This window comes from Clostridium sp. AUH-JLR23 (genome assembly GCF_964238065.1).
Lineage (GTDB): Bacteria > Bacillota_I > Bacilli_A > Erysipelotrichales > Coprobacillaceae > Allocoprobacillus > Allocoprobacillus merdigallinarum.
Genome location: NZ_CAXSKY010000015.1, coordinates 1 through 57671 on the forward strand (window position 1 = coordinate 1; position 57671 = coordinate 57671).

Sequence of the window (57671 nt, forward strand, 5' to 3'; positions counted from 1 at the left end):
TCTTTGGCTAGTGGTTGGTAGTACGAAACCTCCACAGTGGACTTTCACCACCAAGTTTTATGCCATGCGTGGCACACACAAAAAAAGCATGTCAGTCATAACTGATATGCTTTATTTTTTCTTTTGAAAGATAAAACTTACACCAACATCATGATTCTTTGCAGTCACAGAATACTGGAACATAGAAGCAATCTTACTAACAATAGAAAGTCCTAAACCGAATTGTCCTTTCACTCCTTTAACATATGGATCGAACAAATATGGTAAAGTGGCTTCATCAATATTTTCACCATCATTATATATTTCCAGATAATCTTCCTTAAGCGTAATTTTAATAACAGATTTTGCATAGCGTGAAGCATTTTCAATAATATTTTCTATAGCCACTCGCCAATGTTCCTCATCACCATCAAATTGAACATCTTCTAATTCTGTTTCTAAATGTAAATCTGGCTTCATGAAATCCATCTGCAAAACAATTTTTTCAATTAAATCTTGAATAGCAAAAGATCCTATTTCATTATCTTCACCCTGCAAATAATCCAAACGATTTAAATATAAAAATGATTTGACTTTATGTTCTAAACGATCAGCATTTTCCAAAATAATATCAATAGAACTATCTTTATCTCCATAAGGATAGACATCATCTTTAATACTTTGTGCATAAGTTTGAATAAGAGCGATAGGTGTTTTTAAATCATGAGAAATATTGTGTATCATTTCTTCTTTAATACTTTCCTGTTTATCTAGATCTTCTTTCATTTCGACCAAAGCCTTAGAAACAATTCCAATCTCATCTTCACGATTCATAATCAAATCACTATCTTTTCTATCTTTAATATTATCAATATAATTTTTTATCTTTTTCAAAGGATTGATTAATGTTAAAACCCATAGAATCATCACTAATGCAAAAATAATAAAGAAACCATATTGTATATAAATAATCTGATTACGTAATGAAGTAATCAAGGAAACAGAGTATTCACTATCCACAAGTGAAATCAAATATTTTGAAGTATTATTGATTTTCGTAATCATATAATAGTATGTTCTTTCATCATACTCCCCTTTATTCTTTAAAACTTCCTGATCTGTATTGACAATTTTAGCTAAATCATCTTTAAAGAGATAAGAGTATAAATCATAAACAGCCTGAACACTCCCTATATTAGATTGAACAAAAGAATTATTGGACGTATCATAAATAATATGATAGACCTCTTTTTCCTGTTTATAGGGCATAATATTATTATATATGATAGAATACTGAGAAATTGTTAAACGTTCATACATCTGCTTATCAACAATTGAAGTTACATTATAATCAACAATAGGCATTAATACAGCAACCAATAATAATCCCACAAAACATAATACAACAATCAACTGTTGAACCAACGATAATTTTTTAAAAAAAGATAATTTTGATTTTATTTTTTCCATATTAATCTAATCTATATCCAAATCCATAAATCGTCTTAATATTTAAATCAGGCATCTTTTTTCTTAAACGACGCAATGTATCATCTACAACTCGGTCACTACCAAAATAGTTTTCATCCCAAACTTTAGATAAAACCTGATCACGTGAAATAGCCAATCCTTTATTTTTAATAAAATAAAGTAATAACTCATATTCTTTTGTCGTTAATTCAATTTCAGTATTTTGAAATAAAACCTTTCTTTTTTCTTCATCAATGGCATATCCATCAATATTAATCAAGGCTGGATCATCCTTATAAACACGTTTTAAGACATTATGTATTCTTAAAATCAATTCTTTAATATTAAAAGGCTTGGTAATATATTCATCGCAGCCTTTTTCCAATCCAATAATACGATCAAATTCCTGATCTCTGGCACTCATAAAAACAATAGGCATATCAGGCTTACAAGCTTTGATTTCATTCAGTAAATCAAAACCACTATTTTTATCTAACATAATATCTACAATCCATAAATGGACATCATCATCTTTATGCAAAAAAGCTTCTTCATATGTATAAAAAGAATAAACAATATATCCTTCTTTTTCTAAATAAGTTCTGACAAGATCATTTAAATTTTTTTCATCATCTATGATATTAATACGGTATTTCACATTCCTCACCTCTTTCATTCATTATATACAAAATATTGCCATATAAAATGGCAATATTTTGTGATAATATGTGAAATTATATTATTTTTCTACAGCATACCCTTTTGCTTTGATTGTATTAACAACTTTCAAGACATATTCATGACAGATTTCATCACTTTGTGCTTCGACCATGACTCTTACAACTGGCTCAGTTCCACTTTCACGTACTAAAATTCTTCCTTCATCACCTAATGCTTCTTCAACTTCTTTGACTGCTTTTTGAACATCAGGATCATTTTGAGCTAAAGCCTTATCACTCACTCTTACATTAATTAATAATTGAGGATAAATTTCAACCTGTTCAGTTAGTTGAGCTAATGTTTTCTTATTTTCAACCATTGTTTCCATGATTTTCAATGATGTTAAAATACCATCACCTGTTGTTGCATGTTTAGAGAAAATAATATGACCAGACTGTTCTCCACCAATACAATGTCCATTTTTCATCATATTTTCATAAACATATTTATCACCCACAGCTGTTTTTTCATATTGAATACCAGCCTTATCCAATGATTTATATAATCCAAAATTACTCATCACTGTTGTAACAATGGTGTTATTTAAAAGTTCACCTTTTTGTTTCATTTCTAAACCACAAACATATAATATCAAATCACCATTGACTACACGTCCAAATTCATCTACTGCAATACAGCGATCCGCATCACCATCATAGGCAAAACCAACATCCAAACCATTTTCAACCACATATTTCTGCAAAACTTCAATATGTGTAGAACCACAATTTGTATTGATATTCAACCCATCAGGCTGATTATTAATCACATGTGTTTGAGCACCTAAAGCATCAAAAACACTTTTTGCTATGGCACTTGATGAACCATTGGCACAATCAAGACCAACTTTGATATCTTTAAAAGCACGTGTTGGAATACTCATTAAATATCCAATGTAACGATTTCTTCCCATTGAATAATCAATTGTACGTCCAATCTTATCTTTTGTAGCAAATGGAATAGGATCTGCTAAACCATCAATATATTGCTCGATGAGGTTTTCTATTGTTGCTTCTAATTTATGTCCTTTTCCATTGATAATTTTAATACCATTATCATAATAAGGATTGTGTGAAGCAGAAATCATGATTCCACAATCAAACTCTTCGCTTCTTACTACATAAGAAACAGAAGGTGTTGTTGTCACATGTAATAAATATACATCAGCTCCACTTGCAGTTAATCCAGCTACAAGAGCATATTCAAACATATAAGAACTTCTTCTTGTATCCTTTCCAATCACAATTCTTGCTCGATGAGAACGTGAAAAATACCATCCTAAATATCTTCCTACCTGATAGGCATGTTCTACTGTCAAATCTATATTTGCTTCTCCTCTAAATCCATCTGTTCCAAAATACTTTCCCATTTTTCTAATTCCTTTCTATATTAATTGTAACTTTAGATGATGATAATAATTTCATTGTTAATGTTTCATCATCACCAGCTATTTTAACATTCACCTGATGTGTTCCAACATCCAAACCATCAATATCAATTGTTGCTTGAATATTATCAACTTTTAAAGTATTGATTTTATCCTCGGTTCCCGTTACTGATACTGAAGCATTCTGTCCTTGGCCAGCAAACGAAACCTTATAATCACGCGAATTATTCAACACCTTAATAGGAATGTTATCGAATTTTTTTGTAATGACTTTTTCAATTTCCACACTGACATCAATTGCATCCTGCGAAAATTTATTAATACCTGCTATCTTTTTCAATGCAAGATTCGTCATTGTTGTACTTGATTTTAAATCTGTGATATCAACATCTACTTCAACTTGTTGAATTTCATTTAATTGTTCTTCTAATCCAAAAATTGTAACTTCACTTTGTGACAGTGTATACTGAGATACCTGATATCCCGTTGGCAGGTTCCCTACAAGATTAACATGAATAGGAACTGTCTTACTATAAGATGATACCTGACATGTGACATGGACAGACTCAGGACTCATTTCTACATTTAATTCTTCACCATTACTGTCATAAGCTCTAATTCTTGCATTTTGTTCAAAATCTTCAGTCTTATCAGATACATCAATGCAAGCCTCAACCGTTTCGACTCTAGATAAAGTTTCTTCACTTGCTCGTAACTCTACAGTATCCAAATCCATTTGATTCACACTGACCGAATATTTACTATCCAGTTGATCTTCATTAATAAAACGATATCCTAAATCAAATGTACGCGTTACTTTTTTAGCAAGCGTTACCTTAATTGAACTAGGAATGGATACAACCTGTAACGATTCAGGGAAATTACGTGTTCTTAGATTCAAAACATAATCTCCTTCATCTAAATCCTGCAAATCTAGATAAACCTGATAATCTCTAGAAAAATTCGTTTTATATATATCTAGCGATGGTCCAACCAAAACAACTGATACACTTTCAGGTATGCCTGATGCTTCCAAAGAATCATCAAGATTTTCTACATAAACAGGAACATTTTCTAATGTTGCTCCTGAAGTTGGACTTGTAAGAATATCTTTTCCTGATACACTATAAAATAAAACTGCAGCCATAACAAAAGATAAAATTGTAATTGAGACCTTACTTGATAATATTTTATCTAAAAGCTGATTCATATAGTTATAAAAGCGTGCCCCCGTATCAATAGCTTTCACTTTTTTTTCATTGACACTTTCTTTACTAGATGTATCTTTACTTGTCTGGTCTTTTTCTTTTTCAATAATTTTCAAGAAAAAGTCAGTTGTTGTATCTTTTAAAGGTCTGTTATTTTTTTGATTTCTAGGACTCATGAGCTTGACCTCCTTCATCACTAGATTTAAACCATTGCAATTCATTCACTAATGATGCCCTTAATTCCTTAATAGGAATCTTTCTTAATTCACCATTCGTTGCAAAAGAAATGGTTCCTGTTTCTTCACTGACAACAACAGTTAATGAATCTGTAATTTCACTAATTCCAATCGCTGCCCTATGACGTGCTCCATATTTAGGACTGAGTTCCTTATTTGTTGGTGGATAAAATGCTGCCGCACAGGCTACACGATCCCCCTGAATAATTGTTGCCCCATCATGAAGCGGTGTCCCTTCCCAGAAAATAGTCAAAAAAAGCTCACTACGTATATCGGCATTGATCTTTGTTCCTGTATTGATATAATCAATCATGGATTGACCTCTTTCAAAAGTAATTAATGCTCCTGTCTGCTCTTTTGCAAGAGTCGAAATCGCATCTACCAATTCATCCATCAGTCTTTCCTTTTCATCATTACTTATTTCTTTTTTAACTTCTAATTTGGTTTGTCCCATCTTTTCCAGCAGAGTTCTAATTTCTGGCTGAAAAATAATAATAATGGCTAATACACCCCAATTAATAATACTATCAACAAGATAATTAAGTGTCGTTAATCCAAGCAAACTTGTTAATACTTTGACAATCAAAATAAAAAGAACACCTTTAAATAATTGCATGGTTTTCATATTTGTCTTAAACATTGAAATTAAGTAATATAAAATAAACCATACTGCAATCAAATCTATCGCTGATCTTATAAAATTTATCACAACACTAAGATTCAATCTTTATCACCTACATTTCTTTTTTATTATATCAGTTTTCCATCAAAAGTAAAACGTTACCTTTTTCATTTCCTGAAAATCTATATCTTCATTTTGTGAACTTCATATTTTTTATCAAAAAGAAACAAATTCCTTTGCAAACACACAAAAAAGTTGTAAGATAAGTATGTTATAGGAGGATATTTTATGGGAAAAACAATTTTAGTCGAAACTTCTGCTAGACATGTACATTTATCACAAGCAGATTTAGAAACTTTATTTGGTAAAGGATATGTTTTAACAAACAAAAAAGATTTATCACAACCTGGACAATTTGCCTGTCAGGAAAAAGTCACTGTTATTGGTCCAAAAGGCGAAACAAAAATGTCTATTTTAGGACCTACACGTGCTCAAACTCAAGTTGAAGTCTCTTTAACAGATGCTAGATCATTAGGAATCAAAGCATTAATTAGAGAATCTGGAGATATCGAAGGAACTGCTGGATGCAAATTGGTTGGTCCTGCTGGTGAAGTTGAAATTTCTTGTGGTGTTATTGCTGCAAAACGTCACATTCATATGACAACTGCTGATGCCCAAGAATTTGGAGTACAAGATAAAGATGTTGTCAGTGTTGAAGTGAAATCAGCTGACCGTTCACTTGTTTTTGGTGATGTTGTCTGCCGTGTCAGCGATAGCTATGCTTTAGCAATGCATATCGATACTGATGAATCAAATGCTGCTGGTGCACCTTGCGAAGGAATCATTATAAAATAAAATAATACCTATAAAGATTAATCAAATCTTTATAGGTTTTTTATTATTATGTTGAATCATTTCTTAAAATAAAAAAAGCTGTCATCACAGCTTTTTTATCTCATTATTTACCATTAACAACATTCTTTAAAGCTGAACTTGCTTTAAATGCAGGAACTTTACTAGCAGCGATTTCCATTGTTTCACCAGTTCTTGGGTTACGTCCCATTCTAGCTTCTCTTGTACGAACTTCAAAAGTTCCAAAACCTTTTAAAGAAATCTTATCTCCTGCTTTTAATACATCAGTTAAAGTTTCTAAAAAAGCATTAATTGCAGCTTCAGATTCTTTTTTTGTTAAACCTGATGCTAAAGAAACTTTTTCTAATAATTCATTTTTATTCATACTATAATCTCCATTTCTATGTATATTAGGGTATTCCCTAGAGCTTATTATAATACAAGTCTCATGTCTTGTACAGTGCAATCGTCTATCTTCCATTAAAGATTTTCAATAAGCGAAACAAACGATAATACAGCTTCTTGAGAAGTTGCCCATGAAGTGACAATACGTACGCGCTCACCACCAGGAATAGCTCCCATATGCGTCACCATAAACTCTTTTTCAATAGCCTCTAAAGCATTTTGTGGTAAATCCACAAAAATCTGATTAGTGGCAGAAGGCTCATAAAGTGGAATTCCTTTTTTAATCAATGCCTGACGTATCATATCAGCCATTCGATTTTCATGAAGACCAATATCTTCATATAAATGATCTTTAAACAATTCATAAAATTGAATGCCCAACAATCGTCCTTTTGCTAACATAGCCCCTTTATTTTTCATATGATAACGAAATTGAGGTTTTAAATCATCATGAATAATAACGAGAGCTTCCCCAAACAAAGCACCCATTTTTGTTCCACCGATATAAAAGGCATCAACATATTGTGCAATTTCTTCAAGTGTTGGAGCATCTTGTAAAACCAGAGCACTTCCAAGTCTTGCTCCATCTAAGAATAGATATAAATCATATTTTCTCGTGACTTCATAAAGTGCTTTTAATTCATCACGCGTATAATAAGTTCCTAATTCTGTTGTTTGAGAAATATAAACCATACGAGGTTGAACCATATGTTCGTCTGTATGTTGCTGACAAATGTCTTCAATCATTTGACATGTCACTTTACCATGGACATGTGGACGTGTTAAAATCTTATGTCCTGCTCCTTCAACAGCACCCGTTTCATGAACCTGAATATGTCCTTCATCACAGGCAATAACAGCCTGATAATGTTTCAAAGCATATGAAATCATTAACATATTTGTTTGTGTTCCACCAACAAGAAAATGAACATCAGCCTGTTCATTATGAATACGTTCTTTAATGACTTTTTGAGCCAGATGACAGTATTCATCTTTACCATAACCAACAGTCTGAATCAGATTTGTCTGATTTAATGCTTCTAAAATCTGAGGATGTGCTCCTTCACTATAATCATTTAAAAAACTATACATACTTTCTCCTATTCTCGATATAACAATCCATATCGAACATATATTAAATTCAGTAAACTTAAAAAATTCATTGTTCCCTGTAATGAAGATTCACTGTATTGACTTTCAGTACCATCAATACGATAAATCCAATCTATATCATCATTTTGATATGTCTGATTCATTGTTAATAATAAAATCTTTGGATGATGTTCCTTAATTTTATCTATTAATGCTTTCATCAGCTGTTCTCTGGCACGAACAGTAATAATAATAACCAGACTATCTTTATCTATAATATCCAATCTTTGAATTTCATCACCACGTTCAACAAACGCATAAACAAATTTACGATGTTTTAGCATCTTCATTTGAAAATCATTAGATATAATCTTGTTAAACTGATAACCCAACATATGTACTTTTTTAGCCTGGTATATCATTTCACAAATACGATCAATATCTTTCATATCAATAGATTTTTCAACAAGTGCCAAAGACTCCATTGCTTCATGATACATTTTCTTTTTTAAATAATCAGGATCTTCCGAAACTTTTTGAGCATCCTGAGTTGATAAATGAATTTCATTGCGTGCAATTTCTAAAGCGATAGCAATTTCGTTTTTAAAATTCACAAAGCTTTTACAATTCATATCTTTACAAAAACGTGAGATCGTTGCTGGAGAGGTATAACAAAGGTCTGCCAAATCATTAATACTGATACTTGGAATCTGATCTATATGAGTTAAAATGGTATGAGCAATCGCATAATACATGTCTTGAGGTGAAGAAACATTCACATAAGACATCAGAGTATATAAAATATCAACTTCATTATAATCATGAATTGTCATGGTTATGCTCCTTTAAATACTGACTTCTACCCATTTCATATAAATCATGTCCATAGCAGTCAATCACAACTGTTAAAGGTAAATCTTTAACTACTAAACGACGAATAGCTTCAGGCCCTAAATCCTCAAAAGCAATGACTTCACAAGATTGAATACATTGTCCAATATAAGCGCCTGCTCCTCCAATTGCTCCAAAATAAATACTCTGATAGTCCATTATAGCTTGTTTGACATGATCTTGACGGTAACCTTTACCAATCATTCCACGCAAACCTAGCTGCATAAGTGCTTTCGCATAAGCATCCATGCGTCCAGATGTTGTCGGTCCCCCACTGCCAAAAACATGTCCTGGTTTTGCTGGAGTAGGTCCAACATAATATATAATTTGATCTTTAACATCAAAGGGTAATTCCTCTCCCTTTTCTATTAAAGCCACCAAACGTTTATGTGCCGCATCTCTGGCAGTATAAATAACACCTGATAATAAAACCTGATCGCCAGCTTGCAAGGCAAGAGCCTGTGATTGCGTCAAAGGTGTTGTCATATGTTTGATCATAAAATAACCTCCTTATGTCTGGCAACATGACAGCAGATAGAAACAGCAACTGGCATTCCTGCAATATGCGTTGGATATGTCTCAATATTCAATGACAAAGCTGTTGTTTTCCCTCCATAGCCAGCTGGTCCAATACCTAACTGATTAATTTTTTCTAATAATTCTTCTTCTAATTGTTGATATCGTAAATCACTATGATGTGTTCCTATATCTCTGAGCATCGCTTTTTTCGCAAGATATGTGACATAATCAAAAGAACCTCCAATACCAACTCCAATCACCATAGGAGGACAAGCATTAGGTCCTGCTTCTTCAACAACTTTTAAAACAAAATCTTTAATTCCTTCTACCCCATCACTTGGTTTGAGCATTTTGACCTGACTCATATTTTCACTACCAAAACCTTTTGGAGCAACAATAATTTTCAATTTGTCACCTTCCACAATTTCATAGTGAATCAAGGCAGGTGTGTTATCTTTTGTATTGATTCGATCAAAAACAGGATCATCAACAACACTTTTTCTTAAATATCCTTCCTGATATCCCTGTCGAACACCTTCCTGTAAAGCATCCTGTAAAGATCCCTGCACATGAACATCTTGTCCTATTTCAACAAATAAACAAGCCATCCCTGTATCCTGACAGATAGGAACTGACAATGATTGAGCCATTTTTGCATTTTCTTTTAAAATAGATAATGTCTGTTTAGCCAATTGACCATCTTCTATTTGACTTGCCTGATCAATCGCATTTCGAACATCTTGAGGCAATTGATAATTAGCCTCTATGCATAATGTTTTGACTGTCTGTATAATATCTTCCTGTTTTATTTCCCTCATGTTTTCACCTTCTTTTATTATGTTTATTATATATAATTTTCTATCCTACCACAAGAAAAAAAGAATTAAAGAAGATGCCCCTTTAATTCTTGAAGTGAAGGATAATATAAACAATAATATCTCAGTGACATAAGTTCTACTGCAGTTAACAAACTATGTTTACCTGTTTTTCTGTTTTTAGATTGACCTAATACTAACTTATGATGAACTGGTATTTTTAAATCCAACTGTGGATGACAAGTCATCAAAACAACCTGACATCCTGATTTTTTTATATACTGTAAAATCTTTGCATTACTGTTTGCGAAATATCCATTAACAGTCATAATAATTGCTACACTGTTTTGATTTAATTGTTTTGCACATTCTAGCTGTCGTGAAGAATCCATATATGCCATTGTAAACTTTTCTAACATCAGTAAATCTGTTTGTAAGTGTAAAGCTGCACTTTGTGAAAATTGTGTACCAAAAAAAGCAACTGATTCACTATCATGAATTAATTTTAAGATTGCATCAACTTCATTCCAATCTAAAAACTTTGGTAAGTCAGAAATGTATTGAATAACTTGTTGGATATATTGTTGCGTTGCCTGTAAAGGAGAATCCTTCATTGTTTCAAGTGAAATATTAATAAGATTATTGAATTTTTTATCATGTGAATGGAATGTATAACATTCCTGTTTAAGATGCGCAAAATTTTCATAGCCTAAAGCACGACAAAAACGTGAAATCGTTGCTGGTGAAACAAAACATTCTGCGGCCAACTCACTAATACGCATATTCGCAATACGATAAAAATTATTAGCCATGAACCAGGCAATATTATAATTGGTATCATTTTCTTGAGCTGTATCTAAAAAGATAATCAGTCTATAAAACAAATTCTTCACGATAAATCCTCCTGTAATACATAATGTCCAGACAAATCAGCACTCAAATAATTTTCTTCATCAGTTGTTTTCACAATAACATAATCCTTGCCAAAAGTAAATGTCAATTGGCAGTCTTTTTGATGAGATAGTATACATGTTGCCTGTTGATGAGAATCATCCTGATAAGTAGCAAAATCCCCGATTCCAGATTGATTGAGTTCAAATTCAAAAGTAAAACCCTTTTGCTTTTCATCGTTTTCATAAATATATAAAAGATAATCATGATATTGATAAATTTTTCTATCAAGTGGTTTTTCATGAGATTGAGATGATAGAGGTTGTGAGGAATGAACTTGACAACCTACCAACAAAAACACACATATCAAAAACATTACACACTTTTTCATAAAGAGCTAACCTCCATATTTCGACTTTATATGATTATATCACAAAATGATTTATGAAATATAGTCCCATTTATGTAACATCAAAAACAATCACATATTTTTTGACAATTGCATGAAATTTTATACAAAATAATGTGTTAGATTATATGTGTAGTCAAAAATAATTTGTTTTCCCTTCAAATTTGACTACTTCATGATATCCTTTCCCAAACTGATATCAAAAAAGCAGATGAGGACTCCCACCTATCTGCTTTTTTATTTACTGAAGAATATCTTGATAAACTCTCAAAACATTTTTAAAGAATATTTTTTCAATCTCCAACGATGATAATCCTGCTTCTTTTAATGCCTGTTCTAACTTTGGAAGATAAGAGGCATCTTTTAATTCTAAATATGGTGGAATACCATCAAAATCACTTCCTAAACCAATACAGTCAATACCAGCTAAATTTTTAATATATAAAATGTGTTTGACAATATCATCTATTTTTGATAAACACTTTTCTTCATCATTTTCTGTTAAAAAGTCAGCAGCATAATTCATCCCCATGACTCCACCACGACTTGCGAGTTTTAAAATCATCTCATCAGTTAAATTACGCGCATGTGGACAAACACTTCTCGCATTGGAATGTGAAGCGACAAACGGTTTAGTAGTCAAACGATAAACATCTTCAAATCCAGCGTCTGAAAGATGTGAAACATCAATAATGATTCCTAAACGTTCACATTCTTGAACATATGCCTTGCCAAATTCAGTTAAACCATTTTTTGTATCACAGGCATGATAGCCATGATTGTCATCATCTCTTGAAAAATTAGGATAACCTATACCATTAGAAAAATTCCATGTGAGCGTAATCATGCGCACACCTAAATCATAATAATGTTGTAAATAGTGAAGATCATTTTGTACAACAGCACCCTCTTCAAGCGTTAACATAGCACTCATACGATGCTGATTCATATTATTGATAATATCCTGATAATTTTTAATGACGCCTATCATATCTGAATACTGATTCATTTCATGATAAAAAGTGTCTATCAGATCATGCGCATATTGAAAAGGATTATCAGTTTTATGCAAAGGTGTAAACATGGCAAAGTTTTGTAAAAGGTAATCACCTTGTTGCATTTTTTCTAAACTTATATTCAGGTTATTCTGTTTTAATGATATATCTTGATTTGATTGTCTTTGTAAATATATCTCAGAAATTGTATCACAATGCATATCAACAACTTTCATTTCCAATCCCTCCTATGAAAAATAAATTTCTGTTGTCTGATATAATTTTGTGAGTGATTGTGTTTCTTTAAGCCAGTCTATTGCTTCATTTATTTCTTCTGGCGTTAATTCTACAATTCCATAAGTCGCCAGCTGACAAATATCATAGAGACTTTGCCATAAATCATCAAAATCATGTGTTTGTTCATCAGCCTGCTCACTTTCTAAATATGCGCTCATTTGATGCGCTTTTTTTGTTGCTTCTTCTTTTGTCATTATAACTCTCCTTCTTGAATCAATCCCAGTTGAAGACATGCATAATATATACCATCTTCATCAATAGATTTTGTAATAAAAGTAGCGGTAGATTTTAATTTTTCATTTCCTTGCCCCATTGCTACACTTTGAGAGGCATGTTTAAACATATCGACATCGTTTAAAGAATCTCCAAAAGCAATATATTCCTGAAGTCCTAATAAATGCATCAGTTTTTGAATTCCTGTTGCTTTTGATAATCCAGCAATTGTAATATCAGCATATGTAGATTCTCCAGGCAAAACATGAACTCCAGATACTTTTTGAAAAGGTGCATAATCATAGCCAAGTGGTCCATATACAATCATCGCATCGACTTCTTGACCACAATATGTTCCTACTGGAGGAATCTGATTTTGAAAATATCTTTGTGTCTGCAAAACATATTCATCAGGTTCCTTAGAAATAATACGTTGCTTAGATTTTAATGTCACAGCATAATTATATTGTTTCGCTATAGATAAAACTTCCTGTACGGCCTGAGGATCCATGGATGCGTGAAAAATTTCTTTTTTATAGGCATCTAAAACAACCTGACCATTATTACAAACAAATCCATCCCATTCAAACATATCCATAAGTCCTGTTCGTGTTAATGAATCAATTCCTCGCCCTGAGGAAATAATCATATGATATCCATTTTTCTTTAATAGACGTAACGCCTTTTGTGTTGATAACGACACTTGATGATGAACATTATCTCTTAATGTACCATCAACATCAAAACATAATAATGGCTTCATACTTGTCCTCCTTGTCTTTTTTATTATACAGTAAAATAACTTTTATAAAAAGAAGAGAATTTATTCAATCAATAAATTCTCCATATTCACTCACCTTTTGTTCATAAACACGTCCTTGTTGGAGGCTTTTATGAATGTCTATGATTCTTTGATTAGATGAACCTTTATAAATCAATTCTAAACTACGTAGTGATAATACAAAACGTCCATCTACCAATGTATCGCATAATGATAATAAATCAATGGCATCCTGTCCAAGTTTAAGAATGTCTTCATAGACATATCCACTATAAATCATAATATGTAAAGAAGTTTGAGCTTTGATTTGAGAAACCAATATTTTCAAAGGATTCACTTGTAAAAATGGTTCACCTCCAGAAAGGGTTATACCATCTAAAAGTGGATTACTTAAAATATCAGCAACAATTGTTTCAATATCTTCTTCATATCCACCATTTATATCCCAGCTTTGAGGATTATGACAGCCAGGACAATGATGTAAGCACCCTTGTGTAAATAGAGTATAACGTAAACCAGGCCCATCTACAATTGAATCATGAACAACACCATATAGTCTAATCTTTGTTGATTCCATGTTTAACACGATCTTTTTCTTCTGCTCTTTTGGCATCATTGAAACGATCAAGCGTTCCTACAAGATAACCTGTGATACGTCTAATTCTTTCAAATTCTTCATGAGGTGCTTCTTTACGACCACATTGAGGACAAACATCATTAATAATGCCATTATATCCACAAACAGGATCACGATCAACAGGATGATTAATAGCCCCATATCCCATATTGGCATCATGCATAGCTCTTACAATTTTTTCAAAAGCTGGTAAATTCTTTGTTGGATCACCATCCATTTCAATATAACTAATATGTCCTCCATTTGTGAGTTCATGATAAGGTCCTTCAATTCTTATTTTATCAAAAGCACTGATTGGATAATAAACAGGAACATGAAAACTATTCGTATAGTATTCTCGATCTGTGACTCCTTCAATCTTTCCATATAATTGTCTATCTAGTTTTACAAAACGTCCTGATAATCCTTCTGCAGGTGTGGCAATTAAAGAAAAGTTTAAATGATATTTCTGACAGGCTTCATCAACACGACGACGCATATGCGCTACAATTTGTAATCCCAAAATTTGTGCCTTTTCACTTTCACCATGATGATAACCAATCAAAGATTTTAATGTTTCGGCTAAACCAATAAATCCAATCGTTAAAGTCCCATGTTTTAATACTTCTCTGACTTCATCTGTTGATTTTAATTTTTCTGAATCAAGCCAAACACCCTGTCCCATTAAAAATGGATAATTCATCACACGTCTTTTACACTGAATTTCAAATCTTTCTAATAATTGATCTATACATAAATCTATTAATTGATCCAGCTTAATAAAGAATTCATCAATATCACCTTTTGATTTAATCGCTAAACGAGGTAAATTAATAGAAGTAAAACTTAAATTCCCACGTCTTGGAGAAATCTCACGAGTTGGATCATAAATATTACCCATAACTCTAGTACGACATCCCATATATGCAATTTCTGTTTCTGGTGTTCCTTTATAATATTGTTTATTAAACGTTGCATCAACAAACGAAAAATTAGGAAATAAACGCTTTGCTGAAACACGACATGCTAATTGGAATAAATCATAGTTAGGTTCACCTTTTTGATAATTAATGCCTTCCTTAACTCTAAATATCTGAATTGGAAAAATAGGTGTTTCTCCACCACCCAAGCCTGCCTCCGTTGCAAGAAGGACATTACGAATAGCCATTCTTCCTTCAACTGATGTGTCCATGCCATAATTCAATGAACTAAATGGTACTTGTGCTCCTGCACGAGAATTCATCGTATTTAAATTATGAATTAATGCTTCCATAGCCTGATATGTTTCTTTATCAGTATCCTGATATGCTCTTTCACTTGCAAATTTTTGAATACGCTCAATAATTTGTGGAGATATATGATTATGCATCAATACATCTTTTTCTTCTATAGCATAATTTTGACAACTTAAAGAAGGCTGATGATTTAATGATTTCAACTGTGCCATAACATCTGCAACATTGACATCAGTTAATAATGTTAATGCTTCTTCAATAGCTTTCAAATACCACTTACGATATGATTTTTTAATTCCTTCAGCCATTCCGTAATCAAAATTCACAATAGCCTGTCCACCATGCTGATCATTTTGATTAGATTGAATCGCAATGCAAGTTAAAGCAGAATATGTCGTAATACTATTAGGTTCACGCAAAACTCCATGACCAGTTGAAAAACCACCTTTAAACAAATCAATAATATCTATTTGGGTACAGGTTGTTGTCAATGTCAAAAAATCCATATCATGAATATGTATATCGCCAGAACGATGTGCTGCACTATGTAAAGGATTTAAAACAAACATCTCATTAAACTGTTTGGCTGCTTCAGCCCCATATTTTAACATTGTTCCCATTGGTGCATCAGCATTCACATTCGCATTTTCTCGTTTTAAATCACTATCCTTAGCATCCTGAAAAGTAATTTCTTCCAATGTTTTCATTAAACGTGATTTTCGATCTCTAGAGCGTGTACGTTCAGCACGATACAAAATATAAGCTTTTGCAATACGTACATACCCTTTTTCTATTAATGTTTCCTCTACAGTATCCTGTACCAGCTCTACTGTTGGCAATTCTGTATGACGATCCTCTAATTTCTGCTCTACAATATGTGCCAAATGAATAGCTGCATCTAGACCATATTTCGCTTCTGTTGCCTGAAACGCCTTATAAATAGCTCCTGCAATTTTATTGACATCAAAGACATCCATACGTCCATCTCTTTTTCTAATGTATTGAATCATGAATCAAACCCCCTTTTGTTTAGTATCTCACATCTATTCGTTTTTCTCAAATCTTTTGAATGATTCCCCTTACAAAAAAGGTATTCATCACTGAATACCCTATATAACTATTCAATTGTTGAAATTCCTAATTCATTAATTTTATCTTTAATTATTTCAATTGCTTTTTTTTCATCTTCACCGTCAGTAACAATTTCAACTTGTGCTTTCGTTGGAATTCCTAAAGATAAAACTCCCATCATACTTTTTAAATTGACACTTTTATTACCATAATTTAATGTTACATGGCAATAAAACTGTTTCACAGTATTAACCAATTCAGTTGTAGGTGTTGCATATAAACCAACTGGATCTGTAACAGTAAATTTTAAATTTTGAGCCATATCAAATTCCTCCTTTACTCATACTATTATTATAACATAAAGATATTGGAGATTCGAAAAAATATGACTCTTCAATTAAAAATTATTTTCCATTTTTTTAATCATCTGTAAATCATATTGCTGTTCAAAATCTTCTAAAAATCGTTCTATATATTCACGTCGTGGTGTAATCACATTCATATCTATATGAGGATGATTTTGAACATACATTTCTAATCTTTTTTGTAAATTATCTTTGGATATCAAATAATCCTCAACAATACTTTCATGATCCATTCCAAAATAAAGCATTAAAATAGCTGACACAATTCCTGTGCGATCCTTACCGGCATTACAAAAATAAAGGACATGTGTAGAAGCATGAAGCATCATGTATATGATTTTCCACATGTTTTCATCTACCATATGAATATATGATAAACTGACTTCTTCAGGAGTACGTGGAATATGATTGCCACCCGTCACTGGTGTATGATGATAAATAAAACGTGTATCGTTTTCAAATAAACTTGGTTGCTTGAAACGTTCATTTTCACTGCGTAAATCAAAGATAGTACGTACATTATGATGAATGAGCCATTGTATTTCATCTTCAGTTAACTTTATAGGTACATCACTTCTTATAAAACGTGTATCATTTTTAAATAACAACCTTGTATTACACGTATTTTCAAATAGCGAACTCATCTATACACCTCCTTTCATGTATATAACTTTTCAATGATAAAATTTATAAACATCTTTTCTTATTTTATCTAAAACTAATCAATCCCTATCACTATATATCTTTTATAACTTTTTCTTGATAGGATGTCTAATCACTGTTTTTAATTTTTCAACCTTTGCTTTTCTAGGATCACTTAAATAAATTTCATGATGAAATCTATGATCATGAATATCCAGCTCATAACCCATACTTTCCATATATTCATGCATCAGTGATACAGTTTGAGGTTCATTATCATAGCTGCCAATATGCATACACTGCACACACAACCCTTCATCATAGGTTAAAAATTCCACCCTTGAAAAATCTTGTTTCTTTTTTTGCGTTGCTGTATGGATGGCCCAATCAAAATCTTCCTTTTTGACAAAATCTGGTAATCGAATCAAAGAAATAAATTGCAGATCATCTTTTCTTTGATAATCCATTCCTTTGACTCCTTCCTGCCACCAGAAACCTTCCAATGGTGGAACAACATATTGAAAAAAGCCATCTATCTGATACGAACTTTTATAACTCATTTTAATTGTATAAGCTATATTATATAAAAGACTAATGGTTTGTTGATAATCTCCATTTTTATCATTAGGATTTCCCTTCCCTTTGACTGCCAGATAATTCATTGGAGGTATTGTTATAATATTGGGTTTCTTTTTAGGCATATAGAATTCCTTATATTCTTTTTTATAATCAAAAGTCATCATTTCACTTCCTTTACTTACAAATCCTATTTTACCATGAATATTTTTTATAGAAAATAACATAAATATTTCTTCATTCTTACATCTTTTATAAGTCTATATCAAATAAGCTCAATTGAACATTTTTCGTTTTATCTTCAAATTTCTTTAAATACTCAAATATCTGTTTATTATCATGTATAATGCCATGTTCCTCACACATCTGATGAAAAATCTCCATTAACTGATGATTCTTTAAACTATAAAGTTGATATTGATTTCCATAAGTTCGTATATATTTTTCTTTCATATGAGGAAACAAATGATCTAACTGATTGTAAAAATATTCTCTATTATCTTCACGAAGTGTTAACCACATCCCAAAGCAGATAACACCATAAACCTTGGCTTCAATACAATCATTTAAAATACTTATAATATTTTCTTTCGTATCATTAATAAATGGAAGAATTGGGCAAAGCCAGACAACTGTTGGAATACCAGCATCACGAAGTTGCTTTAAGACTTCCACTCTTTCACGAGTTGTACTGACGTTTGGTTCAATCATTTGACATAAATCTTCATCATAAGTTGTTAATGTCATTTGTACAACACATTTTGTTTTATTATTAATCGCTTTTAATAAATCTAAATCTCTTAATACACGATTAGATTTTGTGATGAAAGTAAAACCAAAACCATACTTATACGCTAATGATAATGCCTTTCGCATATGACCTATTTCATTTTCAAGAGGAATATAGGGATCTGTCATAGAACCTGTACTCAACATACACTTTGATCGTTTTCTTTTTAGAGTCTGTTCCAGCAATTCAATAGCATTTTCTTTAATTTCAATATCCTCAAAATCATGTTCCATACGATAACAATGACTTCTTGAGTCACAATATATACAGCCATGAGTACATCCTCGATATAAGTTCATTCCATTTGACGAAGATAAAATCCCTTTTACTTTTTTATAATGCATAAATATTTTCCTTTCATATATTGTTTTTGAAAATTCATCACATTTTTTAACATTATCCTTGATGTCAAATATTTATCTAAAAAATATAGTTTTTTCATAATGAATCTATTGAAATTATATCAAATAACCAGTCATAACGTATATTTATATTTTGACATTTATGAAATCTTAGTTTTTTAAAGAATAATAATCAATGATTCAATCATCTGTAGAAACATTTGTATAATAATAATAAACATCTAAAACTTAGATATATTTATTTTTTCATTAACTATCGCACTAAACCGAGAGAATTAAGCTGATTATTTCACTCATAAGAACTTAAATTCCACTCATTCTACTTTCCGTTTCTATACTTACACTTTGAAATGTTTTATAATTCAGTTAGGAGGAGGTTTTAGATATGGATATAAAAAAAGTAGAAAAATTTATTGCATCTTGTAGAAAAGAAAAAACATGACTCAAAAAGAATTGGCTGAATTAATTGGTGTTACAGATAAATCAATATCCAAATGGGAAAGAGCATCAATTTACCAGATAGCTCATTGATTATTCCTTTATGCCAATGCTTAGATATAGAAATACAAGAATTATTGTTGGGAGAATATTGTGAGAAAAAAGATTTATTGAATGAATCTAATGAATTAATTATTGATTTAATGAAAGATAAAATCACTGATCAGGAAGCTTTTATGACATATAAATTTATTCTCTTTTTTATCGTGATTCTACCATTGTTCTTCATTGTTATAGTTAGTCTATTCCCATATTTAGAAGGATTTATATCTTTTGGTGTTATTTGGGCACCATTTACTCTTATCTTTGGTTTGATTAAAATGATTGAAGGAATTATAAAACATAAAAGTTATTTTGGATACTTTGTTATAACATCAATGAGTTTATTTACAATTATCATCTACTTCCAAACACTTGCACTGCTTTAAAAATTCTATTTCATGAAAATATAGATAATAATAAACCCATATATATCCAATAACTAAAAAATCAAATGAATGAACCCAAAAATATTTGGCATATGATTTTATACAAATATTCAAGAAATTAAATCTCAATGACAGCATAAAATAATTCTTATGGATTACTGAATTTCAATACAGACCATAAAAGTAATAGTCATTTTCAAATGATAACCACGTTTAAAAGTATGGAAGCTCTCTTATTGTTATACTATTTTTAAGGTTCCATTTTATGAATACGTGGTTTTTATATACCCATTTTTTTATTATGTTAGCTATTTTCTACCATTTTTTATAAATTCTATTATTTCATTTTCTGTGTCAAATTGATCATAATCTCCTATATGCTTATTTTGATAATGATATACAATTCCCTTTTTACAATTTTCTTCCAAATGCTTTTTTAAATCTTCTTCTCCATATCTTTGAATATATTGACAAAATGTTCTTATCCTTAGTTTATGTAAAATACTATCTTCACACGGAAAATCTGGACATTCAAAACAATACTTATAATTTTTAGATGTACAGCATTGATAGTTTTTACAAGCTTCCTTTTCAGGACAGCCTCCCTTTTTGCAGCCAACACAATTTGGATTATCCTGACAATAATCACAAGCTAATCCACAATAGCCAAATCCTTTAGAACTCATAAGAATCACTTCCATTTCATTTATAAAAATATCATAACACATTTTTAAATATCTTGTTCATTGTCACACAAATGAAAAGAGTATTAATTTTTATAGAAAAAAATCTTGACAGTATTGCTAGCATATAGTGTAAAGTAAAATTGGAAAGGAAGAAAAAAACTATGACAACACATGAAGTCGAAGAAATGTTAGGTATCACAAAACAATCATTAATCTATTATGAAAAAGAAGGTCTTATTCATCCAAAAAGAAATGAAAATAATTATAGAAATTACATGCAAAAAGATATTAATATTTTAAAAACAATTTTATTATTACGTTCTATGGAAGTATCCATAGATGATATTAAACTTATTTTCAACAACAAACTCTCTATAAGAGAAGCACTAGAATCAAAAAAAGAATTTATTTCTAACTCTAAAAAGAAGTTAGAAGACATAGACAAAAAAATAAATGATTATATTAAAAGAAGAAGAGTGAAAGTGTCATTTGATAATCAAACTCTTGATCAATGGAAAGGTTATGATACTCTCTATCTTAATGATGATCATATAAAATATAATGAAGTGATTGTCCCTTTATCTCAAATACAACAAATAAACATTTCCATGTATAGTTCTATGTCAGTAGGTCATGCAGGTGTTGGCGCATATGGAATAGGCGGAGTTTTCTTTCAGTATTTTATTGATTTAGATATTGTGACATTAAATGATACATATTCATATTCTATTTTAAATAATAAACTTGTCGTTGATATGTTTGATTATATTCTAAAAAATAACATTACAGTCTATGATCCACTTCACCTTATTGAACTTTATCATGAAAAACATGATCCTGTTGCTTTAAATAATTATATTAATAATCATTTTAAAGATTGGGCAAAAAAATATCATTTAGATAATCCTAGAGATAACTTTGCATATTACAGTGAAGTCTATCAAAATAAAGAAAAAAATGAGAAAAAAGATATCTTTGGTTTAAAGATATTAAAAAAGGCATTAAAAAAGAAATACTAAATAGAAAACAATCACCTTTATATGAGTGATTGTTTTTTTATCAAAGTCATTTTATTTATAAATAATGATTTACAACTTTGTTAAGAGACCCAAAAAATATGAGGATGTTTTTATTTTTGATTTCATATATCAAGACTTTTATTCTAACGAGATATGTCTTTTTGTCTTTTCTTCAGGATGAATATTATTTCTTCTTTTTCCTACCATATCCAAAACTTTTAATCTAAAGACTGTTGTCGCCTTCATAAGATTTGTATTAAATTGAAATTCTTCATTATGATAATGTTTCATTAATATTTTTAATGCTTCAAATTTATCCTCATCTTCTACAAATTCAATTTCTCCATGACCAATTACACTTGCATATCCCATTGTACATGACATTCTTTCATCATAAAGAATAATATTATGTTCACAATCCATTTCAAAAGTAGCCTTATTGTTTTGTTTAATCAAGTCTAATTTTTTTCCTTGATTAGCACAATGAAAATACAAATACAATTGATCATCTTCTTTATCTACACCAAAATTCAATGGGACGATATAAGGATAATCTTCATCAAATAATGCCAAACGACACACATCACACTTATTGATAATATTCATGATTTCATTAAAATCTGTTATTTCTCGATCTTTTCTTCTCATAATACTTCTCCATTTGACTTAATAACTTCTTTACAGCGATAATAAAACTCAATTTCTACATAATCTAAATAATAGTTTCTCAGGATACACTCTATGCTTTAACCATCATTACATCAGCAATACATAACCCTTTTGACGTTTCCACAATAACATATTTAAACTGATATGCATCTAAGGTCCCACCCCCATAAAAATTCTTTCTTAAAACCATGTATAATTTCTCCTTTTCATAAAACTGTTGACATATTTATCATACATTGTTTTTATAATTATACAATACACAGAAATGATTATGGAATATTGCTACAAAATTGATAATCAAATCCTTTTAAAAATGTTACATTGTAACAAAAAAAGCAGTCAGAGCTGCTTATAATCTGTTTGATTACACCTTCTTATCAAATAGCGACCCATAAAGCTGATCCACTTCTTTAGCTTGTTGTAAATTGTCTGAAATGATAATACTGTATATCAGATCAAAAATATACTTTAAAGAAATATAAAAGACCATATCCTTTAAGCTTTCAAATTCATCATGAATCATACCATGTAACAAAATAGCCTGCTTTTTTGAAAGAGGATTTTCTTTATGACTTGTAATGATAATAAAAGGAATTTTTCTTTTGATCAAAATATCAGCAATATTTAAAAGATGTTCATTTTTGCCATTTTTACTTATCATAATGACTGTATGATGAGAATCCACATTCAAACTCAGCCATAACTGTTTATCCCTGTTTTGGTAAACCGTTGTTATTTTTCCTGTACTCAACAATAAATGACTAGCATATTCACCAATGCAGGCATTTGTATCATTAGCAATAATATCAATATATTGATTCTGCGAAATATGGAACATAACTTCTTTTAAAGTATCTACTGAAAGCATATGCTTTGTCTGATTCATAATACCCACTTCAATTTCAGACAACTTCTCCTTAATTGAAAATAAGCTTTCATGAGATAAAATTTCCATATCTTTCAAATAATATTGATTTAAAAAAAATGAATATGAATTTTAAAATCATTATAACTTACAAAACCAAGTTTTTTTACGAATCTTACAACAGCTGTTGCACTGGTGTATGTATTTTTAGCAAGTTGATGCGTAGACAGATGAATCACTTCATCACTATGATCAATAATATATTGAGCTAAATATAAATCATTATCATTCAATTTATAATCTTGTGCTATTTTTTCTAAAATCAGACTCATAAAGCATCACTTTCCTCTTCTATTTTCAATTTATTGTTTATAAAACTCATGTTTATGATACATTGATTATTTCATGAAAATAACTATTTCTATATTTTATAAAAATATTATACCATACTTTTTAATTTCTCGTTTATTTCCTGTTAAAGTAAATACTTCTATTTGAGAAATGATATTGCAAGTCAATTAAAAAACATGAAATCTCTATAAATAATAACAAAATTATCAAATATTTTTTTACATTAATCATATATAGATTTCATTGAATAAAAAGCCACCCAATTACTATTTATCGCAATGAGATGACTTCTGTCGTAAATAATATATTTGAATAAGAAAAAAGAGCGATCAATCGCTCTAACTTACTGATGGCAGGGGCGGCAGGAATCGAACCCGCGTCCACGGTTTTGGAGACCGATGCTCTACCATTGAACCACGCCCCTATATGGTGACCTGTACGGGATTCGAACCCGTGAATGCATGCGTGAAAGGCATGTGAGTTAACCGTTTCTCCAACAGGCCAATTGATTTTGCTTTGTAATAATAACATATAAAATATAGAAAAGCAATAGAAAAAATAAAGAAATAGTGATATTATAGATAAGTATTGGAGGAAATAAAATGTTTGGTTTTGGAAAAAAAGTAGAAATTAAGAAAATAGATATTAATGAAGGATTTCGTCAATATGAAAAAAATCCTGATAAAATCACAATTATATGTTTAGATGAATTAAAAGACTATGATGAATTACATATTGCTGATGCAGAATGTTTTCCTTTTCGTTTATTAGATAGATTTGAAGAATCATATCCTAATAAAAACATGAAATATTATTTATATGCCATTAACAAGGCACTCAGTGAAAAAGCCTGTAAAAAACTATTAAAGAAAGATTATGATGTTTATGATCTAGGAAGTTTTTTAAATTATAGAGAAAGAGAAGAAGGATTTCAAGCGACAAGAAAAAATCGTAGAAGAAAAAGATAATAATGAAAATTCTTTATAAAAATATACTCATTCGTGATGCAAAAGAAAATGATGCAACAATTCTTACAAAATGGTGGAATGACGGAAAAATAATGGCTCATGCTGGATTTCCAGAAGGTATCAATACGACCGTTCAAAAAGTTAAGCACCAGCTCCAAGAAGAAATAAAAAATCATAAGCATCGTCTTATTATCGAATATAAAGATTGCCCCATTGGGGAGATGTGCTTTTTTCCTTGTCATGACGCAGTTGAAATTGGTATTAAAATATGTGAAATAAATATGCAAAATCAAGGTTTAGGTCATACCATACTCACATTATTCATTCATGAACTCTTTCAAAAAGGTGTACCCAAAATAGTTTTAAGTACAGATTTGAATAATCTTCGTGCGCAACATGTTTATGAAAAAATAGGTTTTCAAAAATATGATATTCAATATAATTATTGGAAAGATCCTCAAGGAGAAATGCATTCAGCTATTTTTTATGAACTGTTACCTCAAAATTTTATTCATCAACGAAAATAATTTTCAAAAAATAAGAGAACAGCTAAATCGCTATTCTCTTATTTTCATTTATTCATAAAAAAAGCCCTTGAAATAAGGGGCAGTTTTTATAACACTTTTTGTCCGTTGTAAGTTCCGCAATGTTTGCATACTCTATGAGATAATTTATATTCTCCACATTCTGGGCAAACAACGACACTTGGTACTGTTAACTTGTCATGTGTTCTTCTTTTGTTTCTTCTTGTTTTTGAAACTCTTCTTTGTGGTACTGCCATAGGTACACCTCCTTATTCCTTATCCTTAAAATAATCTTTAAGCTTCGCTAAACGAGGATCAATATAATCCTCATCATGTTTTTCATCCTCTTCACTTAATACTTTCCAGCCATGACCTTGAGTCTTTAAAGAAGCACCTTCCTTAACAACTCTCATTGGAACTTCCAGCATAATCTCCTGGAAAATGACAGGTGTTAAATCAACAATGTTTTTCTTAACTTCTATAACCTCTTCATCATCTTGTGGTTTATAAAAAGCAAAAATAACATTTGATTCAATATGGAAAGGATAATCCACATCTTCCAATGATATGGCACATGGTAAAATCATTTCTCCATCTATTTGGAAATCAACGTATAATTGATGATTTTTCGTATCTAAACGTCCCTGTCCTTGAACATGAACATTCTTTAAACCATTAATTTGGGATAAATTATGGAACATTTCTGATGGAAAACTTAATTTTTCATCGAAATGAAAACAACCATCTTTTTGTTTAATAATCCATTGTAAATTCCATTTCAAAAAAATCACCCTTTACATCGCATAGCCCATTATATATAAAAGTAAGAAATATGTCAATCTAAATTTAAATATTTCATTGAATATTTCCACTCTTTTCAAGTAAAACTATGTTTATTTCCTAAACTATGTTAAACTATCCCTTGGAGGTGAAAGCCATGAGAATATTAGGATTAATTGTTGAATATAATCCTTTTCATAATGGACACATTTATCATATCCAAAAAGCAAAGTCTCTGGCACAATTTGATTATACAATTGCGATTATGTCGTCATCATTTGTACAAAGAGGTGAACCAGCTATTATTGATAAATGGAAACGCAGTCAGTTAGCAATCGAATTTGGTGTAGATTTAGTGATTGAATTACCTTTTGTTTATACTTGTCAAAGTGCTGACTATTTCGCAAAAGGAGCTATAGATTTATTAGCAGCTATAGGGGTCACTGATATATGTTTTGGTAGTGAAGATGGTCGTATTTCAACTTTTGTTGATATCGCTCAAGCCATTTTTCAACATCAAGATGTCTATAATGAATATGTTCAAAAAGCTATGAAAAAAGGATTACGCTATGCTGATGCCTGCAATCAGGCACTTCAATACATTATGAATAAAGAAATTAAAACACCCAATGATTTATTAGGACTCAGTTATGTCAAAGAAATTATTTTCCATCAATATCCTATAACTCCTCATTGTTTTCCAAGAACAAATGCTTATCATGGATTCAATCTTCAAACCATTGCCAGTGCATCAGCTATCAGAAATGCTATAAGAAATAAGCAAGATTTTTCTCATTCCTTGCCTCATGCTGATCTCTATCATCATTGTGATCTTTTTCAACTTGAAGATTTTTTTCCATATTTACAATATCAAATTTGTACATCCAGTTTACAGGAACTAAAAAGCTATCATATGGTCGATGAAGGTTTAGAAAATTTATTATATAAACATATCCAATCTTGTTCATCAATGGAAGAATTCATCAATCAGTTATCCTCTAAACGTTATACACGTCCACGTATTTCGCGTATGCTTATTCATATTTTAATGAAGAACACAAAAAATGATATTCATAATGCCATGCATGTCGATTATTTAAGAGTCTTAGCTATGAATCAAAAGGGAAGACAATATTTATCTACTATTAAAAAAACATGTCCTTATTCTTTAATTACCAACCTGCCAAAATATCATCACCCTGCTTTAGAAATAGAACTGAAAGCAACACGTTTACTTTCACTTTTATCTTCTCACCCACAAGCACTTATTCAAGAAGAATTTTCACATATTCCATTGATTCAATCATGAGGTTTATGATATAACAATTATCTGTGGGGTGAAAAAATGAACGATTTAGACATTTTACAACAAATCAATAAAATTGGACAATTGTTATTAAAACATGGTGCAGAAATATACCGTGTAGAAGAATCTTTAAAAAGAATGTGTGAAGGATTTGGCTTTACTGATATTGAAGTTTTCGCAATCCCATCATATTTTACTTTATCATTAACTTTGCATGATGGAACACCCTATCAATCATCCAGGCGATCACGTAGTAATCATACTCATCTGGATCATTTATATGAACTCAATTGCTTAGTCAGACAAATCAGTAATCAAGAATTATCTCTAGATGAAATCAAAAATCAAATTGAGATAATTGAATCCGAAAGATTGAATTATCGTCTCATACTTATTGGTTATATTGTATCCGCAGCCATGTTCTGTGCATTTTTTGGTGGACATATCAATGAAATGATTGTTTCTGCTTTTATTGGGTTTATTTTATACTATTTTATATATCTTTTAGAAAAGCTTGATGTTAATGGAATTGTTCGTACAATTCTAGCAAGTATGGTTTTAGCCAGTATTGCTATTATTGCACAAAAAATAAATTTCATTACCAATCAGCAAGCAGTGATTACAGGAACTTTAATGATTCTTGTTCCTGGTATTGCTATTACAAATAGTCTAAGGGATATTATTGGCGGTGACTTTGTTTCTGGATTATCTCGTATGATTGAAGCTATTTTAATAGCTGCCAGCATTGCTATTGGTGTAGGGATTATGATGATGATTTTACAAGGAGTTTAAAATGGAAGGGTTTATACAGTGTTTATCAGCTTTTATAGGCTGCTTTGGTTTTACTTTTATATTTAGAATACAGAAAAATATTCGATTTTCTTTAACAGGATCTCTTATTGGTGCGCTAGGATGGTTTATTTATTTAACAACTGCTTCACTCAACAATATTTTCCTACAAAGTTTTATTGCAATGCTTTGCGTATCATTGCTTGCTGAATGTTTTGCTAGGTTTTTCAAAGCCCCTGCTACCATTTTTATTGTTATCGGTTGCTTTCCATTAGTTCCTGGTAGTGGTATTTACTATACAATGCTGTATGCTGTACAAGGGATGAATGACCTTTTTATGAAAAGCTTTTTATCCACTTTAGGAACCAGTCTTTCACTAGCTTTAGCTATTTTAATTTCCTCTACAGCATTTCAAGTTTATAAAAGAATCAAAACAAAGAATTTTATTGATATGGGATAAATAAAAGAAGTTATAATGCTAAGATGATGAGCATCTATGTATTATGACTTTTTATTTTATATACTCTCATAAAATCATATCATTATATAATAAATAAAAAAGGAGATGAACAAAATCATCTCCATTTATAATCAATCATGATAGTTTGAAAACTTTTAACTTCTAAAGTAAGCCTTCATCAGTTCGTTTTCAATCCGTTCTTCAAATAACAGTATAAACCGCATAAAGAGAACTCAAAGCATTGCATTTAAACTCTTAAATGTGCTCCATATTCTTTAGAAACAACATTTAAAATTTGTTCCATAGTTGCATTAATTGTTGCATCATCCAATGTTTTTGAAGCATCCTGGAATGTTAACGCAATAGCAACAGACTTTTTACCACTTTCAATACGTTCCCCTTCATAAATATCAAAAATCTTTGTATCAACAATGAAACGTTGACCAGCTTTACAAATAGAGCGTACAACATCATGAACAGGAATATCTTGATCCATAACCAAAGCAATATCTCTTGTTACTGAAGGATATTGTGGAATATCTGTAAATTTAATTGCTGGTTTCTTTAAATTTAATAAAACAGATAGATTTAATTCTGCAACATAAACATCTTTGACATCGTATTTTTTCGCAAGGCGAGGATGAATTTCACCAATAACACCAACAATGTCATTACCCATCATTAAATATCCACTTCTTCCAGGATGGAAGTTTTGATTATCTTCTTCAACACGTTTTAATGTATAACGTGATTCTTTAATTCCTAATTTCTTTAAAATTGTTTCCACAAATCCCTTAACTAAATAGAAATCAGCTTTTTGTTGAATTTGTTGCCATGTCACATCATGATACATACCTGTGCATGCAATAGCTAAATTTTGAATTTCATGACCTTGAGAATAAGTATTAGAAATTTCATAAATCATAACATCTTTTTGAGAATGAGCTGTATTATAATTGATTGCCTGTAATAAAGATGGAATTAATGATTTTCTTGTTACACTTCTTTCTTCACCGATTGGCAACATTAAAGCAATATGATCATCTTTATGGAAAAGATTAAAATCATCCACCATAGATGGTGAAGTCAACGTATATGTTATAACTTCATGTAATCCTAAATCTGTTAATAAATGTCTTATTGCTTTTGTATGACTTTGAACAGGTGTTAAAGCCCCTTTTGTCATTTCCATTAATGGTAATGTAGATGGAATATGATCATAACCATACATTCTTGCAATTTCTTCAATGACATCCGCATCCATTGACATATCATTACGATATGATGGAACATGAACAGTAAATGTTTCATTATCTAATGTATATGTAAAATGTAATCTTGTTAATATATCTTCAATATCTTCAGTTGAAATTGTTGTTCCTAGTAATCCATTGACACGTGATGTTGTCAATGTAATCACTTTTTCTGCCATTTCATAATCAGTCATGACTGTTTGATAAATTTCTTTAGCATCAGCCAATTCTTCAAGTAAAGCAGCACAACGATTTAAAACACGAGGTGTATTTGCTGTATCAATAGCTCCTTTGATATAGTGTTGTGAAGCATCTGTTAATAAATTTAAACGACGGGCTGTATTTCTTAATGTAGCTCCATGGAATGTTGCAGCTTCAATGACAATATTCACTGTATTTTCATCAATCTTTGTGTCATCACCACCCATGACACCAGCAACACATCCAATTCCCTGATCAGTAGAAACAATAATATCTTCAGGTAAGATTTCATATTCTTTACCATCTAATAATGTTGCTTTTTGATGGAATCCAGTCTTAATAACAAAACGTTTTTCTTTTAACTTATCATAATCATACATATGAATAGGTTGTCCTGTTTCTAACATCACAAAGTTAGAAATATCTACAATATTATTAATTGGCTTAATACCACTTGCCATTAAAAATGTTCTTAACCATTCAGGTGACTCCTTTGTTGTCACCCCTTTGACTAATTTAGCCCCAAAACATGGACATAAATCTGTTTGTACATCAATTTCAATATCGCTTTCTAATTCATTTAAAGTTTTCATTTCTGGAACATGAACATCTCTTTTTAACAATGCTCCGACTTCATAAGCCAAAGCAATCATTGCCATACAATCAGCACGATTTGGTGTTAAACCAATATCTAAAACAGTATCATCATACCCCATATATTTTAAAGCCTCTTCACCCACTGGAGCATCAGCATCTAAAACATGGATTCCTGCTTTATCTTGTTCACGTAATAATCTTTGATCAATTCCAAGTTCAGCAATAGAACAAATCATACCATTTGATTCTATACCACGTATTTTGGCTTCTTTAATTTTAAACCCATCACCTAAATCACATCCTGGCAATGCCACAATCACTTTTTGCCCAGCAGCAACATTAGGAGCTCCACAAACAATCTGTTGAGTGACTCCATTTCCTACTTCTACTTGACAAATATTTAAATGGTCACTATCAGGATGAGGAACCTTTTCTTTTACATATCCAACAACAAGTTTATCACCTCTTGCAAAGACATGCATTCCTTCAACTTCATGACCTATAGATGTCAATTGATCAGCAATTTCCTGAGCTGAAAAATCATCAACTTTTACATATTGATTTAATAATTTTAAACTTGCTTCCATATGTCTAATCCTTTCTTACAAATTGATTTAAGAATCTTAAATCACCACTATAAAAATCTCTAATATTATCAATACCATATTTCAACATAGCCACACGTTCTAATCCAATACCAAATGCAAATCCCTGATAAACCTGGCTATCAAATCCACACATTTCTAAAACTTTAGGATTCACCATACCAGCACCTAAAATTTCAATCCAACCTGTATTTTTACACATTGAACATCCTTTTCCATTACAGTTATAGCATGAAATATCAACTTCAACACTTGGTTCTGTAAATGGGAAATATGAAGGTCTTAAACGAATTTCACGTTTTTCACCAAACATCTTTTTCGCAAATAATTCCAATGTTCCTTTTAAATCAGCCATAGTAATATTTTTATCAATAACCAATCCTTCACATTGACTGAACTGATGCGAATGTGTTGCATCATCGTCATCACGGCGATATGTTTTTCCTGGACAAATAACTTTGATTGGTCCTCTTCCATTAGCCGCTAACATAACATGTGCCTGAACTGGTGATGTATGTGTTCTTAATAAAGTATTTTCATCAATATAGAAAGTATCTTGCATATCTCTTGCAGGGTGATCCTTTGGTAAATTCATAAGCTCGAAATTAAAATGATCGCTTTCAACTTCAGGACCTTCTGCGATACTATATCCCATTCCAATAAATAAATCTTCTAATTCTTCTCTAATCATTGTTAAAGGATGAATTGTTCCAAGTGGCAATTGACTACCAGGTAAACTAATATCAATTTTTTCATTTTGAATTTTCTTAAGCATTTCAGCTTCTTCTAATACTTTTCTCTTTTCTTCAATAGCTTGTGTTATCTCTTGTTTAACTTTATTTGATACTTGTCCAAAAGACGCACGTTGTTCTTTAGACATATCTTTCATTGACTTCATTGCAGATTGCATTGGGCCTTTTTTCCCTAGATAGAAAACCCTTAAATCATTTAAATCTTTTAATGATGAACAATCATGAATCTTCAATAAAGCTTCTTCTTTAATCTTTAATAATTCGTCCATAATATCCTCCTTCAAATAAAAAAATCGTTCCACATAGGAACGATTGTATCGCGGTACCATCCTAATTCATAACAAATGTTATGCACCTTTACTGCAATAACGCTGCTTCGCGGCGATGATTAGTCGCACTCCAAGGTGAATTCAATAAATGCATTGTAAGAAAACTTTCAGCCACCGTTTTCCTCTCTGATACAAATTCTTTATCTACTTGTCCTCTTCATCGTATTAACGCTACTATTATAACTAACTTTTTATATAAAAACAAGTTTTTCTTTACTCTTTTAATGCCTGAACAGTGTTCATTTTTAAAATATACAACAATGGTGGTAACTGACTTATCAAAACAAGTAAGTCACTAACAATAAAAACAAAAGCAATAATATTTATATCTACCTGTATAGAAAACAATTCACTTTCAAACATATTCTGTAAAAAGATATTCATCATATGAATCAATTGATAATACAAAATCATGCATATAGACTGTGTTAATATAAGAATTTGGAAAGACTCATAAAGCACAATTTTAATAATATCTAAAGAACTGGCTCCAAAACATTTCATGATAGCTAAATCTTTTTTCTTTTGTATCACATTTAAAAACATAACTTCACCAATCAAAAATAAAGAAGATAAAATAGCCAAAAGAGAAAAAAACAGCAAGATGATATTCGCTTGATTTAAAACTTGTGATACATTTTGAGTTGTCGATTCTCCTATCGCTAAAAATTCATAATCTGGAAATTGTTTTTTCAACTGTTTCATAACATGATCTCTATGATAGTCAGGATGTACATAAACAATTCCTAAATGTGATGACACCTGTTCAAGCTCATATTGATAAATATCTTTCAATAAATAAATGTAAGCATGATCCATCTGATAGAGTGTATCTAGAGCGGTGGTTTGATTTGTAATACCAACAATTTTATAACAAATACCTTTCACTTCCCAATCATGTTGATACCAGGCATAAACATTCTGCCCAATCAAAGAAGCGACATCCTGCTGTCCACAAAGATGTCTAGCTGTTGAAAGAGATAATAAAATTTCATGATGTGCCTGTGGATAATTTCCGTATTTTAATGACAGATATGTATAAGGAGAAGTATCATCTCCAATAAATAAAGTCTGAGATTGTTCATATCTTTCAGATTGAAAACCAATTCCTAAACATTCATAATCATCTAAAAACATCTCACTTTTCATAATTCCAGGTTGATTTTTTATCTGATTTAATAAATCTAAAAACAGAGATTGCTGATAACGTGATTGAAAACTGATTCCTGATGCAGGAACAAGTGAGTAAATATATTGATGAAACTGCCCTTCAAGATGACGAGTGAGTGTTAATGCTAAAACAATGCTTAATAATGATAATAGTAAACCTATCATCAATTGAAATGAACGTGCCTTATGTGAACATAATGATGCAAACGCAAGGCGCATATGGCATAAGAAATACTTCTTTTGCACAGTTGGAAAACGTTCAATTTTTTCCGTTTCATGAAAGCATATATGCTCAATAATCTGTCCGTCCTGCATTTTATAAACTTCATCACTATATTGGCTTACCAGCTTTTCATCATGAGATACCAAAATAACTAAACGATGTTGAGATTCTTCTTTTAATAATTCCATCACAGCTTGTGCATATTGGGGATCAAGCGATCCGGTAGGTTCATCACATAAAAGAATATCACTACGGTGATAGTGACTTCTTAAATATGCCAGACGTTGTCTTTGTCCAAGTGAAAGTGAATGCAAAGACTGATTTTTTAATGTTTCTAAAGCCAGTGATAATGATGCTTTTTCCTGTTTATGAAAAAAACGTGGTAAACTTATATTTTGTTTTACGGATAGCCACATAATCAGATGAAACTGTTGAAAGATAAAACTGACATGATGTCGTCGATAACGTGTCAAATGATGCTTAACACTCTTGTTTTCCCATAAAATATCACCTTGAAAATCAGTATCAATGCCTCCTAGAATATGTAATAAGGTTGTTTTTCCACAACCGCTAGGACCCACAATCGCAACAATGCCTGAAGTTGGAAAACACATACATATGTCATCCAAAACTTTTTGATAGTGATATCTTTTTGAAATATGTTGAACTTCAAGCATATTATTCCTCCCTTAAAACATCAATCTTCGTCATTTTCATCATTTTTCTAACAGGATGCAAAACAGATAAAACACTCATCACAAGATAAATCATAAAAATAATCACATATAAATCATAACGTGAATAAAAGATAGGCTTTAACAACAATGAAAAAGAAACATATTGCGAAATATTCACAACATGATTGATATATTCATATATAACCATCGCCAGCAAACAACCTCCACCAGCAATCATCAACCCCAATAGTACTGCCTCAAAAAGAGATAATATAAACAGTCTGAAAGATGAAATACCTAGTGATAATAAATATGCAATATCATGTTTTCTTTCAAAATAAATAATGGATTCTACGATTCCAATTAATAACAGTGATATCAACAAACTCATTCCAATGAAAATCATTGCTACAATTTGTGCTAAAGACAATAAAGATTGATAACTTGATACTCTTTCTTGAATTTCACTATAAACAATATAGTCTTTAGATAATGCTTGATATAAACTTTCATTTTTATTGAATTGACTTTCTACAATCAATTCACGATTATTCATCAACTCTGGCATTTCTTGTTTCAATGTATGATTGAGATAAATTTCATTTTGACTGAAAAAATCTTTTTGAAGAACGCCCACAACTGTTAAAGATATACTTTTTTGTTGATATGTTAAAACAATGGACTGCTGATGATATTTTTGATCAAATGACTGACTGACAACAATTTCATGAGCTTCCTGTGGAAAACGTCCTTTCAACAAACGAACATGTGTGTGTTGCACTGGTAAAAAATATAAGGCAGTATCTTCGATTTCCTGTTGGGACTGCCAAAGCTGACACTGTTCTAATTGATAACCATAATCTATATAAGCAATATCTTCATGAGAAAGCATTGTTTCAAATGGCATCCCATCTTTGTTTTCAACATTGATGATATTTTTTAAAACAGCTTGTTGCTCACTTTGAGACGTTGCTTCAAACGCTCCAAAAATAGCTGTTACAATCAAAAAGAACGCTACAATCACTATCCATTGAAATAAAAAAAGAAACATGAGTTTGTTTCTTTGATAAACTATTTGTCTGATAGGATAAAACCATAAAGTATGATGCTGATGTTTCTTTAAAGATATTTCTTTTGGCTTTTGAGATTGCTTCATATGTCCTTTTAATTGACCATCTTCTAATGTCAATACACTATCGCAATATGTCTGCAATAACAGTGGATCATGCGAAACAATAATAACCAAAGCATCTTGAGAAATCATTTTTAAATATTTCATAACGTCTTGAGCCTGATGGTGATATAAAGCCCCAGTCGGTTCATCACATAAAATAATATCGGACTGCTTTAATAACGCCTTCGCAAGAGATGCTCTTTTCATTTGACCACCAGATAATTGCGAAGGATAGCGGGACAACAAATCTTGTATACCAAGTCGTTTCACGACTTTTTGAAGCAATGACGAACTATAATGAAGATGACTGATATGGCAAGGCAAAATAATATTTTCTTTAATGGTTAAAGAAGAAATAAAATCTTTATTTTGCATCATAAAAGACATATGTTCGCATATAAACTTTTCTTTATCTTCAATTTTTTCATGATTAAAAAGAATATCTCCTTCATAATCTTCATCCAATAATCCCATAATATACAAAAGTGTACTTTTTCCACAACCACTTTTTCCTTGAATTCCAATCATTCCTGTGTCTGGAAAACAAATAGAAATATGATTGAGAATTGGGGTTGTTTCATATTGTTTATAAATATTTTTTAACTCTAACATTCTATTCTCCTTTATGTTATAATCTTAGCGGGTGATGCTATGAATCAATTTCCTTATACATTAGATAACAAACGCTATCATACATATAACTACTTTTTAAAAAATAAATATCATCATAAAGTTGCGAAAGTATCTTTAAATGCAGGCTTTACCTGTCCTAACCGAGATGGAACATGCGGGTATGGAGGCTGTATTTTCTGCTCAGATTCTGGCTCAGGCGACTTTGCTGGAAATGTCCAAGATTCTTTACAAAAACAATTTCATGATATTTCTTCTATAATGCGTCAAAAATGGCCTGATTGTCAGTTTATTGCATACTTTCAAGCCAACAGCAATACATATGGTACTGTCGCTCAACTCAAAGAAAGATTTGAACCATTTGTTGATATGAAAGATGTTGTTGGCATTGCGATTGCAACACGTCCTGACTGTTTAGATGATGAAATTTGTGATTATCTATATCAATTATCTCAAAAATGTGATTTATACATAGAGCTTGGTTTACAGACTATCCATGATCAGACGGCCAAACTGATTCATCGTGGACACGACTATCAGACTTTTTTAGAAGGACTTGATCGTTTAAGAAAACGTCACTTAGATGTTTGTGTTCATATCATTAATGGTCTACCCTATGAAACATATGATATGATGTTAGAAACAGCAAAACAGGTTGGTCAATTAGATATCCAAGGACTTAAAATTCACAATCTCTATATGCTGAAAAATACCGCTTTACATCGTTTATATCAAAAACAACCTTTTCCTATGTTAACGCGTGAAGACTATATTTCATTAGTTGTTGACCAATTGCAGTATATCCCTAGTCATGTTGTGATTGAAAGACTGACCGGAGATGCACCATTACAAGATTTAGTCGCACCTTTATGGTCAATCAAAAAAGTAACAATTCTTAATGATATTGATAAATTGATGAAAGAAAAAGATACCCATCAAGGGTATCTTCTAGAAAGCTCTGTATAGAGCTTTTTTATTGTGCTTCATGAGTTTCAATAAGTCCGTAACCACCATTATGTCTTTTATAAACAACACTGATTTCATTTGTTTCTACATCACGATAAACAAAGAATGAATGTCCAATCAATTCCATTTGCATAATCGCTTCTTCCATATCCATTGGTTTAGGACTGATTGATTTTGTTTTGACAATAACATCTTCTTCCTCATGTTCTAAAGGTTCAATAGAAGCAACATTAAATGCGAGTTTATTATCTTTAGATTTACGACTTAATCTCGTTTTATACTTTCTAATTTGTCCTTCTAATTTGTCGATAACTAAATCAATAGCATTATAAAGATCATTATCAACAACTTCTGCTCTTAATAATACATATTCTGTTGGAATAGTCACTTCAATTTTTTGACCAACTGGATAAGTACGAATCAAAACTTTTGCTTCAACATTATCACTGACAATGAAATACTTATCTAACATGCTGAGCTTTTTATTGATTTTTGTTTCAATCCCTTCAGTTAGTGCAATATTTTTTCCTCTTATACTGACTTTCATAAATATTCCTCCTTCGTTAATCTTATTATACCATTTCTGTCATATAAAAAACACTCATTTCGCTCAAAAATTAAAAAAGCCCCGTTAGGAGCTTATAAATATTTTTTTAAACTTTCTACTCGATCTAATTTTTCCCATGGAAGATCAATATCTCCCCTACCAAAATGACCATAGACTGCTGTTTTTTGATAAATAGGTCTAAGCAATTGTAAAGTATCAATAATACCTTGTGGTGTCAAATCAAATTCATTTTCAATAGCCTGTAAAATAACATCTTTTGATACTTTTTCAGTTCCATAAGTTTCGACAAAGACACTTGTTGGCTCTTTGACCCCAATAGCATAAGACAATTGAATTTCAATACGTTCACAAAGTCCGGCTGCCACAATATTTTTAGCCATATATCTTGCCATATAAGCACCGCTACGATCAACTTTAGAAGGATCTTTTCCAGAGAAAGCACCTCCACCATGTCTTGCAGAACCACCATAAGTATCAACAATAATTTTACGACCTGTTAGTCCTGTATCGCCATGAGGACCTCCAATGACAAAACGTCCTGTTGGATTAATCAAAACTTTATAATCTGTATTCATGCCATATTTTTTCACAACATCTTGCATAATGACATTTTGAATATAATCCTTAAAAGCTTTTTCATCAAAATCAGGATCATGTTGAATAGACATTAAAATCGTATCAATACGGGGATGCAAAGCATCTGTATAATCAACTGTCACTTGTGATTTCATATCTGGTCTAGCCCATTGGAATTCACCACTATGGCGTTTTTCAGTTGCATAACGTACCAAGTGATGCGCAATAGAAATTGGTAAAGGCATATATCCTTCTGTTTCATTGGAAGCATAGCCAAACATAATTCCCTGATCGCCTGCTCCTCCAACTTCTTTATTCGTTCCTAAAGCAATATCGCTTGACTGTACACCTATAACATTTTTAATTTCACAATGATGACCATCAATCCCAATCTCATCACTTGTATATCCGATTTGACATAATACATTTCTGGCAATTTGTTCATAATTAACCTGTGCCTGTGTTGTAATTTCACCACCAATGACCAAAAGATTTGTTGTTGTAAAACATTCACATGCTACACGTGAATATGGATCTTCAGCCAAACAGGCATCCAAAATAGCATCACTGATTTGATCACAGACTTTATCAGGATGTCCTTCTGAAACTGATTCAGACGTAAATAAAATTTTCTTCATTTTTTTCCTCCCACTTTTCAATAAAAAAAGCTTTCAAGAGGAAAGCCTTCTTTCCTCTTATTGTTCAAGTCTAACTTGCTAGGTAAGGCACCTTCTTTACACAAGGGTTGCCACCACTTCATAGATCCTCATCTCGTGGTTCTTAATAAGAGCTTTTATTATTGATATAATTTTTTTAAATCCTCATGACTTAAAGATGTCATAGCTTCAATTAATTCCATGTCTAATCCTAAGTCATAAAGAATTGATGCAATTTTTAATTGTTCTTGTTTTCTGTTCATTCTTATCACCAATCTTATTTTAACCGTAATAAGTAGACATTATTCTACAAAACAAGACTTTCTAAGTATATAAGAATATTTGTTATAAATCAAGTGATATTATCACATAATATAATTATAATATATTTTTCGTCGTTTTTTTCTCAAATTTTTCTCAATTTTTATTAAATAGCCTGAACTTCTAAAACTCCTGGAACTTCTTCAATTAAAATCTGTTCGACACCATCTTTTAAAGTTGCATCCAACATCATACATCCAGCACAGGCACCATGCATTTGTACATAAACAATTCCATCTTCAAATTTTACAAATTCAATGTCTCCACCATCTCTTTGTAAATAAGGTCTTAATTTATGTATCACTTTTTTAATTTCTGCTTCTTGATCCATGATTTCAGCCTCCTCTATAAATCTTTCTTATTATACCACAATTTTTTAAGAATAAAAGTCCAATGCTTTGATTTCACTTTCCACAAATATGACTTTATGCTATAATGAGTATGATTGGAGGGCTGTCAATGGAGCATCGTGTCAAAACTGGTGATATTATTGATGTAACCATTACGGGAATTCAACCTTATGGTGCATTTGCATCTTTACCCGATCAATCTTCTGGTTTAATTCATATCTCTGAAATATCTGATAAATTCGTTAGAAATGTAGAAAATTTTGTACATGTTGGCGAAGTCATTCGTGTAAAAGTGATTGATATTGATCATACAACACATCAAGCCAAGCTTTCTTTAAAAGCTGTTCATATGGCAAAAAGAAAATACAAAAGAGCTTATAAAAACCAGAGAGAAAAGATACAAGAAACACCTTTAGGATTTTATCCATTAAAAGAAAAATTGCCTGAGTGGATAACTCTAGGCGTAATCAAGGAGGAAGAATGATGATTAAAGTTGATTTATCAAAAGCAAAATTAACTGAAAGTATGGACTCATACAAAGAACAAGTTGCTCAAATTCATGAGATGATCCATAACAAAACTGGACAAGGAAGTGACTTCTTAGGATGGGTTGACTTACCTGTAAACTATGATAAAGATGAAGTTGAAGCTATTAAAGCAAAAGTTAATGAGTTAAAAGATGAAATTGATGTTTTATTAGTATGTGGTATTGGTGGTTCTTATTTAGGTGCAAGAGCTGCCATTGAAGCCTTAAACGGTTTATACCCTACTCATTCTGTGCAAATTATTTATATTGGAAATACATTCTCTTCTAACTACTTATCTCAAGTCAAAGAATATGTAAAAGATAAAGAATTCGCAATTAATGTTATTTCTAAATCTGGAACAACAACTGAAACTTCTATTGCATTTAGAATCTTTAAAGAATTACTAGAATCAACAAAAGGTAAAGAAGTTGCAAGAAAGAGAATTGTTGCAACTACTGATAAAGAAAAAGGAGCATTAAAAACTTTAGCTACTAACGAAGGATATACAACATTTGTTGTCCCTGATGATGTTGGTGGACGTTATTCTGTTTTAACTGCTGTTGGTTTATTCCCTATCGCTATGGCAGGTATTGATATTGATGCTATGATGAAAGGTGCTGCTGATGCAAGAGAAGAATACAGCAATCCTGACTTAGACAAAAACAGTGCTTATCAATATGGTGTTGCAAGACAAATGTTATCAAAACAAGGTTATCCTGCCGAAATGTTTGTGACTTATGAATTACAGTTAGCACAAACTGCTGAATGGTGGAAACAATTATTCGGTGAATCAGAAGGAAAAGAAGGAAAAGGAATCTTACCTACAAGTGCAACTTTCTCAACTGATTTACATTCACTTGGACAATTTATTCAAGAAGGAAGCAAAGTTTTATATGAAACTATTTTAAAAATTGCAAATCCAATTTCTGATTTAGAAATTCCTAGTGATCCTGATAACTTAGATAACTTAAACTATCTTGCAGGAAAAACTGTTGATTATGTTAATAAAAAAGCATGTGAAGGAACAATTGATGCCCATGTCAACACTGGAAATGTTCCTAACATTCAAATTACACTTGATGAATTAACTCCATACTCATTTGGATACATGGTATACTTCTTTGAAAAAGCTTGTGCTTTATCAGTATACTTATTAGGTGTCAATCCATTCAATCAACCAGGTGTTGAAGTTTATAAGAAAAATATGTTTAAATTACTTGGTAAGCCAGGTGTATAGAAGTGAGCGATCACTTCTTTTTTTATTCCTATCATTTCACAATAAAAAATGTTCTCTTTGAAAAGAGAACAAAAATTAATAAATAGATCACACCTTAGTTATTATTTTGATATATGACAGTATACTCATCAGGTTCATCTAAATGATATTGCCTTATCTCTTTAATATGCTTGTCTGAGTTGTCAATTGTGTATTGATATCCTGAAGATTCCCCTGATAATAACGAAAAATATGCTTCAATTCTATAAATACCATCATCTATTTCTTCTAGCTCAGCCTTCTTAAAATAACCTACCGAAGTTCCTGAACTCATCTCTATGACAATATTTTCATTGGAAACTTCGACGTTATTTTGATTTACTGCAACCATATAAGTCGTTTTCTGATCTATAAAAACAAGAACCACCATAAAAACCAATAGACAAACTATAAAACATATGATCTTTTTTAATTTTAACATTGACCATCCCACCTTTCTTTTCAATTATCATTTTACTTCCAGTTCTATTGGTTTACATCTTAATGACTTTTCTAATATCATTTTATCAAAATATAACAATCATCTCCAGAATTACATAAGATAAAACTTCATTTTACATAAAAACATAACAACAATCAAACAATTCAAATCATTAAGGATACCTTAACATTTATTAATATGACTTTTATACAAATGAAATAATCTATTAGAAAACTATAAATTTAATAGATTAACTTGTTTTTCAATTAAGTCTTTTTACATCTATACTTTTTATAAATAAAAAAAGATACCAAACAGAATTGTATAATTTTGCTTGATATCTCATATTTCATCAAAGTTTGTGTTCATTCAATTGGAGCGGGTGATGGGAATCGAACCCACGTAGTCAGCTTGGAAGGCTGAAGTTCTACCATTGAACTACACCCGCAAAAGAATGGTGACCCGCAGGCGACTCGAACGCCTGACCCTCTGATTAAAAGTCAGATGCTCTACCTACTGAGCTAGCGGGTCAAATGGCTGGGATAGCTGGATTCGAACCAGCGCAATGACAGAGTCAAAGTCTGTTGCCTTACCGCTTGGCTATATCCCAACAGAAATGGTGGGGAGGGGCGGATTCGAACCACCGAACCGAAAGGAACTGAGTTACAGTCAGCCGCGTTTAGCCACTTCGCTACCTCCCCGTATATGGTGCCGGCTAAAGGACTTGAACCCTCAACCTACTGATTACAAGTCAGTTGCTCTACCAATTGAGCTAAGCCGGCATAAATGGTGGAGGTTAACGGGCTCGAACCGCTGACCCTCTGCTTGTAAGGCAGATGCTCTCCCAACTGAGCTAAACCTCCAATTTCTAGTGCCCTCTTATAATAGCATACGACTATGAACACGTCAAGAAAAAAAATGAAAATAAAAAAGAAACAGAAATCATGTCTCATTTTTCTGTTTTCTTCTATTTCATCATTTTAGCAATATAAAAGGCTATCATATAAGGAAATTTTTCTTCAAAAGTTGCAAGTTCACAATTTAAAAGTGTTTTTATTTTTTCAATACGATAATGAACAGTATTACGATGCGTATATGTTGATCTCGCAATTTTTTGTGGACTTCCATCATATTTCAAATAATAATATAATGTTTTTTCTAATTCACTATTATGTTTTTGATCATATTGAATCAATGTATCTAATAAATGATGATACATATCAGATAATATTTTTTGATCCTGTATAGAAAATAAAATCTGATAAATACCCATATCATCAAAACAAATAATATTTTTTTGAAACATTCTGGCAAATGTTACTGCTGATAAAGCGCGTTGATAACTTAAATTCAATTCTCTGATATCTTTTAATTGGGTACCCATTCCAATATGCAAAGCAGATACTCTCATTCTATTTTTAGCACGATGATACATGGACTCCACTAATTGATAAAAGACCTTTTGAGATAAATTATTGACAATCAGCACATAATATCCATCATACCAAAAAAAGCTATAGGGACACTCTATTTTTTCAAAATAGAGCTGTAATTGTAAAGATAATCTTCTTCTTTCAATTTCACTATACTGACTGGCGTCCTCAATATCTATCAACAAAACCTGAAAATCTCCATCTACATCAAAACTACGCATTAATTCATTCCTATTTTCTTCAATAGTGCGTGGATCACTAAAAATATTTTGAAAATACTGTGTAACCAAATAATCCTCTTTTTGCGAAAACAAACAACGCATACAAAAATCTTTAATCAGGTCAACCATATGAATATGCCATGGTGAAATTAACAGCGGAAAATCATTGTTTTCACAATAATCAAGAACATCTTGAGGAACATCAAAAATATACTTTCCAGTATTAATAATAAGCCCGACACTATGATACTTAACCAAATATTCTACAAGGTTTAAAAGTGCTCCTTCTTTTTGAAATCCTAAACCACTTGTCACAATCAATTCTTTTCCCCACAATTGTTGAATTGTCGTTGTATCTTCAATAAGGTGAACCCAGCTCATAGCATTGGCACACCCTTTTTGTCCACATAATAGTGTAAGCTGATATAATTCTTTGGTTTCATTCAATGCATCTTCTATTGTAAATCCCATCATCTCACCTACTTTCTTTTATTATACTCTTCTTTTGTGCAATATGCACAAAAATCAATCATCATATTTAGATTCTCAGACCCTTTTCTTTTACATAAAAAATCATATAATAAAAGTGTAAAAAATGATCTATTATCAAAGGAGGGTCTTTTCATGAATGTTTCTTATAATTATTTCTTATTAGCTCACAATTATGAAATTTGTCCTTCTTGGATAAAATGTGAGCATTACTTCAACTGTGCTAGTTTTTCAAAATTATTCCCTTTTTCAAAATTTCATCTATTTAACTAGCCAAAAAAAGCAACGTGAGATAACGTTGCTTTTTTTATGAACTTAGTTGATTATAAATATTTTGAGTCTGTTTTTCATTTTCTCCACTCACAACAAAAATTTCATTTTCTGTATAAATAATAACATAGTGTGAGCTATGCGTGTATGCATAAAGATGATAATTCCCAAATTCATCATTATAATATCTACCCGCTTCAACAACTGCATTATTGATACCATTTTTCTTACGACCAATATCAAAATCATCACAATATTCTACTTTTAAAATATCATCATAATCAATTTTTGATGATGATACAAAAGTTCCTGATAATTGAACACAGTCATCATTATATTCTATATCAATATCACCTATAAACATAACACCCATAATAAAAGCTCCCAAAATAACAGTAATCAATACCCCTATTCCTATAGACATTTTCGTTTTCTTTTGATTACGCTCTACACTGGCATACTCACTGCCAATAAAAATAATCGCCATTCCAACAATAAAAGTTCCTATCATTATATATAGTCCTATATCTTCTAGCATAAACAAAGAAAACAAGCCACAAGTCATAACAAGAAAACCTAATCCTACAATACGACATAATTTCTTTTCATTATACTTTGCTTTTTCTTTTTCACTAGCAGTGTTATAACCAGCAATCAAAAACGATCCTTTTCCCATTAATAATAAGATGGATATTATTAAAAATATGATAGATATCACAAGTCCCATTCTATCGCCTCCTAAAAGATACCATGATTATACTTCAATTGAGCATAAAGCATGATTCCAACACCCGCTATTATGCCAATAACCATGAATATTTCACCCAACACAAATAAACGTAATAAACGAGCTAAAAGATTCATCAAACAACCCAAACCACATATCAACATACCTACTCCCATTGTCTTTGAATATGACATCAGATTCTCTTGTTCTATTTTTCTTTTATGATAACTATGAACCAACGAAACATTTCCTTTAAAGTGTGCATACGCAAAAACAAAGCATGTGATTGACATTAACAGATAACTTATATTCTCCATCATTTCATATATAACCCCATTAATTCATAATTTTCATTAAAAGTTATTGTGTATGTTACACTACGCTGTTCATATAATGCAACAACTTCTCCCACAACACAAATATCATTGTTTTGTTTAATTTCTGTATATCTCTGACTTGTTATACGTTGATAATCTCCCAAATCTCCTAACGATAAAATTGATTCCTTGAGAAGACTTTCTGACATGGATTCTTTCATTTTTTCATCACAATTTTCAAGTATAGCTTGTATGTCAAGATGTGATATATCTAAAATTGTTTCTTCCATATGCTGTTCAACTGTTTTTTGATCAAATAATCCAGATGTTCCTAATGTCTGATACTCAGGAATAAGAGAACGTACCAATAAATAGACACCTAAAATCAATACAGCGACAACACCCATAATAATGCCAATTATTTTTTTATAAGAACGACGTGTTTTCACACCCATGTTTTCATTAAATTCATGAGCCAATTCTTTTGGTGTCCCCATTCTTTGAATGACTTCTTCAAATGATTCACCATTTTTTAATGCCATTTCAATGTCATTTTCTAAATCCAATTTAATTTTTTTCTTTTGTTGTTGAGAACAATTTAATAATCTGATAACTTTTTTTATATATTTTTCTTTATTCATATTCATTCTCCTCTAATATCTCATTAACAACCATTGAAAAATTCTTCCATAATTGTTTCAATGCTTTGAGCTGTTCTTTCCCTTTATCTGTCAAGCAATAATATTTACGTGATAATTCTTTATTTTGTGGTGGCGTCCATTGACTTTCAACCAATTCATCATCCTCTAAACGATATAAAATAGGATAGAGTGTTCCTTCTTTCATTTCAAACATACCATGACTTTTTTCTTTCATATACATAATCATCTGATAGCCATACATCCTTTCTTGTGAAAGAAGCTGTAAAACCAAAATTTCTAAAATTCCTTTTTTTAATTGTCTTTCATATCTTTCATTCATTCAATCAGCTCTTTTCTATTTAGTATTACTAAATATATTTTAATACATAATTAACTATCATACAATATAAAGTTAATATAAAAGTCATAGAAAATGTTCATACTATATACAGGTGATAAAAATGGTAAAAAAATTTACATTTGATGATGAAGATGATGACTTTGCATACGATAATGATTTAAAAGAGCAAAACAATGATTATCATGATGATCTTAATAGTGATCTTCATAATGATTTTGATGAACATCTTCATGACACTTCTCATGAAGATCCAAAAGAAACTGAATATATCAACTCTCATTCAACACAAAATAAACCTGTTTCTAAAAAACAAAAACCAAGAGCCAAAGTTAAGAAAAAAACAAAAAAGAAAACTAAACATTATACAAAAGTCATTAAAGAAAAAAAGAAACATTCGTTTCTTTCAAAATTCTTTTTATTTCTATTTATTATCGTTATTATAATAGCATTATGTCTTGCTGGTTATGTTGGCTATCAATATTATATGAAACAACAAAATGAAATCGAACAATTACAACAACAGATTCAAGAACAATCTTCACAAAATCAACAACCTTCACAAGACCAACAATCTCAACAAGATATTCAAAATCAAGATCAGGAAGAGAATTCTCAAGAAGACAATCAGGTTCCAGAAGATACCACACCATCTCAAGATCCTGTACAAGAAGAAACTGATGACACCACTCAAGATATACCTAATGAAGATCATTCATCAACACAAAATACAGCACCATAAAAACCAGTTATCCAAGGATAGCTGGTTTTTATGGTTGACTTTGAATATTTATAATCAGATACTCTGATTGAGAGCCTGTACGCAACGGATATCCCCATCCTGCAATACCTGAAGATACAACAACTTGCATGTGTGATAATTGACGATAGCCATAATTCATTTCACCAAATCCAAGCCATTCACTCAAGATGCCAACAGGAAACATTTGTCCACCATGTGTATGACCTGAAACTTGTAAATCAATTTGTAATTGATTGTTTGTATCTAGTTCCACAGCCTGATGATCCATCAACAACAAAAAATCATCCGAGGAAACATTCTGTAATAAGTCTGAAGTTGAAACACGCTGATGACTACGATCATCTCGTCCAATCAATGTGATTTCATCCTGAATACGGATACTATCATCACATAAAATATGGATATTATTTTGTTCAATGGTCTGTTTTAATATTTCAGGCGTAAAAGCAGGTTGACTTGCATATAATGCCTGATCATGATTTCCATAAACATAATAAATACCGTATTGATTTTGAATGGTTGATAAAGCCTGGAAAGTTTGCTGCATTTGCTGCAAAGTTGTTCGTTCATCAACAATATCTCCACCTAATAAGACAAAATCAGGATTTTCTTTTGAAATGTCATTACAATATTGTATCAATTCATTTTTATTCATAGTATTAGGAAAATGCAAATCACTTATAAATGCAACCTTATAATTTTTTGAAAGCTGTTTTTGTGTTTCAATCGTATATTGAACAGCATGAACATCTTTCATATTTATATATCCATACCCTAATAATATGCATACACATAACAGCGGAATGAGTCCTAAACGATAAATAGAATCAAGTATATGATTACTTTTCTTTCTATGTATCAACCACATGATCATATCAGTTAATAATGAAAAAGCAAATAAATGCAAAACAATGACTGCCCAAAAGCTAAAAAAGTTACGTGCTGGATAAACAAAAAGAACAGCTATCAAAAAACAAATGATAGATATAAAAATATTCTTTTGTGGATAAAAAAAGGAAATGATTCTTTGAAAATAAAAAGCAAAATAAATAATGACAGGAATCAAAAGCAATGAAAGTAAAGCAAACATGAACGACACACCTCCAAACTAGAAAAATAGAAAATAACCTACATTGTAGGTTATTTTAACTGCATAATAAAGAAATAAAACATATTTTTTCCTCGAGGAATTTCATAATGTTCGACAAGCGTTAAATATCCCTCTTGAAGTCTTAAATTCTTTCTAACTAAGGAAATTTCACTTGTGTAAAGAAAAACATATCCTTTAGGTTTAACTAAACGATGAATACGCTCAAAGAAGCGATCATAAAGTTCCTGCAGTTGCTGATAATCATTCATTTGTGGTAATGTTGGCATATCTGTAATGATCTCGTCAAACATTTCATTATTCACAAAACGTAATGCATCCTTATGCACAAAATAGATATTCTGTCCAGCAGCTTTGCTGTTCTTTCTGGCAGCTTCAATACCTTTACCAAAAACATCAATTCCCATCGCAAACTTTGCAGGAACGACATAATTTCTTTCTATCAATAATGTCCCACATCCAACAAATGGATCCAAAACTTTTCCATGGTCTTTCATATATGGTTTTGCAAGTTGAACAAGTGTTGCAGCAATATAAGGCTGCATAGAATTAGAAATGATTTCTCGACGATATTCAAAACGAGAACTTTTCAAATGTGTCAAACGCAAATAAGCATTAACCTTATCTTTTTTCATTTCTTTTAAAACAATTTCAATATCATAACCATCTGTTGTATTCAACAAGCGTTGTGGATATAGTTCAAATATAGCTTGTGAAACTTTTTTAATAAGAGTTGGATGTTTTTCTCTTGTTTCATCAGCCACTCTAAAATAAAAAATAGACTGATCATCATAAAGTTTATCTAAAATATCTTCCAAATGACATCGTTGAAAACCAGCCATAATGCTTTCTAAATCAATATTTAATCCAGTAGCACCAGACAAAGGAATCAACATATCACGATATGTTCTAATATTCAATAAATCATATAATGAATCACTACGAACCAATACACCTTGTGTAACAGGTTTGTATTTTAAATGCAACACAGATTCAAATAAGACAAACTGATAGTATGGCAATGATGTTAATACCACATCAACAGGTTCATGTTTTAATTTAATAATTTTACGTTTATGTACCTGATTTTTTAAAATCAGGGGATTTAATATCTTTAATTGGGCTTGAATATGTTTTGTCATTTCAGAAGCATGAATGAGCTTATTTTGAATCTCTTTGAGTCTGTTCATATAGCTACGACAATTATGACAAGATATACCTGCTAAATAAGCTTCTTTGACATATTCTGTTTTTTCTTTATCATAAGCATCTAATAATATATCAACCGTATCATCATACTTTCCTAATAATATGGCGCTATTTTTTCGAATCTTAGGATCTTCATGAGATAAGAATTCAATTAATGTCTGCTTGAATTGCTGATCTTTTTGAAGTAAAGAATCACATTGTTCTAATGATTTCAAACGAATCAATGACTCTCTTATATGTTCATTCTTTTTTATACTATTTATCAAATCCATACATACAACCCTCTCAATTAACTGTGCAATATTATACCATATTTTAACGATTTATCCAACTTATTTTAGGTAGAGTCACATAAAAAGATAAAATATGAAAAATTTGATAGTACATTTCTCGCTCCTGTTTCATCTGTTGATAAAAAAATGATGTCATTTTTTCATCAAGGTTTCCACAAAGCAGACAGTGAAAAAAGTGAGATGGATATAACATTCTGGCATAAAAATAAATAATTTCATAAACATCAAAATAATGCGATTCTAACAGTTGCTGGAGCTGTGAAAACGTCAACATCTGACTTTTCATTAAACAGGCAAGATGTCGCATACGGGTTGAAAAAATATATGAACATGGATTGATCAGTTCATATATATATTGAAAACCTGGTTGTGATAATGATAAAGATACTGGCAAAGTCGCCTGATTATCAATCTGTAATAAATAATTAAGAATATTAATACTATTCTCAGCTAATCCACAATAATAATAGATCAACGATAAAATATCTTGGTCATGTTTAAAACTATAAGCATAATCTTTTGCCTTTTCTCTGGCCTGGTCTATTTTACAGATCCATTGTTCTTTAATTTGTTGAACCTTCATTTTAGGAAATGGATAAATCATCATCGTTTGTTGAATATATCGTTCTATTGATAATGGTTCTTTATGATAAAGCAACAACACATAGTTTTGAGTCAAAAGTTCCTGATAAATATTTTTAACTATATCATAACCTTGTATACCACACTGATGCATTAAATAGCGATAATAATGATATCGATTTAAAAATTCATGAGGATCTGGAATATAGGATAAATAATAAAGTTGTTTCTCTATATAAAAGTAGCCCGTTGAATGAAGATGACAATCCATATGATAATACATCTTTAAAAAATCTTGCATAAACATTCTTCTTTCTATGATGAATAAACCAAAGGAACTTGTCCTTGAAAAATCTCTAATAAAATGGGAATAGAAATAACTTGTGTATGATATTGTTCAAAGAACGGATAAACCATCGCAATATTCATTCTAATTTCAATGGATAATTCTATCATGACATGATTCACACCATAATTTTCAATGTTTTTAACTATTGAACTTCCTACACTGGAAAGATGTTTATAATTGACAGGTATGCTAGGCAGTAAGAAAAAAGATGGTAAATGAAATAATGTATTCAATGATATAGAAGCTATAATTCCAGTCTGACTCACTTTTTCCACCCTTTTTTGATATGCACTTTCATCTTTTGCCTGATAACTTCCATCTTCAATTTGAGCATATGTTTTTTCAATATCTAAAACGATTTGTGATGCTAACTGATTAACTTTAATCATATCAAAATCTATCAATTCAATTTCATTATTTTCATTTCTTTCAATAATAACCAAATCATCATATTGTTTTTGATCAGTCATATAACAATGCGAAATAATAAGCTGATTGAAACGTTCAATTTCCATCTTTCCATAATCTTTTAATAAAGGAATAAGCTGAATATAAATGATTCCTAAAGTCACTGTTAAAAAGATACATATACAAGTGGCAATGATTATCCATTTTTTCATCATATTTCACCAAAATATTATATGTTTCTAAAAACAAAAAATGTCATATGACTATGACACTTCATGAATAATTTCATTTAATGGCTGATCAAATTCATCATAATCAATATGATCAACATATTGAAAAGAATAAGCCAAACCTATCTTATAACCTTGAAAATCTTTTTGAAAATAACGATCATAATAACCTTTTCCATATCCAACACGATAGTTATCCTGATCGTAAGCAAGTAATGGAACAAGCATGCAATCAATCTCTTGTGGGCATATTTTAACACAATTGAATGGTTCTAAGACATGAAAACATCCTTCCTGTAAATCATTGAAAGAATGGATTTCATAAAATTCCATTTCATTTCCAATAACTTTAGGAACACAAATTCGTTTTTCAGTCAAAAGTTTTTCAATCATGTTAAAGGTATCAACTTCACCTGGTAAAGATACATAACAACCTATGATTTTCGCTTCTTGAATGCGAGGATGGGATAATACTTTTGACAAGATATTTTGATTATATAAAGAAAACGTCTTTGGCGATAAAGCCTGACGTTTTTCTTTCATGATAGAACGCAACTTTTGTTTATCCAATGCTGTTTTCTCCCATATCTAATTTAATGAGCTGATTTAACTCTACAGCATATTCCATTGGTAATTCTCTAGAGAATGGTTCAATAAATCCCATGACAATCATTTCTGTAGCCTGCTCTTTTGTCAATCCACGACTCATTAAATAGAAAAGCTGATCTTCTGAAACTTTTGATACTGTTGCTTCATGTTCAATAATGGATTCGTTATTCATCATCATATTTGTTGGAACAGTATCACTCGTTGATTTGTCATCTAAAATTAAAGTATCACATTCAACCTTACTTTTAGCATTTGTCGCATTCTTTTGATGTCTCACTAATCCACGATAATTAACTTTTCCACCATTGCGTGAAATTGATTTAGAAATAATCTGACTTGATGTATTTGGTGCCAAATGAATCATTTTAGCACCTGAATCTAAAATCTGATGACTGTCAGCCACAGCAATTGTAATACATGTTCCTTTAGCCCCTTCACCAGCGAGTATACAAGTTGGATATTTCATAGTCACAGCTGAACCAATATTTCCATCAACCCATTCCATTGAGCCATTTTTAGCGACTTTAGCTCGTTGTGTGACTAAATTATAAATATTTTTAGACCAGTTTTGAATCGTTGTATAACGACATTTTGCTCCTTCTAAAACAACAATCTCAACAACTCCTGCATGTAAGGAATCTTTAGAATAAGATGGTGCTGTACATCCTTCTACATAATGGATATCTGAACCTTTATCTACTATAATCAAAGTTCTTTCAAACTGAGCCATTCTTTCACTATTAATTCTAAAATATGACTGTAAAGGCTTATCAAGTTTAACTCCTGGTGGAACATATATAAATGAACCTCCAGACCATACAGCTCCATTCAAAGCAGAAAACTTGTTATCATTATAAGGAATGACAGTATCAAAATATTTCTTAAAGATTTCAGGATATTCTCTTAATCCACTATCAATATCTAAGAAAATAACACCTTTTTCTTTAACTTCTTCTAACATATTATGATAAACAACTTCTGATTCATATTGTGCTGAAGCCCCAGCTAGAAACTTTTGTTCAGCTTCTGGAATTCCTAATTTATTAAATGTATTTTTGATTGTTTCAGGAACCTCATCCCACTTATCTGATAAATGATCACTTGGTCGATTATAATATGTATATTCATCAAAATTCATCTGACTCAAGTCAACACCCCATGTTGGCATTGGTTTTTCCAAGAAACATTTTAAAGATTTTAAACGATATTCTAACATCCACTCTGGTTCATTTTTTATAGCAGAAATTTCTCTGACAATATCTTCATTTAAACCTTTAGGTGTTTTAAAAACAGAAACATCTTCATCTTTAAAATCATAATCAGTATTCGTTGTAGGAATATCAATATCTATTGTTGCCATGATTTATTCCTCACTTTCTTTCATTAATGCAATAAGACCACTCCATCCAAGTGTAGCACATTTAATACGATTTGCCTGTTTATGTGTATTTTGAAAAGCAATAGCCTCTTCCAAAATATCAGGATCATAATCCTTTTCATAAATCATATTCATATAATTATCAATAATTATTTGTGCTTCATCTTTGGTTTTTCCTTTAACCAATTCACTCATAATAGAAGTCGAAGACGTACAGATGGCACATGCTTCTCCATCATAACGAACATCTTCAATCTTATCACCATCAAACTTCACCTGAATATCTAAATTATCAATACAGGTTTCTGAATTCATATTAATTTTATGGTAAGAATCATCATCAACAAGACCACGATTACGTGGGTGTTCATAATGATCCATAATAATTTCTCTCAATAATTGAGGATCATTTAAAGAATGCATCTAAAAAGTCATCTCCTTTTTTACATACTTCAATAAAAGCATCTATCTCTTCTTTGGTATTATAAAAATAAAATGAAGCGCGTAAAGTTGTTGAAACTTTTAAAAATTCATCTAAGATTTTAGCACAATGCTGTCCAGCCCTTATAGCAATTCCATAACTGTTAAATAAACTGGCTGCATCTTGTGAAAAGACACCCTTAATGTTAAAAGCTATAGCGCCCTGTGAATCTGGATTATAAATATCAACATTATCTAATTGTTGCATTTTTTCAATGCAATATTTTCTCAGTTCCAATTCATAACGATGAATATTATCCATGCCAATACCCATCAAATATTGAATAGCTGCGCCTAAACCAATAGCCCCTTCAATATGAGGTGTTCCTGCTTCAAAACGATATGGAGGATTTTTTAATGTCACAACACCACAACTATTATAACGTGAATTTGATCCTCCACCTAATCGTGTTGGTTGCATATTTTTTAAAAGCTCATATTTACCATATAGCACCCCAATACCTGTAGGCCCACACATTTTATGTCCTGAAAATGCTAAAAAATCAATATCCGTTTTTTGTACATCTGTCACCTGATGGGGAACACTTTGAGCTCCATCCACGACTACAACAATACCGCGTTCATGGGCGAAATCACATATTTCCTGCATCGGTGCCTGATATCCCAATACATTTGTGACTTGAGCCACTGCAATGACTTTCGTTTTATCAGTCACAGCCTTTTTCACATTTTCTAAAGTTAATCGTCCTGTTTCATCTAAATCAATATAATGCACAACAGCACCAGTTATACGAGCTACATCAAACCATGGTAAAGTATTAGAAGCATGTTCAGCAACTGTGATTAAAATTTCATCTTCTTGTTGAAGATGAGTCAATCCATAACCATATGCAACCATATTCAATGAATCTGTTGAACCAGAAGTAAAAACAATTTCTTCTTTTCTTTTTGCATTGATAAATTGTTGAACAATTTCTCGACTTTTTTCATAGTGCTCATCTACCTCGTGAGATAGATCATAATCACCACGATGAGCGTTACCAGAATAATTTGTTAAATAATCGCAGACACTGTCAATAACAATCTGTGGTTTTAATGTTGTTGCGCCATTGTCTAGATAAATCAATGGATGTCCTTGCATCGTTTTTCCATTTAACATAGGAAAATCTTTTCTTACCTGATATACATCAAACATCTCAGGCACCTACCTTTGATAAAGACTGTTCAAAATGTTTTTTAATCATGTCATTATCAATAACCTCTACAACAGGCATTAAATAACCATAAGTAATCAATTGCATGGCCTGTTTTTTTGTTAAACCTCTACTTTGTAAGTAATAAAGATGTTCTTCATCCATTTTTCCTACTGCTGCTGCATGAGAAGCCTGAACATCATAATCATCAATATACAAATAAGGATTTGCACATGCATAGCAAGATTCATCAAACATCATAATTTTATTTGTCTGATGTGCAGAAGACCCATGTTGTCCTTTGGTAATCGTTCCAATACCATCAATAACTAATCGTCCTTTATCTTTCACAACACCATAATTATCCATCTGACCATAAGTCATAGGTTGATTATGTTGAATTAAAATTTCATAATGTTTATTTTCCTGATTCTTAGAAAGAATTGCCGTTCTGACTTTTGCGTTGGCTTCTGGTCCATCTAAATAAAAATGATAGCGACCTTCAAATGCATCATCTGACAGTTCTGAATAACCATACTGACAGTTAGCATATGCCTGTAAATAAACATCTTCCAGACTCTTGGCAGACTCTGATAAATTTTCACTGAAAGCATGAACAGTAGCTCCTTCATCCAGTTTCATTGTTTTATGTAACGTACAATTTGATGAAAGAACTCTGATTTCAATCAGATTCACCTGACAATAAGCCTGAAAATGGATATCAATATGTAAATCTTCATCTCCTGCATAAATCATATAAAAAGTGAGTGGCTTTTTATTTTGAAACATTAAAACACCATCTTGAAACAATACATCTTGAGGCAAGCGGGTTTCAATAGATGATTGTGATGAAAGAATCATATAGTAAGATAGCTGATCTTGCTGAAGATCAATAATGGGCTTAATCTTTGATAATAATTGTGCTTGCATTCTTTTATTGTCCTTTTTTACCACAAGCTTCTAAAATAATAGGTTGTCTTTCGTTTTGTTCGATATCATAACCTAATTCTTTTACCCATTCATATCCTTCTTGATCAATCTTTTCAACCAATTCATATCCACCACTCATAACGATTTGTCCTTGAACAAGAACGTGAACATGTGTTGGTTTTACCAATTCAAACATTCTTTCATAATGAGAAACCATAATACATCCAAACTCATCACTACGCATTGAATTGATAGCTCCAGCAACGACTCTTAAAGCATCAACATCTAAACCAGAATCTATTTCATCTAACAATGCAAAACGTGGCTGTAAAAGCTTCATTTGCAAAATTTCATTACGTTTCTTTTCTCCACCTGAAAATCCTTCATTTAAATAACGATGAGCTAAGTTTTCATCCATTCCTAATTCTTCAATGTTTTTATCTAACGTTCTAATAAATTTAAATAAAGATATTGGTTCATCTCTTTTAGCATTTATCGCTGCTCTTAAAAAATCAGAATTTGTTATACCAGGGATTTCCTGAGGATATTGCATTCCTAAAAACAATCCAGCTCTAGCACGTTCATCAACACTCATAGCTAAAACATCCTGTCCATCAAGTGTGATTTTTCCTTGTGTTACCGTATATTTAGGATGCCCCATAATAGTAGAAAGTAAAGTTGACTTTCCATTTCCATTTGGTCCCATAATCGCATGAACTTCACCAGTGTTTATTTCTAGATTTAATCCTTTCAGGATTTCTTTTTCTCCTACTTCAACATGTAAATTTTCTATTTTTAAAGTCGACATAAAATCGCCCCTTTCGAAGATATATTTTACGTAAAATGCCTGTTCAGTCAAGCAATACGATAATTAAATTTATTATATCCCATTTTTGAAAAAAACTTTCTAAAAAAAGACAGCAGATTGATTTTGCTGTCTTATCACTGCGTTAGCAGATTCCACAAATAATAACCAATAAAATAAATAAAACTAAAATGAGTGTAAAAGACCCTTGATGTGCTAACATATCCATTCCCCCTTTATATTGATTAAAAATAAGATGATTAATAAAATAAATAAAGCTATCGTAATCTCACTATGAAAACAATTCGAATTTTCTACCATCATGATTCCTCCTATACACACTATATATTATGGTAAAATCATCGTAAATTTTGTGTTCTTGCCTACAAAAGTTGAAAAAATCTAAAGATTGTGTATAATAATATTGTTTATACTAAGGAGGTTCTTATGAAACAAAAAAAGCTTATAAGTTTGGCACTTGCAAGCATTCTATTACTCAGTGGTTGTAGTTCAAAAACAGTCCAGAAAGATGGTAAAGATGTTGTTGCTTCAATTGATGATGTCAGTCTTCTAGCTGATGATTTATATCAGGATTTAGCTTCATCTACTCAAGGTAAGCAAGCTTTATTTTCGTATGTATTAGACCAGCTTATTCGTAATAATTTTCCAGCCAACGATGACATGGAAGAAAATGCTGATGAAATTGTTGAAAACATTGAAACAAACTATCAAAATCAATATGGAGATAGCGCTGAAGAAGAATTACAAAGCGCTTTAGAAGCATCAGGTGTAGAAGATTTAGATGAATATAGAGATTCTTTGATTCAATCTTTACAATATGTAGAATTCTTGAAAGATTATAT

66 protein-coding genes, 8 tRNA genes, 1 riboswitch and 1 other annotated feature (1 of these 76 running past the window's edge) are annotated in these 57671 nt (G+C 31.1%); of the genes, 14 read left to right on the top strand and 60 right to left on the bottom strand.

From position 1 onward, the window contains the following. Positions 1-111: 111 nt before the first annotated feature. The 5 genes from ACESR5_RS08345 to cdaA form a co-directional block, all read right to left on the bottom strand. The gene (locus tag ACESR5_RS08345) at positions 112-1449 is read right to left on the bottom strand and encodes a sensor histidine kinase (RefSeq protein ID WP_373155072.1); all 1338 of its coding nucleotides are present in this window, start codon (positions 1447-1449) and stop codon (positions 112-114) included. Position 1450: 1 nt separating this feature from the next. Further along, the gene (locus ACESR5_RS08350) at positions 1451-2107 is read right to left on the bottom strand and encodes a response regulator transcription factor (protein ID WP_087243008.1); all 657 of its coding nucleotides are present in this window, start codon (positions 2105-2107) and stop codon (positions 1451-1453) included. Between the two features lie 81 nt (positions 2108-2188). Further along, positions 2189-3538 carry a phosphoglucosamine mutase gene (gene glmM, locus ACESR5_RS08355; protein ID WP_373155074.1) on the bottom strand — a complete coding sequence of 450 codons (1350 nt, stop codon included), beginning with the start codon at positions 3536-3538 and terminating at the stop codon, positions 2189-2191. Positions 3539-3542: 4 nt separating this feature from the next. Continuing rightward, positions 3543-4940 (bottom strand): YbbR-like domain-containing protein, encoded by a 1398-nt coding sequence (locus ACESR5_RS08360; RefSeq protein WP_087297099.1) that lies wholly within the window; start codon positions 4938-4940, stop codon positions 3543-3545. Then, a complete protein-coding gene (gene cdaA, locus ACESR5_RS08365; RefSeq protein WP_087243014.1) occupies positions 4930-5724 on the bottom strand; it encodes a diadenylate cyclase CdaA in 795 nt (264 codons plus the stop codon). The genes ACESR5_RS08360 and cdaA overlap by 11 nt, the downstream gene beginning before the upstream one ends. Before the next feature lie 186 nt (positions 5725-5910). Between cdaA and pduL the strand changes: the two genes are divergently transcribed. Next, complete coding sequence (gene pduL, locus ACESR5_RS08370) at positions 5911-6477, top strand: phosphate propanoyltransferase (protein ID WP_373155077.1); 567 nt, start codon at positions 5911-5913, stop codon at positions 6475-6477. A 103-nt stretch (positions 6478-6580) separates the two neighbouring features. On the opposite strand, the gene ACESR5_RS08375 is transcribed toward pduL, so the two are convergent. The 16 genes from ACESR5_RS08375 to ACESR5_RS08450 all read right to left on the bottom strand — a co-directional run bounded on the left by ACESR5_RS08375 (position 6581) and on the right by ACESR5_RS08450 (position 19421). Next, positions 6581-6955: an HU family DNA-binding protein gene (locus tag ACESR5_RS08375; protein ID WP_158095465.1), complete on the bottom strand. Its 375-nt coding sequence runs from the start codon at positions 6953-6955 to the stop codon at positions 6581-6583. After that, a complete protein-coding gene (locus ACESR5_RS08380; RefSeq protein WP_087243020.1) occupies positions 6955-7971 on the bottom strand; it encodes a low specificity L-threonine aldolase in 1017 nt (338 codons plus the stop codon). The genes ACESR5_RS08375 and ACESR5_RS08380 overlap by 1 nt, the downstream gene beginning before the upstream one ends. A gap of 8 nt (positions 7972-7979) precedes the next feature. After that, positions 7980-8804 carry a MurR/RpiR family transcriptional regulator gene (locus ACESR5_RS08385; RefSeq protein WP_087297095.1) on the bottom strand — a complete coding sequence of 275 codons (825 nt, stop codon included), beginning with the start codon at positions 8802-8804 and terminating at the stop codon, positions 7980-7982. Further along, entirely contained in the window at positions 8791-9360 is a 570-nt protein-coding gene (locus ACESR5_RS08390; protein WP_087297094.1) for a Fe-S-containing hydro-lyase, read from the bottom strand. Before ACESR5_RS08390 ends, ACESR5_RS08385 begins: the two co-directional genes overlap by 14 nt. After that, positions 9357-10199, bottom strand: a complete 843-nt coding sequence (locus ACESR5_RS08395) for a fumarate hydratase (RefSeq protein WP_373155080.1) — start codon at positions 10197-10199, stop codon at positions 9357-9359. The genes ACESR5_RS08390 and ACESR5_RS08395 overlap by 4 nt, the downstream gene beginning before the upstream one ends. A gap of 65 nt (positions 10200-10264) precedes the next feature. Further along, entirely contained in the window at positions 10265-11089 is an 825-nt protein-coding gene (locus ACESR5_RS08400) for a MurR/RpiR family transcriptional regulator (RefSeq protein ID WP_087243028.1), read from the bottom strand. Further along, on the bottom strand, positions 11086-11478 hold the full coding sequence (locus ACESR5_RS08405; protein ID WP_373155082.1) for a hypothetical protein: 393 nt from the start codon (positions 11476-11478) through the stop codon (positions 11086-11088). The genes ACESR5_RS08400 and ACESR5_RS08405 overlap by 4 nt, the downstream gene beginning before the upstream one ends. A gap of 259 nt (positions 11479-11737) precedes the next feature. After that, on the bottom strand, positions 11738-12727 hold the full coding sequence (locus ACESR5_RS08410; protein WP_087243032.1) for a dipeptidase: 990 nt from the start codon (positions 12725-12727) through the stop codon (positions 11738-11740). 12 nt (positions 12728-12739) lie between these two features. Further along, positions 12740-12982 carry a hypothetical protein gene (locus ACESR5_RS08415; RefSeq protein ID WP_087243034.1) on the bottom strand — a complete coding sequence of 81 codons (243 nt, stop codon included), beginning with the start codon at positions 12980-12982 and terminating at the stop codon, positions 12740-12742. Continuing rightward, complete coding sequence (locus tag ACESR5_RS08420) at positions 12982-13764, bottom strand: HAD family hydrolase (RefSeq protein WP_373155084.1); 783 nt, start codon at positions 13762-13764, stop codon at positions 12982-12984. Before ACESR5_RS08420 ends, ACESR5_RS08415 begins: the two co-directional genes overlap by 1 nt. Before the next feature lie 64 nt (positions 13765-13828). Next, positions 13829-14359 (bottom strand): anaerobic ribonucleoside-triphosphate reductase activating protein, encoded by a 531-nt coding sequence (gene nrdG, locus ACESR5_RS08425; RefSeq protein WP_373155122.1) that lies wholly within the window; start codon positions 14357-14359, stop codon positions 13829-13831. After that, on the bottom strand, positions 14340-16643 hold the full coding sequence (locus ACESR5_RS08430) for an anaerobic ribonucleoside triphosphate reductase (RefSeq protein ID WP_087297089.1): 2304 nt from the start codon (positions 16641-16643) through the stop codon (positions 14340-14342). Before ACESR5_RS08430 ends, nrdG begins: the two co-directional genes overlap by 20 nt. Before the next feature lie 107 nt (positions 16644-16750). Beyond that, positions 16751-17026 (bottom strand): HPr family phosphocarrier protein, encoded by a 276-nt coding sequence (locus ACESR5_RS08435; protein ID WP_087297088.1) that lies wholly within the window; start codon positions 17024-17026, stop codon positions 16751-16753. A 75-nt stretch (positions 17027-17101) separates the two neighbouring features. Then, the gene (locus ACESR5_RS08440; protein ID WP_087304116.1) at positions 17102-17713 is read right to left on the bottom strand and encodes a tyrosine-protein phosphatase; all 612 of its coding nucleotides are present in this window, start codon (positions 17711-17713) and stop codon (positions 17102-17104) included. Between the two features lie 102 nt (positions 17714-17815). Continuing rightward, positions 17816-18451, bottom strand: a complete 636-nt coding sequence (locus tag ACESR5_RS08445; protein WP_373155124.1) for a GyrI-like domain-containing protein — start codon at positions 18449-18451, stop codon at positions 17816-17818. An 88-nt stretch (positions 18452-18539) separates the two neighbouring features. Next, complete coding sequence (locus ACESR5_RS08450) at positions 18540-19421, bottom strand: radical SAM protein (RefSeq protein ID WP_373155087.1); 882 nt, start codon at positions 19419-19421, stop codon at positions 18540-18542. 456 nt (positions 19422-19877) lie between these two features. Here ACESR5_RS08450 and ACESR5_RS08455 point away from each other — a divergent pair, with 456 nt between their 5' ends. Next, positions 19878-19970 carry a helix-turn-helix domain-containing protein gene (locus tag ACESR5_RS08455; RefSeq protein WP_373155089.1) on the top strand — a complete coding sequence of 31 codons (93 nt, stop codon included), beginning with the start codon at positions 19878-19880 and terminating at the stop codon, positions 19968-19970. Further along, entirely contained in the window at positions 19934-20365 is a 432-nt protein-coding gene (locus ACESR5_RS08460; RefSeq protein WP_373155128.1) for a hypothetical protein, read from the top strand. Before ACESR5_RS08455 ends, ACESR5_RS08460 begins: the two co-directional genes overlap by 37 nt. 308 nt (positions 20366-20673) lie before the next feature. Here the strand turns inward: ACESR5_RS08460 and ACESR5_RS08465 are convergent, their stop codons facing one another. Next, positions 20674-21051: a DUF3795 domain-containing protein gene (locus ACESR5_RS08465; RefSeq protein WP_087304127.1), complete on the bottom strand. Its 378-nt coding sequence runs from the start codon at positions 21049-21051 to the stop codon at positions 20674-20676. Positions 21052-21212: 161 nt separating this feature from the next. Between ACESR5_RS08465 and ACESR5_RS08470 the strand changes: the two genes are divergently transcribed. Continuing rightward, a complete protein-coding gene (locus ACESR5_RS08470; RefSeq protein WP_087297084.1) occupies positions 21213-22070 on the top strand; it encodes a MerR family transcriptional regulator in 858 nt (285 codons plus the stop codon). A gap of 138 nt (positions 22071-22208) precedes the next feature. Here ACESR5_RS08470 and ACESR5_RS08475 read toward each other — a convergent pair whose 3' ends face one another. From ACESR5_RS08475 to ACESR5_RS08495, 5 genes are all read right to left on the bottom strand, one after another. Next, on the bottom strand, positions 22209-22718 hold the full coding sequence (locus tag ACESR5_RS08475) for a pyridoxamine 5'-phosphate oxidase family protein (protein WP_087297083.1): 510 nt from the start codon (positions 22716-22718) through the stop codon (positions 22209-22211). Positions 22719-23103: 385 nt separating this feature from the next. Further along, entirely contained in the window at positions 23104-23625 is a 522-nt protein-coding gene (locus tag ACESR5_RS08480; RefSeq protein ID WP_373155092.1) for a MurR/RpiR family transcriptional regulator, read from the bottom strand. Between the two features lie 89 nt (positions 23626-23714). Then, complete coding sequence (locus tag ACESR5_RS08485) at positions 23715-23936, bottom strand: MurR/RpiR family transcriptional regulator (protein ID WP_373155093.1); 222 nt, start codon at positions 23934-23936, stop codon at positions 23715-23717. A gap of 369 nt (positions 23937-24305) precedes the next feature. Next, a tRNA-Trp gene (locus ACESR5_RS08490) sits at positions 24306-24379 on the bottom strand. Between the two features lie 3 nt (positions 24380-24382). After that, positions 24383-24458 (bottom strand) — tRNA-Glu (locus ACESR5_RS08495). Positions 24459-24557: 99 nt separating this feature from the next. Between ACESR5_RS08495 and ACESR5_RS08500 the strand changes: the two genes are divergently transcribed. Together ACESR5_RS08500 and ACESR5_RS08505 are read left to right on the top strand one after the other, a co-directional pair. Continuing rightward, a complete protein-coding gene (locus tag ACESR5_RS08500) occupies positions 24558-24923 on the top strand; it encodes a hypothetical protein (RefSeq protein WP_087243054.1) in 366 nt (121 codons plus the stop codon). 2 nt (positions 24924-24925) lie between these two features. Next, a complete protein-coding gene (locus ACESR5_RS08505) occupies positions 24926-25450 on the top strand; it encodes a GNAT family N-acetyltransferase (RefSeq protein ID WP_087243056.1) in 525 nt (174 codons plus the stop codon). A gap of 86 nt (positions 25451-25536) precedes the next feature. Here ACESR5_RS08505 and rpmF read toward each other — a convergent pair whose 3' ends face one another. Next, a complete protein-coding gene (gene rpmF, locus ACESR5_RS08510; RefSeq protein ID WP_087243058.1) occupies positions 25537-25704 on the bottom strand; it encodes a 50S ribosomal protein L32 in 168 nt (55 codons plus the stop codon). Positions 25705-25716: 12 nt separating this feature from the next. Further along, on the bottom strand, positions 25717-26229 hold the full coding sequence (locus ACESR5_RS08515; protein ID WP_373155095.1) for a DUF177 domain-containing protein: 513 nt from the start codon (positions 26227-26229) through the stop codon (positions 25717-25719). Positions 26230-26384: 155 nt separating this feature from the next. Here ACESR5_RS08515 and ACESR5_RS08520 point away from each other — a divergent pair, with 155 nt between their 5' ends. From ACESR5_RS08520 to ACESR5_RS08530, 3 genes are read left to right on the top strand one after another with little or no spacing between them, the layout of a single operon-like run. After that, positions 26385-27536: a nucleotidyltransferase gene (locus tag ACESR5_RS08520; RefSeq protein ID WP_373155097.1), complete on the top strand. Its 1152-nt coding sequence runs from the start codon at positions 26385-26387 to the stop codon at positions 27534-27536. 36 nt (positions 27537-27572) lie between these two features. Further along, positions 27573-28325, top strand: coding sequence for a threonine/serine exporter family protein (locus ACESR5_RS08525; RefSeq protein WP_087243064.1), 753 nt, complete (start codon positions 27573-27575; stop codon positions 28323-28325). A 1-nt stretch (position 28326) separates the two neighbouring features. Then, positions 28327-28782, top strand: coding sequence for a threonine/serine exporter family protein (locus ACESR5_RS08530; protein ID WP_373155099.1), 456 nt, complete (start codon positions 28327-28329; stop codon positions 28780-28782). A 247-nt stretch (positions 28783-29029) separates the two neighbouring features. Here ACESR5_RS08530 and pheT read toward each other — a convergent pair whose 3' ends face one another. The 4 genes from pheT to ACESR5_RS08550 all read right to left on the bottom strand — a co-directional run bounded on the left by pheT (position 29030) and on the right by ACESR5_RS08550 (position 36375). Then, the gene (gene pheT / locus ACESR5_RS08535) at positions 29030-31420 is read right to left on the bottom strand and encodes a phenylalanine--tRNA ligase subunit beta (RefSeq protein ID WP_087297077.1); all 2391 of its coding nucleotides are present in this window, start codon (positions 31418-31420) and stop codon (positions 29030-29032) included. Positions 31421-31424: 4 nt separating this feature from the next. Further along, entirely contained in the window at positions 31425-32462 is a 1038-nt protein-coding gene (gene pheS / locus ACESR5_RS08540; RefSeq protein ID WP_373155126.1) for a phenylalanine--tRNA ligase subunit alpha, read from the bottom strand. 29 nt (positions 32463-32491) lie between these two features. Further along, positions 32492-32689, bottom strand: a binding site (T-box leader). 43 nt (positions 32690-32732) lie between these two features. Further along, positions 32733-34589 (bottom strand): ATP-binding cassette domain-containing protein, encoded by a 1857-nt coding sequence (locus ACESR5_RS08545; protein WP_373155101.1) that lies wholly within the window; start codon positions 34587-34589, stop codon positions 32733-32735. 1 nt (position 34590) lies between these two features. Next, a complete protein-coding gene (locus ACESR5_RS08550; protein ID WP_373155102.1) occupies positions 34591-36375 on the bottom strand; it encodes an ATP-binding cassette domain-containing protein in 1785 nt (594 codons plus the stop codon). A gap of 39 nt (positions 36376-36414) precedes the next feature. Here ACESR5_RS08550 and ACESR5_RS08555 point away from each other — a divergent pair, with 39 nt between their 5' ends. Beyond that, the gene (locus tag ACESR5_RS08555) at positions 36415-37359 is read left to right on the top strand and encodes a TIGR01212 family radical SAM protein (RefSeq protein ID WP_087243076.1); all 945 of its coding nucleotides are present in this window, start codon (positions 36415-36417) and stop codon (positions 37357-37359) included. Between the two features lie 7 nt (positions 37360-37366). Here the strand turns inward: ACESR5_RS08555 and hpf are convergent, their stop codons facing one another. The 4 genes from hpf to ACESR5_RS08575 all read right to left on the bottom strand — a co-directional run bounded on the left by hpf (position 37367) and on the right by ACESR5_RS08575 (position 39811). Continuing rightward, positions 37367-37906, bottom strand: a complete 540-nt coding sequence (hpf, locus tag ACESR5_RS08560) for a ribosome hibernation-promoting factor, HPF/YfiA family (RefSeq protein WP_087243078.1) — start codon at positions 37904-37906, stop codon at positions 37367-37369. A 92-nt stretch (positions 37907-37998) separates the two neighbouring features. Continuing rightward, positions 37999-39141, bottom strand: a complete 1143-nt coding sequence (metK, locus tag ACESR5_RS08565) for a methionine adenosyltransferase (protein ID WP_373155103.1) — start codon at positions 39139-39141, stop codon at positions 37999-38001. 54 nt (positions 39142-39195) lie between these two features. Further along, positions 39196-39293, bottom strand: a riboswitch (SAM riboswitch). A gap of 6 nt (positions 39294-39299) precedes the next feature. Continuing rightward, the gene (locus ACESR5_RS08570; RefSeq protein ID WP_224759512.1) at positions 39300-39422 is read right to left on the bottom strand and encodes a flagellar transcriptional regulator FlhC; all 123 of its coding nucleotides are present in this window, start codon (positions 39420-39422) and stop codon (positions 39300-39302) included. A 164-nt stretch (positions 39423-39586) separates the two neighbouring features. Further along, positions 39587-39811 (bottom strand): NifU family protein, encoded by a 225-nt coding sequence (locus ACESR5_RS08575; RefSeq protein WP_087243082.1) that lies wholly within the window; start codon positions 39809-39811, stop codon positions 39587-39589. 128 nt (positions 39812-39939) lie between these two features. Here ACESR5_RS08575 and ACESR5_RS08580 point away from each other — a divergent pair, with 128 nt between their 5' ends. Both ACESR5_RS08580 and ACESR5_RS08585 read left to right on the top strand, forming a co-directional pair. After that, complete coding sequence (locus tag ACESR5_RS08580) at positions 39940-40314, top strand: CvfD/Ygs/GSP13 family RNA-binding post-transcriptional regulator (protein ID WP_087243084.1); 375 nt, start codon at positions 39940-39942, stop codon at positions 40312-40314. Beyond that, positions 40314-41594: a glucose-6-phosphate isomerase gene (locus ACESR5_RS08585; protein ID WP_087304095.1), complete on the top strand. Its 1281-nt coding sequence runs from the start codon at positions 40314-40316 to the stop codon at positions 41592-41594. The genes ACESR5_RS08580 and ACESR5_RS08585 overlap by 1 nt, the downstream gene beginning before the upstream one ends. Before the next feature lie 94 nt (positions 41595-41688). Here ACESR5_RS08585 and ACESR5_RS08590 read toward each other — a convergent pair whose 3' ends face one another. The 12 genes from ACESR5_RS08590 to ACESR5_RS08645 all read right to left on the bottom strand — a co-directional run bounded on the left by ACESR5_RS08590 (position 41689) and on the right by ACESR5_RS08645 (position 46492). Continuing rightward, positions 41689-42054, bottom strand: coding sequence for a hypothetical protein (locus ACESR5_RS08590; protein ID WP_373155105.1), 366 nt, complete (start codon positions 42052-42054; stop codon positions 41689-41691). Between the two features lie 374 nt (positions 42055-42428). Beyond that, positions 42429-42502 (bottom strand) — tRNA-Gly (locus tag ACESR5_RS08595). 7 nt (positions 42503-42509) lie between these two features. Next, positions 42510-42585: transfer RNA gene (locus tag ACESR5_RS08600), tRNA-Lys, on the bottom strand. A gap of 3 nt (positions 42586-42588) precedes the next feature. Next, positions 42589-42664 (bottom strand) — tRNA-Gln (locus ACESR5_RS08605). 7 nt (positions 42665-42671) lie between these two features. Then, positions 42672-42755 (bottom strand) — tRNA-Tyr (locus ACESR5_RS08610). A gap of 5 nt (positions 42756-42760) precedes the next feature. Beyond that, a tRNA-Thr gene (locus tag ACESR5_RS08615) sits at positions 42761-42836 on the bottom strand. A 5-nt stretch (positions 42837-42841) separates the two neighbouring features. Continuing rightward, positions 42842-42917 (bottom strand) — tRNA-Val (locus ACESR5_RS08620). Positions 42918-43021: 104 nt separating this feature from the next. Then, positions 43022-44179, bottom strand: a complete 1158-nt coding sequence (locus ACESR5_RS08625; RefSeq protein ID WP_087297072.1) for a PucR family transcriptional regulator — start codon at positions 44177-44179, stop codon at positions 43022-43024. 325 nt (positions 44180-44504) lie between these two features. Further along, a complete protein-coding gene (locus ACESR5_RS08630) occupies positions 44505-45194 on the bottom strand; it encodes a DUF3784 domain-containing protein (protein WP_373155106.1) in 690 nt (229 codons plus the stop codon). Positions 45195-45205: 11 nt separating this feature from the next. Next, complete coding sequence (locus tag ACESR5_RS08635) at positions 45206-45388, bottom strand: hypothetical protein (RefSeq protein ID WP_289527669.1); 183 nt, start codon at positions 45386-45388, stop codon at positions 45206-45208. 122 nt (positions 45389-45510) lie between these two features. Then, a complete protein-coding gene (locus tag ACESR5_RS08640; protein ID WP_373155107.1) occupies positions 45511-46152 on the bottom strand; it encodes a DUF3887 domain-containing protein in 642 nt (213 codons plus the stop codon). Beyond that, positions 46145-46492 carry a PadR family transcriptional regulator gene (locus ACESR5_RS08645; RefSeq protein WP_087245637.1) on the bottom strand — a complete coding sequence of 116 codons (348 nt, stop codon included), beginning with the start codon at positions 46490-46492 and terminating at the stop codon, positions 46145-46147. Before ACESR5_RS08645 ends, ACESR5_RS08640 begins: the two co-directional genes overlap by 8 nt. Before the next feature lie 121 nt (positions 46493-46613). Here ACESR5_RS08645 and ACESR5_RS08650 point away from each other — a divergent pair, with 121 nt between their 5' ends. Further along, positions 46614-47252, top strand: coding sequence for a DUF2371 domain-containing protein (locus ACESR5_RS08650; RefSeq protein WP_373155108.1), 639 nt, complete (start codon positions 46614-46616; stop codon positions 47250-47252). A 28-nt stretch (positions 47253-47280) separates the two neighbouring features. Here the strand turns inward: ACESR5_RS08650 and ACESR5_RS08655 are convergent, their stop codons facing one another. The 11 genes from ACESR5_RS08655 to ACESR5_RS08705 form a co-directional block, all read right to left on the bottom strand. Continuing rightward, positions 47281-48363 carry a metallophosphoesterase gene (locus ACESR5_RS08655; protein WP_373155110.1) on the bottom strand — a complete coding sequence of 361 codons (1083 nt, stop codon included), beginning with the start codon at positions 48361-48363 and terminating at the stop codon, positions 47281-47283. A 50-nt stretch (positions 48364-48413) separates the two neighbouring features. Beyond that, entirely contained in the window at positions 48414-49862 is a 1449-nt protein-coding gene (locus ACESR5_RS08660; protein WP_087245631.1) for a methyltransferase domain-containing protein, read from the bottom strand. A gap of 43 nt (positions 49863-49905) precedes the next feature. Then, positions 49906-50766 (bottom strand): hypothetical protein, encoded by an 861-nt coding sequence (locus tag ACESR5_RS08665; protein WP_373155111.1) that lies wholly within the window; start codon positions 50764-50766, stop codon positions 49906-49908. Between the two features lie 14 nt (positions 50767-50780). Continuing rightward, on the bottom strand, positions 50781-51434 hold the full coding sequence (locus ACESR5_RS08670; protein ID WP_373155113.1) for a sporulation protein YunB: 654 nt from the start codon (positions 51432-51434) through the stop codon (positions 50781-50783). A gap of 51 nt (positions 51435-51485) precedes the next feature. Beyond that, entirely contained in the window at positions 51486-52022 is a 537-nt protein-coding gene (locus ACESR5_RS08675; protein ID WP_129738818.1) for a 5-formyltetrahydrofolate cyclo-ligase, read from the bottom strand. Further along, positions 52015-53421: a Fe-S cluster assembly protein SufB gene (gene sufB / locus ACESR5_RS08680; RefSeq protein ID WP_087297061.1), complete on the bottom strand. Its 1407-nt coding sequence runs from the start codon at positions 53419-53421 to the stop codon at positions 52015-52017. Before sufB ends, ACESR5_RS08675 begins: the two co-directional genes overlap by 8 nt. Positions 53422-53424: 3 nt before the next feature. Beyond that, positions 53425-53862 (bottom strand): Fe-S cluster assembly sulfur transfer protein SufU, encoded by a 438-nt coding sequence (sufU, locus tag ACESR5_RS08685; RefSeq protein WP_373155115.1) that lies wholly within the window; start codon positions 53860-53862, stop codon positions 53425-53427. After that, entirely contained in the window at positions 53846-55075 is a 1230-nt protein-coding gene (locus tag ACESR5_RS08690) for an aminotransferase class V-fold PLP-dependent enzyme (RefSeq protein ID WP_087935943.1), read from the bottom strand. Before ACESR5_RS08690 ends, sufU begins: the two co-directional genes overlap by 17 nt. 1 nt (position 55076) lies before the next feature. After that, entirely contained in the window at positions 55077-56003 is a 927-nt protein-coding gene (locus tag ACESR5_RS08695) for a SufD family Fe-S cluster assembly protein (protein WP_087297059.1), read from the bottom strand. A gap of 4 nt (positions 56004-56007) precedes the next feature. Then, entirely contained in the window at positions 56008-56811 is an 804-nt protein-coding gene (sufC, locus tag ACESR5_RS08700) for a Fe-S cluster assembly ATPase SufC (protein ID WP_087297058.1), read from the bottom strand. A gap of 142 nt (positions 56812-56953) precedes the next feature. Further along, complete coding sequence (locus ACESR5_RS08705; protein ID WP_087245613.1) at positions 56954-57037, bottom strand: YjcZ family sporulation protein; 84 nt, start codon at positions 57035-57037, stop codon at positions 56954-56956. 218 nt (positions 57038-57255) lie between these two features. Between ACESR5_RS08705 and ACESR5_RS08710 the strand changes: the two genes are divergently transcribed. Next, positions 57256-57671, top strand: the start of a protein-coding gene (locus ACESR5_RS08710) for a peptidylprolyl isomerase (RefSeq protein WP_373155116.1). It continues 562 nt past the right edge of the window; only the first 416 of its 978 coding nucleotides appear in the window; the start codon lies at positions 57256-57258; its stop codon lies off the right edge, out of view.

Excerpts from the sequence above, each read along its gene's own strand:
- ACESR5_RS08345 (WP_373155072.1), bottom strand. The coding sequence starts at position 1,449 with ATGGAAAAAATAAAATCAAAATTATCTTTTTTTAAAAAATTATCGTTG.
- glmM (WP_373155074.1), bottom strand. The coding sequence starts at position 3,538 with ATGGGAAAGTATTTTGGAACAGATGGATTTAGAGGAGAAGCAAATATA.
- ACESR5_RS08360 (WP_087297099.1), bottom strand. The coding sequence starts at position 4,940 with ATGAGTCCTAGAAATCAAAAAAATAACAGACCTTTAAAAGATACAACA.
- pduL (WP_373155077.1), top strand. The coding sequence starts at position 5,911 with ATGGGAAAAACAATTTTAGTCGAAACTTCTGCTAGACATGTACATTTA.
- ACESR5_RS08375 (WP_158095465.1), bottom strand. The coding sequence starts at position 6,955 with ATGGAAGATAGACGATTGCACTGTACAAGACATGAGACTTGTATTATA.
- ACESR5_RS08380 (WP_087243020.1), bottom strand. The coding sequence starts at position 7,971 with ATGTATAGTTTTTTAAATGATTATAGTGAAGGAGCACATCCTCAGATT.
- ACESR5_RS08385 (WP_087297095.1), bottom strand. The coding sequence starts at position 8,804 with ATGACAATTCATGATTATAATGAAGTTGATATTTTATATACTCTGATG.
- ACESR5_RS08390 (WP_087297094.1), bottom strand. The coding sequence starts at position 9,360 with ATGATCAAACATATGACAACACCTTTGACGCAATCACAGGCTCTTGCC.
- ACESR5_RS08395 (WP_373155080.1), bottom strand. The coding sequence starts at position 10,199 with ATGAGGGAAATAAAACAGGAAGATATTATACAGACAGTCAAAACATTA.
- ACESR5_RS08405 (WP_373155082.1), bottom strand. The coding sequence starts at position 11,478 with ATGAAAAAGTGTGTAATGTTTTTGATATGTGTGTTTTTGTTGGTAGGT.
- ACESR5_RS08410 (WP_087243032.1), bottom strand. The coding sequence starts at position 12,727 with ATGAAAGTTGTTGATATGCATTGTGATACAATTTCTGAGATATATTTA.
- ACESR5_RS08415 (WP_087243034.1), bottom strand. The coding sequence starts at position 12,982 with ATGACAAAAGAAGAAGCAACAAAAAAAGCGCATCAAATGAGCGCATAT.
- ACESR5_RS08420 (WP_373155084.1), bottom strand. The coding sequence starts at position 13,764 with ATGAAGCCATTATTATGTTTTGATGTTGATGGTACATTAAGAGATAAT.
- nrdG (WP_373155122.1), bottom strand. The coding sequence starts at position 14,359 with ATGGAATCAACAAAGATTAGACTATATGGTGTTGTTCATGATTCAATT.
- ACESR5_RS08430 (WP_087297089.1), bottom strand. The coding sequence starts at position 16,643 with ATGATTCAATACATTAGAAAAAGAGATGGACGTATGGATGTCTTTGAT.
- ACESR5_RS08435 (WP_087297088.1), bottom strand. The coding sequence starts at position 17,026 with ATGGCTCAAAATTTAAAATTTACTGTTACAGATCCAGTTGGTTTATAT.
- ACESR5_RS08440 (WP_087304116.1), bottom strand. The coding sequence starts at position 17,713 with ATGAGTTCGCTATTTGAAAATACGTGTAATACAAGGTTGTTATTTAAA.
- ACESR5_RS08445 (WP_373155124.1), bottom strand. The coding sequence starts at position 18,451 with ATGACTTTTGATTATAAAAAAGAATATAAGGAATTCTATATGCCTAAA.
- ACESR5_RS08450 (WP_373155087.1), bottom strand. The coding sequence starts at position 19,421 with ATGCATTATAAAAAAGTAAAAGGGATTTTATCTTCGTCAAATGGAATG.
- ACESR5_RS08455 (WP_373155089.1), top strand. The coding sequence starts at position 19,878 with ATGACTCAAAAAGAATTGGCTGAATTAATTGGTGTTACAGATAAATCA.
- ACESR5_RS08460 (WP_373155128.1), top strand. The coding sequence starts at position 19,934 with ATGGGAAAGAGCATCAATTTACCAGATAGCTCATTGATTATTCCTTTA.
- ACESR5_RS08465 (WP_087304127.1), bottom strand. The coding sequence starts at position 21,051 with ATGAGTTCTAAAGGATTTGGCTATTGTGGATTAGCTTGTGATTATTGT.
- ACESR5_RS08470 (WP_087297084.1), top strand. The coding sequence starts at position 21,213 with ATGACAACACATGAAGTCGAAGAAATGTTAGGTATCACAAAACAATCA.
- ACESR5_RS08475 (WP_087297083.1), bottom strand. The coding sequence starts at position 22,718 with ATGAGAAGAAAAGATCGAGAAATAACAGATTTTAATGAAATCATGAAT.
- ACESR5_RS08480 (WP_373155092.1), bottom strand. The coding sequence starts at position 23,625 with ATGAATCAGACAAAGCATATGCTTTCAGTAGATACTTTAAAAGAAGTT.
- ACESR5_RS08485 (WP_373155093.1), bottom strand. The coding sequence starts at position 23,936 with ATGAGTCTGATTTTAGAAAAAATAGCACAAGATTATAAATTGAATGAT.
- ACESR5_RS08500 (WP_087243054.1), top strand. The coding sequence starts at position 24,558 with ATGTTTGGTTTTGGAAAAAAAGTAGAAATTAAGAAAATAGATATTAAT.
- ACESR5_RS08505 (WP_087243056.1), top strand. The coding sequence starts at position 24,926 with ATGAAAATTCTTTATAAAAATATACTCATTCGTGATGCAAAAGAAAAT.
- rpmF (WP_087243058.1), bottom strand. The coding sequence starts at position 25,704 with ATGGCAGTACCACAAAGAAGAGTTTCAAAAACAAGAAGAAACAAAAGA.
- ACESR5_RS08520 (WP_373155097.1), top strand. The coding sequence starts at position 26,385 with ATGAGAATATTAGGATTAATTGTTGAATATAATCCTTTTCATAATGGA.
- ACESR5_RS08525 (WP_087243064.1), top strand. The coding sequence starts at position 27,573 with ATGAACGATTTAGACATTTTACAACAAATCAATAAAATTGGACAATTG.
- ACESR5_RS08530 (WP_373155099.1), top strand. The coding sequence starts at position 28,327 with ATGGAAGGGTTTATACAGTGTTTATCAGCTTTTATAGGCTGCTTTGGT.
- pheT (WP_087297077.1), bottom strand. The coding sequence starts at position 31,420 with ATGGAAGCAAGTTTAAAATTATTAAATCAATATGTAAAAGTTGATGAT.
- ACESR5_RS08545 (WP_373155101.1), bottom strand. The coding sequence starts at position 34,589 with ATGCTTGAAGTTCAACATATTTCAAAAAGATATCACTATCAAAAAGTT.
- ACESR5_RS08550 (WP_373155102.1), bottom strand. The coding sequence starts at position 36,375 with ATGTTAGAGTTAAAAAATATTTATAAACAATATGAAACAACCCCAATT.
- ACESR5_RS08555 (WP_087243076.1), top strand. The coding sequence starts at position 36,415 with ATGAATCAATTTCCTTATACATTAGATAACAAACGCTATCATACATAT.
- hpf (WP_087243078.1), bottom strand. The coding sequence starts at position 37,906 with ATGAAAGTCAGTATAAGAGGAAAAAATATTGCACTAACTGAAGGGATT.
- metK (WP_373155103.1), bottom strand. The coding sequence starts at position 39,141 with ATGAAGAAAATTTTATTTACGTCTGAATCAGTTTCAGAAGGACATCCT.
- ACESR5_RS08570 (WP_224759512.1), bottom strand. The coding sequence starts at position 39,422 with ATGAACAGAAAACAAGAACAATTAAAAATTGCATCAATTCTTTATGAC.
- ACESR5_RS08575 (WP_087243082.1), bottom strand. The coding sequence starts at position 39,811 with ATGGATCAAGAAGCAGAAATTAAAAAAGTGATACATAAATTAAGACCT.
- ACESR5_RS08580 (WP_087243084.1), top strand. The coding sequence starts at position 39,940 with ATGGAGCATCGTGTCAAAACTGGTGATATTATTGATGTAACCATTACG.
- ACESR5_RS08585 (WP_087304095.1), top strand. The coding sequence starts at position 40,314 with ATGATTAAAGTTGATTTATCAAAAGCAAAATTAACTGAAAGTATGGAC.
- ACESR5_RS08590 (WP_373155105.1), bottom strand. The coding sequence starts at position 42,054 with ATGTTAAAATTAAAAAAGATCATATGTTTTATAGTTTGTCTATTGGTT.
- ACESR5_RS08625 (WP_087297072.1), bottom strand. The coding sequence starts at position 44,179 with ATGGGATTTACAATAGAAGATGCATTGAATGAAACCAAAGAATTATAT.
- ACESR5_RS08630 (WP_373155106.1), bottom strand. The coding sequence starts at position 45,194 with ATGGGACTTGTGATATCTATCATATTTTTAATAATATCCATCTTATTA.
- ACESR5_RS08635 (WP_289527669.1), bottom strand. The coding sequence starts at position 45,388 with ATGTCATATTCAAAGACAATGGGAGTAGGTATGTTGATATGTGGTTTG.
- ACESR5_RS08640 (WP_373155107.1), bottom strand. The coding sequence starts at position 46,152 with ATGAATAAAGAAAAATATATAAAAAAAGTTATCAGATTATTAAATTGT.
- ACESR5_RS08645 (WP_087245637.1), bottom strand. The coding sequence starts at position 46,492 with ATGAATGAAAGATATGAAAGACAATTAAAAAAAGGAATTTTAGAAATT.
- ACESR5_RS08650 (WP_373155108.1), top strand. The coding sequence starts at position 46,614 with ATGGTAAAAAAATTTACATTTGATGATGAAGATGATGACTTTGCATAC.
- ACESR5_RS08655 (WP_373155110.1), bottom strand. The coding sequence starts at position 48,363 with ATGTTTGCTTTACTTTCATTGCTTTTGATTCCTGTCATTATTTATTTT.
- ACESR5_RS08660 (WP_087245631.1), bottom strand. The coding sequence starts at position 49,862 with ATGGATTTGATAAATAGTATAAAAAAGAATGAACATATAAGAGAGTCA.
- ACESR5_RS08665 (WP_373155111.1), bottom strand. The coding sequence starts at position 50,766 with ATGCAAGATTTTTTAAAGATGTATTATCATATGGATTGTCATCTTCAT.
- ACESR5_RS08670 (WP_373155113.1), bottom strand. The coding sequence starts at position 51,434 with ATGAAAAAATGGATAATCATTGCCACTTGTATATGTATCTTTTTAACA.
- sufB (WP_087297061.1), bottom strand. The coding sequence starts at position 53,421 with ATGGCAACAATAGATATTGATATTCCTACAACGAATACTGATTATGAT.
- sufU (WP_373155115.1), bottom strand. The coding sequence starts at position 53,862 with ATGCATTCTTTAAATGATCCTCAATTATTGAGAGAAATTATTATGGAT.
- ACESR5_RS08690 (WP_087935943.1), bottom strand. The coding sequence starts at position 55,075 with ATGTTTGATGTATATCAGGTAAGAAAAGATTTTCCTATGTTAAATGGA.
- ACESR5_RS08695 (WP_087297059.1), bottom strand. The coding sequence starts at position 56,003 with ATGCAAGCACAATTATTATCAAAGATTAAGCCCATTATTGATCTTCAG.
- sufC (WP_087297058.1), bottom strand. The coding sequence starts at position 56,811 with ATGTCGACTTTAAAAATAGAAAATTTACATGTTGAAGTAGGAGAAAAA.
- ACESR5_RS08705 (WP_087245613.1), bottom strand. The coding sequence starts at position 57,037 with ATGGATATGTTAGCACATCAAGGGTCTTTTACACTCATTTTAGTTTTA.